The organism is Psychrobacter sp. Pi2-51, from assembly GCF_904846665.1.
Taxonomy (GTDB): Bacteria; Pseudomonadota; Gammaproteobacteria; order Pseudomonadales; family Moraxellaceae; genus Psychrobacter; species Psychrobacter glaciei.
On sequence record NZ_CAJHBP010000007.1, the window covers coordinates 1 to 57,671 of the forward strand.

The 57,671-nt window shown below is 43.5% G+C and carries 45 protein-coding genes (1 of these 45 running past the window's edge); 27 read left to right on the top strand and 18 right to left on the bottom strand.

Annotated elements, in window-relative coordinates:
• A partial coding sequence (locus tag JMY08_RS05215; protein WP_227679599.1) for a hypothetical protein occupies window positions 1-554 on the top strand: 554 nt, incomplete at its 5' end.
• Window positions 555-890: 336 nt separating this feature from the next.
• On the top strand, window positions 891-1,370 hold the full coding sequence (locus tag JMY08_RS05220; protein WP_201591859.1) for a BLUF domain-containing protein: 480 nt from the start codon (window positions 891-893) through the stop codon (window positions 1,368-1,370).
• A gap of 223 nt (window positions 1,371-1,593) precedes the next feature.
• Here JMY08_RS05220 and JMY08_RS05225 read toward each other — a convergent pair whose 3' ends face one another.
• A complete protein-coding gene (locus JMY08_RS05225) occupies window positions 1,594-2,079 on the bottom strand; it encodes a hypothetical protein (protein WP_201591862.1) in 486 nt (161 codons plus the stop codon).
• Between the two features lie 90 nt (window positions 2,080-2,169).
• Window positions 2,170-4,476 (bottom strand): DNA topoisomerase IV subunit A, encoded by a 2,307-nt coding sequence (gene parC, locus JMY08_RS05230; RefSeq protein ID WP_201591865.1) that lies wholly within the window; start codon window positions 4,474-4,476, stop codon window positions 2,170-2,172.
• A gap of 361 nt (window positions 4,477-4,837) precedes the next feature.
• Between parC and JMY08_RS05235 the strand changes: the two genes are divergently transcribed.
• The 6 genes from JMY08_RS05235 to JMY08_RS05260 all read left to right on the top strand — a co-directional run bounded on the left by JMY08_RS05235 (window position 4,838) and on the right by JMY08_RS05260 (window position 13,788).
• Window positions 4,838-6,640, top strand: coding sequence for a vWA domain-containing protein (locus tag JMY08_RS05235; protein WP_201591868.1), 1,803 nt, complete (start codon window positions 4,838-4,840; stop codon window positions 6,638-6,640).
• Between the two features lie 360 nt (window positions 6,641-7,000).
• Window positions 7,001-8,728 (top strand): AMP-binding protein, encoded by a 1,728-nt coding sequence (locus tag JMY08_RS05240; RefSeq protein WP_201591871.1) that lies wholly within the window; start codon window positions 7,001-7,003, stop codon window positions 8,726-8,728.
• A 503-nt stretch (window positions 8,729-9,231) separates the two neighbouring features.
• Window positions 9,232-11,016 (top strand): AMP-binding protein, encoded by a 1,785-nt coding sequence (locus tag JMY08_RS05245; protein ID WP_201591874.1) that lies wholly within the window; start codon window positions 9,232-9,234, stop codon window positions 11,014-11,016.
• A gap of 259 nt (window positions 11,017-11,275) precedes the next feature.
• A complete protein-coding gene (gene rph, locus JMY08_RS05250) occupies window positions 11,276-11,992 on the top strand; it encodes a ribonuclease PH (RefSeq protein ID WP_201591877.1) in 717 nt (238 codons plus the stop codon).
• Window positions 11,993-12,155: 163 nt separating this feature from the next.
• Window positions 12,156-12,647, top strand: coding sequence for a hypothetical protein (locus JMY08_RS05255; protein WP_201591880.1), 492 nt, complete (start codon window positions 12,156-12,158; stop codon window positions 12,645-12,647).
• Between the two features lie 304 nt (window positions 12,648-12,951).
• Complete coding sequence (locus JMY08_RS05260; RefSeq protein WP_201591882.1) at window positions 12,952-13,788, top strand: hypothetical protein; 837 nt, start codon at window positions 12,952-12,954, stop codon at window positions 13,786-13,788.
• Window positions 13,789-13,951: 163 nt separating this feature from the next.
• Here JMY08_RS05260 and hemJ read toward each other — a convergent pair whose 3' ends face one another.
• The 6 genes from hemJ to serB all read right to left on the bottom strand — a co-directional run bounded on the left by hemJ (window position 13,952) and on the right by serB (window position 19,942).
• Complete coding sequence (hemJ, locus tag JMY08_RS05265; RefSeq protein ID WP_201591897.1) at window positions 13,952-14,386, bottom strand: protoporphyrinogen oxidase HemJ; 435 nt, start codon at window positions 14,384-14,386, stop codon at window positions 13,952-13,954.
• A 76-nt stretch (window positions 14,387-14,462) separates the two neighbouring features.
• Entirely contained in the window at window positions 14,463-15,533 is a 1,071-nt protein-coding gene (bioB, locus tag JMY08_RS05270; RefSeq protein ID WP_189585824.1) for a biotin synthase BioB, read from the bottom strand.
• Window positions 15,534-15,868: 335 nt separating this feature from the next.
• Entirely contained in the window at window positions 15,869-16,375 is a 507-nt protein-coding gene (locus tag JMY08_RS05275; RefSeq protein WP_189585708.1) for an SCP2 sterol-binding domain-containing protein, read from the bottom strand.
• Window positions 16,376-16,630: 255 nt separating this feature from the next.
• On the bottom strand, window positions 16,631-17,029 hold the full coding sequence (gene aciT / locus JMY08_RS05280) for an AciT family ciprofloxacin tolerance protein (protein ID WP_189585820.1): 399 nt from the start codon (window positions 17,027-17,029) through the stop codon (window positions 16,631-16,633).
• 240 nt (window positions 17,030-17,269) lie between these two features.
• Complete coding sequence (locus JMY08_RS05285; RefSeq protein ID WP_201591900.1) at window positions 17,270-18,259, bottom strand: DUF368 domain-containing protein; 990 nt, start codon at window positions 18,257-18,259, stop codon at window positions 17,270-17,272.
• A 492-nt stretch (window positions 18,260-18,751) separates the two neighbouring features.
• Window positions 18,752-19,942, bottom strand: a complete 1,191-nt coding sequence (serB, locus tag JMY08_RS05290; RefSeq protein WP_201591903.1) for a phosphoserine phosphatase SerB — start codon at window positions 19,940-19,942, stop codon at window positions 18,752-18,754.
• Window positions 19,943-20,507: 565 nt separating this feature from the next.
• Here serB and JMY08_RS05295 point away from each other — a divergent pair.
• From JMY08_RS05295 to JMY08_RS05320, 6 genes are all read left to right on the top strand, one after another.
• Window positions 20,508-22,088 carry a hypothetical protein gene (locus JMY08_RS05295; RefSeq protein WP_201591906.1) on the top strand — a complete coding sequence of 527 codons (1,581 nt, stop codon included), beginning with the start codon at window positions 20,508-20,510 and terminating at the stop codon, window positions 22,086-22,088.
• A gap of 194 nt (window positions 22,089-22,282) precedes the next feature.
• Window positions 22,283-22,516 carry a PA3496 family putative envelope integrity protein gene (locus JMY08_RS05300; protein ID WP_010201674.1) on the top strand — a complete coding sequence of 78 codons (234 nt, stop codon included), beginning with the start codon at window positions 22,283-22,285 and terminating at the stop codon, window positions 22,514-22,516.
• Between the two features lie 526 nt (window positions 22,517-23,042).
• Window positions 23,043-23,600: a YecA family protein gene (locus JMY08_RS05305; RefSeq protein ID WP_010201673.1), complete on the top strand. Its 558-nt coding sequence runs from the start codon at window positions 23,043-23,045 to the stop codon at window positions 23,598-23,600.
• Between the two features lie 154 nt (window positions 23,601-23,754).
• Entirely contained in the window at window positions 23,755-24,213 is a 459-nt protein-coding gene (locus JMY08_RS05310) for a YbjQ family protein (RefSeq protein ID WP_201591909.1), read from the top strand.
• A 49-nt stretch (window positions 24,214-24,262) separates the two neighbouring features.
• Window positions 24,263-24,748 carry a YbjQ family protein gene (locus JMY08_RS05315; RefSeq protein ID WP_194619506.1) on the top strand — a complete coding sequence of 162 codons (486 nt, stop codon included), beginning with the start codon at window positions 24,263-24,265 and terminating at the stop codon, window positions 24,746-24,748.
• A 394-nt stretch (window positions 24,749-25,142) separates the two neighbouring features.
• The gene (locus tag JMY08_RS05320; RefSeq protein ID WP_189585690.1) at window positions 25,143-26,066 is read left to right on the top strand and encodes a bile acid:sodium symporter family protein; all 924 of its coding nucleotides are present in this window, start codon (window positions 25,143-25,145) and stop codon (window positions 26,064-26,066) included.
• 144 nt (window positions 26,067-26,210) lie between these two features.
• Here the strand turns inward: JMY08_RS05320 and JMY08_RS05325 are convergent, their stop codons facing one another.
• Complete coding sequence (locus JMY08_RS05325) at window positions 26,211-27,338, bottom strand: formate/nitrite transporter family protein (RefSeq protein WP_201591912.1); 1,128 nt, start codon at window positions 27,336-27,338, stop codon at window positions 26,211-26,213.
• 356 nt (window positions 27,339-27,694) lie between these two features.
• On the opposite strand from JMY08_RS05325, the gene JMY08_RS05330 reads away from it, so the two are divergent.
• From JMY08_RS05330 to JMY08_RS05360, 7 genes are all read left to right on the top strand, one after another.
• On the top strand, window positions 27,695-30,652 hold the full coding sequence (locus JMY08_RS05330; RefSeq protein WP_201591926.1) for a valine--tRNA ligase: 2,958 nt from the start codon (window positions 27,695-27,697) through the stop codon (window positions 30,650-30,652).
• A 347-nt stretch (window positions 30,653-30,999) separates the two neighbouring features.
• On the top strand, window positions 31,000-31,869 hold the full coding sequence (locus tag JMY08_RS05335; RefSeq protein WP_201591929.1) for a TIGR04255 family protein: 870 nt from the start codon (window positions 31,000-31,002) through the stop codon (window positions 31,867-31,869).
• Between the two features lie 10 nt (window positions 31,870-31,879).
• Entirely contained in the window at window positions 31,880-32,617 is a 738-nt protein-coding gene (locus JMY08_RS05340) for a hypothetical protein (RefSeq protein WP_201591932.1), read from the top strand.
• Between the two features lie 2 nt (window positions 32,618-32,619).
• Window positions 32,620-33,105 carry a hypothetical protein gene (locus tag JMY08_RS05345; protein WP_201591935.1) on the top strand — a complete coding sequence of 162 codons (486 nt, stop codon included), beginning with the start codon at window positions 32,620-32,622 and terminating at the stop codon, window positions 33,103-33,105.
• Between the two features lie 156 nt (window positions 33,106-33,261).
• Window positions 33,262-34,548, top strand: a complete 1,287-nt coding sequence (locus tag JMY08_RS05350) for a VWA domain-containing protein (RefSeq protein ID WP_201591949.1) — start codon at window positions 33,262-33,264, stop codon at window positions 34,546-34,548.
• A 265-nt stretch (window positions 34,549-34,813) separates the two neighbouring features.
• Complete coding sequence (locus JMY08_RS05355) at window positions 34,814-35,236, top strand: YbaN family protein (RefSeq protein ID WP_201591952.1); 423 nt, start codon at window positions 34,814-34,816, stop codon at window positions 35,234-35,236.
• 244 nt (window positions 35,237-35,480) lie between these two features.
• The gene (locus JMY08_RS05360; RefSeq protein ID WP_010201661.1) at window positions 35,481-35,690 is read left to right on the top strand and encodes a cold-shock protein; all 210 of its coding nucleotides are present in this window, start codon (window positions 35,481-35,483) and stop codon (window positions 35,688-35,690) included.
• A 306-nt stretch (window positions 35,691-35,996) separates the two neighbouring features.
• Here JMY08_RS05360 and JMY08_RS05365 read toward each other — a convergent pair whose 3' ends face one another.
• Window positions 35,997-37,082: a YeiH family protein gene (locus JMY08_RS05365; RefSeq protein ID WP_201591955.1), complete on the bottom strand. Its 1,086-nt coding sequence runs from the start codon at window positions 37,080-37,082 to the stop codon at window positions 35,997-35,999.
• Between the two features lie 192 nt (window positions 37,083-37,274).
• Between JMY08_RS05365 and JMY08_RS05370 the strand changes: the two genes are divergently transcribed.
• Window positions 37,275-38,210 carry a LysR substrate-binding domain-containing protein gene (locus JMY08_RS05370; RefSeq protein WP_201591958.1) on the top strand — a complete coding sequence of 312 codons (936 nt, stop codon included), beginning with the start codon at window positions 37,275-37,277 and terminating at the stop codon, window positions 38,208-38,210.
• A 154-nt stretch (window positions 38,211-38,364) separates the two neighbouring features.
• Here the strand turns inward: JMY08_RS05370 and JMY08_RS05375 are convergent, their stop codons facing one another.
• The gene (locus tag JMY08_RS05375; RefSeq protein WP_010201658.1) at window positions 38,365-38,826 is read right to left on the bottom strand and encodes a universal stress protein; all 462 of its coding nucleotides are present in this window, start codon (window positions 38,824-38,826) and stop codon (window positions 38,365-38,367) included.
• Between the two features lie 539 nt (window positions 38,827-39,365).
• Between JMY08_RS05375 and JMY08_RS05380 the strand changes: the two genes are divergently transcribed.
• Window positions 39,366-42,443, top strand: a complete 3,078-nt coding sequence (locus JMY08_RS05380; RefSeq protein WP_201591961.1) for an insulinase family protein — start codon at window positions 39,366-39,368, stop codon at window positions 42,441-42,443.
• Between the two features lie 72 nt (window positions 42,444-42,515).
• Here JMY08_RS05380 and JMY08_RS05385 read toward each other — a convergent pair whose 3' ends face one another.
• A complete protein-coding gene (locus JMY08_RS05385; protein WP_010201656.1) occupies window positions 42,516-43,079 on the bottom strand; it encodes an NUDIX hydrolase in 564 nt (187 codons plus the stop codon).
• A gap of 685 nt (window positions 43,080-43,764) precedes the next feature.
• Between JMY08_RS05385 and JMY08_RS05390 the strand changes: the two genes are divergently transcribed.
• On the top strand, window positions 43,765-44,502 hold the full coding sequence (locus JMY08_RS05390; protein WP_201591964.1) for an NUDIX hydrolase: 738 nt from the start codon (window positions 43,765-43,767) through the stop codon (window positions 44,500-44,502).
• Window positions 44,503-44,556: 54 nt separating this feature from the next.
• Here JMY08_RS05390 and JMY08_RS05395 read toward each other — a convergent pair whose 3' ends face one another.
• Complete coding sequence (locus JMY08_RS05395) at window positions 44,557-45,888, bottom strand: oxygenase MpaB family protein (protein WP_201591967.1); 1,332 nt, start codon at window positions 45,886-45,888, stop codon at window positions 44,557-44,559.
• 74 nt (window positions 45,889-45,962) lie between these two features.
• Complete coding sequence (nhaA, locus tag JMY08_RS05400) at window positions 45,963-47,162, bottom strand: Na+/H+ antiporter NhaA (RefSeq protein ID WP_201591970.1); 1,200 nt, start codon at window positions 47,160-47,162, stop codon at window positions 45,963-45,965.
• Between the two features lie 515 nt (window positions 47,163-47,677).
• Here nhaA and JMY08_RS05405 point away from each other — a divergent pair.
• Window positions 47,678-48,433 carry a TSUP family transporter gene (locus JMY08_RS05405; protein ID WP_189585651.1) on the top strand — a complete coding sequence of 252 codons (756 nt, stop codon included), beginning with the start codon at window positions 47,678-47,680 and terminating at the stop codon, window positions 48,431-48,433.
• A 196-nt stretch (window positions 48,434-48,629) separates the two neighbouring features.
• Here JMY08_RS05405 and JMY08_RS05410 read toward each other — a convergent pair whose 3' ends face one another.
• From JMY08_RS05410 to radC, 3 genes are all read right to left on the bottom strand, one after another.
• Window positions 48,630-50,006 carry a dicarboxylate/amino acid:cation symporter gene (locus tag JMY08_RS05410; protein ID WP_201591973.1) on the bottom strand — a complete coding sequence of 459 codons (1,377 nt, stop codon included), beginning with the start codon at window positions 50,004-50,006 and terminating at the stop codon, window positions 48,630-48,632.
• Window positions 50,007-50,503: 497 nt separating this feature from the next.
• Window positions 50,504-53,401 carry an acyl-CoA dehydrogenase gene (locus JMY08_RS05415; protein WP_201591976.1) on the bottom strand — a complete coding sequence of 966 codons (2,898 nt, stop codon included), beginning with the start codon at window positions 53,399-53,401 and terminating at the stop codon, window positions 50,504-50,506.
• A 539-nt stretch (window positions 53,402-53,940) separates the two neighbouring features.
• Window positions 53,941-54,624 (bottom strand): RadC family protein, encoded by a 684-nt coding sequence (radC, locus tag JMY08_RS05420; RefSeq protein WP_201591979.1) that lies wholly within the window; start codon window positions 54,622-54,624, stop codon window positions 53,941-53,943.
• 128 nt (window positions 54,625-54,752) lie between these two features.
• On the opposite strand from radC, the gene coaBC reads away from it, so the two are divergent.
• Window positions 54,753-56,171: a bifunctional phosphopantothenoylcysteine decarboxylase/phosphopantothenate--cysteine ligase CoaBC gene (gene coaBC / locus JMY08_RS05425; RefSeq protein ID WP_201591982.1), complete on the top strand. Its 1,419-nt coding sequence runs from the start codon at window positions 54,753-54,755 to the stop codon at window positions 56,169-56,171.
• Window positions 56,172-56,210: 39 nt separating this feature from the next.
• Window positions 56,211-56,993, top strand: coding sequence for a sulfite exporter TauE/SafE family protein (locus JMY08_RS05430; protein ID WP_201591996.1), 783 nt, complete (start codon window positions 56,211-56,213; stop codon window positions 56,991-56,993).
• A gap of 48 nt (window positions 56,994-57,041) precedes the next feature.
• Here JMY08_RS05430 and JMY08_RS05435 read toward each other — a convergent pair whose 3' ends face one another.
• Window positions 57,042-57,671, bottom strand: the 3' portion of a protein-coding gene (locus JMY08_RS05435; protein WP_201591999.1) for a histone deacetylase. 288 nt of this gene lie beyond the right edge of the window; the window shows 630 of its 918 coding nt (coding positions 289-918); its start codon lies off the right edge, out of view; its stop codon occupies window positions 57,042-57,044.

The window sequence follows — 57,671 nt, forward strand, 5'->3', positions numbered from 1 at the left end:
GAGATGGACTGTTTTCATTAGTGCATCAGCTACCTAAAGGAACAAGTATGAAATTCTTTACCTTAAAATCGGTTACTGCTTTGGCAACATTGGCACTATCTGCCAATGCTTTTGCGATGGATGTTAAGTTTAGTGATGCCGCTTGGGATGGTAAAAAAATACCTGAAGGGCAGCAGTGTTTAAACTATGATGGCAAAAGTCCAGCCACGCCAAACATGACCATTTCAAACATTCCGGCAGGCGCAGAGAGCTTGGTTTTCGTTTACAACGATGTGAGCAATAAACGTATGCAAAATGGTGGACATGGCATTGTGGAGTTTGCTCTACCAGAAGGTGCTACGAGCATAGAAGTACCACGAGTATTTGGTCATACTTATGAGGTGCCAGTAGGGATTGAGATGGTCGCAGAATACCGTAGCCGTAAAGGCGAGGTGGGTGGTGCATATAAACCACCTTGCTCAGGTGGCAAAAACCATCTATATACGGTAGATGTGCAGGCATGGCAAGGCGATAGTGTACTTGCTGAGACAACGGTTGAGATGGGTCGCTATTGATGCCTTGATTGTTTTTGATAGAGAGTTGGCAGTCGTCTATGATGCGTTACGTTACTAGGTAGTTTATATTTTGGGCTTAAGTTGCGGTTGATAGGCAAATACAGATTAGACTTTTGAACGATTAGAATAATGCTATTACACTGATTTTGACAACTTTTGTAGTACTATTTTACGGTGATAGATGCTGCGTGCTATCCCGTTAAAATTTTTATGCTATAACTCTAAAAAATCATGATAGCTGATAAAAAATCGGTCAAAATCCAAATATTTTATTGATTCTATTTTAGAATAAAGTGTATCTTAGTTTAGGTAAGCATTTTATAAATAAGGTTTCTTATGCATACAACGACAAGCCATACTCCAGAAAGCAAAAAAAGAAGTGGCGAGCATATTCTTATCAAAATGACATATATCGCCAAAAATGTCGACCTAAATTCAGGAATCGAGCTGACTCGGGCACTTGAGTATTGGCGCAGATATTTTGAAGAAAACGATATCGTTTCAGCTTTAGTTATTAGTGAAGGTTATTTCGTTCAAAGTTTTCAAGGGACAAGACCTGCTATCAATACTGCCTTAGAAAAAATACTTGACGAGCACTCAGCTATTTTTCCTAATATTGTCAATATAGAGGAAATAGAATCGCGTCAATGGAATGGGTTTTTAGTCAAACATCTTACGTCAAGCGCTGAAGATGAAGAGTATGCCCTAAAAAGCTTCTCAGCAGGTTCTGACTATAATCCCTATCTAATGACAAGTACTCAGATTGAAAGCTTTTTGACAGCAGTTTTTGAAGATGCTGACTCTAACAAGTCTTAGATGAGTTTTCTATTCTGACCAGCGTAAAAAGGCCGTCTATACATTGTGTATAGGCGGCTTTTTGATATGTATCATTTAATTTATATTTACTGAGTAATTGAACTCTATATTTTTTCTAATATTACCAGTCTTATAGATGCATGGAACGCATTTTGCTTGCCCTACACCACAAATTAGGTTTTTGCATTTAAATAATTCGCTCGGCTAAAAGACGAACCTACCGCTAATTGTCTTTCAGTTTATTGTAAAGCAATTCAAATTTTCTTATAGATTCTTCTTGGGTTTGTCTCAAGCTTATCTCCACTATTTCCATCTTTCTTATTACCAATTTTGCTTCATCTTCTGTTATATCATCAAAATTTTCTTCTAGTTTATTCCTCATATCACTAATATTTTCGAGACTTGGTTTTAACAGTCCTAACTCATAATCATCAAACATTTTTTTAATAGTTAAACTGAGAGCTCCTTCAAATTTCCTTATACGTTCTTTCTCATGATAAACATCACTGATAGCAGTTTGCCAAATCATTTCTACTCTTTTAGTAGCTTTCAAAGCATCGCGCCTTAATTCGTAAAGATACTTACCTTGTGACTGTTCAAGAGCTTTTTTAGTATTTTTAACAGCCTCTTTTGCATTGATGTATACAAGCAGAGTAATGCAAACACTTATTAGTGAAATGATTATGGGCATGATTGAAATTAAGCTCATATAACCAACTTTTAAATGAGTTATTAAATAAACAATTAAATGTAGGCTAATATTCTAGCCTAGCTCTCCAAAACCTAAGAACAATCCCAATCATCCAACCTCAACGCTCGTCACATTCTGAAAGCCTCTTGGTAACTGCCCACCACGATTACCACGTACACCCGTATAGTTGGCCAAGTCATTTGGCTTGAGTGTCACATGACGTTTGCCAGCAGTAATGATAAGGCTGTCTTGCTGACTGAGTGGCGTGATAGTAAGCACCTCTTCGCCATCTTTTAACTTGATAAGTTTGTTGCCTTTGCCGCGAGCTTGTTCAGGCAGATCATCGAGGCCAAATATCAGTAAATATCCCGCATTGGTTGCGACGGCGATATGGTCAGGTGCTACACGTGTATTGCTATTCTCACCGTCAGCATTAGCGGTCGCATCTACTGGAGCATCGATACGTGCGACAGGAAGCAAGCGACTATTAGTGGCTAGGTTAATGACATTTTTCCCTGCCTTTTGATTGCTATCGAGATTACCGATGGTATTGATAAAACCATAACCTGCGGAGCTGGCAAGGATGATGCGTTGATCGTCAGCACCCGTTAATAGCTGCTCAAAGCTAGCCCCTGCTGGTGGTTTTAATACGCTAGTCAACGGGTCGCCTTGACCACGCGCCGAGGCAAGACTATGTGCATCGATACTGTAGCTGCGTCCAGTGCTGTCGAGCACGTAAATCCTTTCATTAGATTTACCGCGGACGTGCGCTTGATAGCTATCACCTGAACGATAACTCATGCCAGCAGCATCGAGATCATGACCCTTAGCAGCACGAATCCAGCCTGCTTTTGATAGGATGGCGGTGACAGGTTCACTCGGTACGAGGTCAGATTCTTTTAATGCTTGTGCTTCTTCGCGTTCTGCTAATGGTGATACGCGCTCATTGCCGTGTTCTTTCATATCGGCAGTGAGTTCTTCAATCATCAGATTGGTCAGGCTGTCTGGGTTGTCCAAATACTCTTGAATAATGGCACGTTCGGCAGCCAGCTCATCTTGCTCGCGGCGCAGCTCAATCTCCTCTAATTTTGCCAACTGACGCAGACGAATATCCAAGATGGCATTAGCTTGAATGTCAGTTAGATCATAGTCCTGCATCAATGTTGCTTTTGGATCGTCCTCTTCCCGAATGATGCGAATCACTTCATCAATATTAAGATAAGCAATCAGCAAACCTGCCAAGATGTGTAAGCGCTTGTCGATTTTATCGAGGCGATATTGCAAGCGGCGCGTAACCACTGAGCGGCGACAGATTAGCCACTCATCAAGGATTTCTTTTAGGTTTTTGACCTGCGGTTTACCGTTTAGGCCAATCATATTCATGTTGACGCGATAATTGCTTTCTAGATCCGTACTGGCAAACAAATGGCTCATGACGCGATCGACATCGACCCGTGTTGATTTTAGCTCAAGCACGATACGGCAGGCATTTTCGTGATCTGACTCATCATGAATATCAGTAATCCACGGCAGCTTTTTGTCGGTCATGAGCTTAGCGATTTGCTCTTGGATTTTGTTGCCTGAAACTTGGTAGGGTAGCGCATCGATGATGACGAGGTTTTTCTCTTTAGGGTCAACATGGAAGGTCGCACGCATTTTATAGCTGCCACGACCCGTCTCGTACATCGCTTGCAAATCTTTTTTGCTAGTAATGATTTCAGCAGGGGTTGGCAAATCTGGCGCTGGTATTGACTGGGTAAGCTGCTTAACTGACAGTTCTGGGTTTTTTAATAGGCGAATCGCTGCACGAACTACTTCATTGAGGTTATGCGGTGGAATATCTGTTGCCATACCGACCGCGATGCCTGTTGTACCATTTAATAGGATATTAGGCAGGCGGGCAGGTAGGGTAGTTGGCTCTTGCATCGTGCCATCGAAGTTATCCTGCCAATCGACCGTGCCTTGCCCTAACTCTGCAAGCAACGTATTAGCATAAGCGGACATTTTGGCTTCGGTATAACGCATCGCCGCAAATGATTTTGGATCATCAGGGCTACCCCAGTTACCTTGACCGGTAATCAGCGGATAACGATAACTAAATGGCTGCGCCATCAGTACCATGGCTTCATAACAGGCACTGTCGCCATGCGGGTGATATTTACCCAAGACGTCACCGACGGTACGTGCAGACTTTTTGGCTTTAGCAGTCGATTTTAGGCCTAGCTCGCTCATGGCGTAGACGATGCGGCGCTGTACAGGTTTGAGGCCGTCAGCGATATTTGGCAGCGCCCGATCCATGATGACGTACATGGCATAGTTGAGATAGGCTTGCTCAGTAAACTCTGCGACTGAACGAGTATCCATCGGCTCATTGGGAATAATTGGGGCGATCGTATGATCAATAACATCAGACATAAAATAGGATTCACTTATCAGTTTTAATAGGTATAGATAATTGGTGCAAGCGTACAAATAGGATAGTGCTATCGTAAAGGAAATTGGCAGAATTAAAAAGGTATAAGTCAGAATAGACGACAGGTCGTGACGCGCTTATATTTTGCTTTTATAGAGCCTTTTTATCATGTTCTGATACATAGCTTTTATGGATTAAGTTGAGTATAGTAAATCTAATATTTGTTTTCTATATTATTAATAAGTGCCCTAATATTCGAGCGTGTTTATCTTATATCATTCATCTATCATTCATTTATCATTAGCGTAATGTGTCGATACGAACACGCTGCCATTGACCTATTTGCAATAAGGAATATCTGCCATGTCATCTGACCATTTGTCAAAAATGCTTACACCTGCCGTTATTGAAAACAGAACCAAACACATAGGCAAAAATTTTACTAAAAATGCACTGTTAATTAGTGTTGTAGCCAGTCTAGGATTGACAGCCTGTAGTCCCTCACAAATGAGTAAATCTGTGCCAGCCGAGACAAGCAGCACCGTTGAACAAGATGCAGCGGTGATGTCAGAATCTGTCATGGCGTCACCCATTGCCATAAACTTGGCCAGCGGACAACAGATGATGATACGTTCTGCCCCCCAGACAAGTGTCATACGTCCGTCACCGAGCATCATAGTCACACCAGAGACGAAAGACAACTATCAAAAAAACGAGGCGAATCCTGTACATCGGACTACGGACATGGCGGTATCGACCTTATCTATCGATACGGATACGGGCAGCTACGCCAATGTGCGCCGCTACTTAAATGAAGGACAGTTGCCACCCGTCGATGCTGTACGAGTAGAGGAGATGATTAATTATTTTAACTATCAATTTGATGATGGCAAACGCCTTGGCAACGCACCATTTGTTGTATCAACGGAAGTGGTTGATTCGCCGTGGGATAGAGCAGATCAAGGCAATAAAATCGTCAAGGTTGGCATCAAAGCCGTTGATAGTAGCTGGTCACAAAAAACTGATAAGCAGTCTATGCCACCTGCCAATCTCGTATTCTTAGTAGATGTCTCAGGCTCGATGTCGTCGCGCGATAAGCTGCCATTGGCGCAGTCGTCGCTTAAACTATTGACGGAACAAATGCGCGCTCAAGATAGCATCAGTATCGTCACGTATTCGGGCAGTACCAGCGTGGCATTGCCTGCGACCAGTGGTGACCAAAAAGCGAAAATACTGGCTGCGATTGAAAGCTTAAGCGCGGCAGGCTCAACCAATGGAGAAGATGCACTCAAACTGGCTTACAGACAAGCTGAGCAGGCGTTAAAAAAGAACGGCATCAATCGAATTATGATGTTAACGGATGGCGATTTTAATGTCGGTATCAGTGATGTCGATGAGATGTTGGATTTGGTCAAAGACAATCGCGATCGTGGTATCTCTTTGTCTACGGTTGGCTTTGGGCGTGGCAATCTCAATGACCACATGATGGAGCAGATGGCGGACAACGGCAATGGTAATTACAGCTATATCGACAGCTTAACTGAGGCCAAAAAAGTCTTTGGTGATGAGTTAGCCGCGACATTCAATACCGTTGCCAAGGATGTAAAAGTCCAAGTTGAGTTCAATCCTGATGTGGTAAGTGAGTGGCGTTTGATCGGTTATGAAAACCGAGTATTGGCGGAAGAAGACTTCAACAATGACAAAGTTGATGCAGGTGAGCTAGGCGCAGGTAAAGCCGTCATTGCGCTGTTTGAGGTGACGCCAAAAGGGCAAAAAGGTCTCTATAGCGACCGACGTTATGGAGAAAACAGTGCTAAAGAGATAAATGCCAATACCAAAAAAGGTCAAAAAAATAATGAGCTTGGTTATCTAAAAATCCGTTATAAAGCGCCTACAAGCGGTAGCTCTAAACTGATTAGTCAACCGATTAACAACACCAGTCATGCTTTGGATAAAGCCAATATTGACACCCAGTTTGCCGTGGCAGTAGCGGGCTTTGGTCAGCGTTTAACCCAAAGTGAATATATTAATAATTGGCAATACAGTGATAGCACAAAGCTTGCAAAAAGCAGTATCGCAGATAAACCAAGCAGTGACACAGATGGCACGCGCCGTAACTTTGTGACGTTGACCGAGCTTGGTAGTGCGCTTGACGGCAAGCGCTAATGCAACGCATATCAGACGATAGCAACTGATATAAATGGATAATTGTTTAGTAGTGAAAACTGGTGTATATGGCTATTATTTTATAGATAGGCTATTGATATAAATAGTAATATGCTACGTCAAGGTGCTTTACGAACTCAGGTAGCAATCTTTTGTATTGAGTAGTTTGTACAAAGTGTGTATGTTAAAGAACAAAGGGCTATTTGCTGCTACATTGTTTACTCATCACCATACGTCGACGTCGTCAGCCTTGCCACCCTGAAGAGGGTTTGCTTGCGCTCCGATGTTTCGTATGTTTATCACTCTGTGATTGGTATGGGTGGACGATAACGCATTATTATTACTAGGAGAGATAAGATTATGGAAAATCAAGGTAACCTCATTCGTCGTAATGACAAGGTATGGGTCAAAACTTACGAAAAACTTGGTATTCAGTACAATATTGACATGCCAGCTGCTAACACCTCTTTAATTGACGTACTTGAGCAGAACTTCATCAATCACGCAGGCAAAACTGCGTTCGTATGTATGGATGTTAAGCTCTCTTACGAAGATTTAGACTGCTATAGCAAACAAATTGCTGCCTATCTACAGTCACTTGGGCTAAAAAAAGGCGATAAAGTTGCGGTCATGATGCCAAACATTTTGCAGTTACCCGTTTCTGTATTGGGTGTACTTCGCGCTGGCATGACCTTGGTCAACGTTAATCCGCTTTATACCACCAAGGAGCTTGAGCATCAGTTAGAAGATTCTGATACCAAAGCTTTGATTCTTTTAGAGAACTTTGCCAAAACCTATGAAGATATTGGCAAGGACTTAGTTGATCATGTGGTCGTAGCGTCCATGGGTGATTTGATGAGCCCATTAAAGGGTCTGATCGTTAATACCGTTGTGCGTCATGTCAAAAAAATGGTGCCTGATTATCATATTAGAGGCAGCGTTAAGTTCAAAAAAGCCCTACATCGCTTCCCAGCCAAAAGCTATAAACGCCCTAACAATATCGGTCTCGACGACGTCGCGGTACTTCAGTACACGGGTGGTACTACGGGCGTGGCAAAGGGTGCGATGCTGACCCATGGCAACTTGGTGGCCAACCTGATTCAAAGCGATACGTATCTAGGTGATGCTTTTGATAAGTTCGATGGTAGTAATGAGCAGCCAGTCATTATGACCGCTCTGCCGCTATATCATATTTTCTCATTTACCGTATGTGGTATGTTTGGTCTATACCGTGGTTGTATCGGTTTGCTCGTGCCAAACCCACGCGATGGTGCCAGCTTGATCAAAGCTTATAAAGACTATCCACCAGCATTTTTCCCTGCAGTTAATACCCTGTTTAATGCCCTCGCCAACAGCGAAGTCTTCCAAGCGTTAGATCATAGCAAGCTTGAGATGTCTATGGGCGGCGGCATGGCAGTATTGAAAGACACGGCCGAAAAATGGCAGAAGATTACTGGTAATGTAATTGTACAAGGCTATGGTTTGTCAGAGACCTCTCCTGTTGCTTCAGCAAATCCGCATGGTACAGGGGAGTTCTCCGGTAACATTGGTTTGCCAATGCCTATGACTGATATGGCCATCTTGGATGAAGAGGGCAATGAAGTGGCCCTTGGTGAGCGTGGCGAGATTTGTGTTCGCGGCCCGCAGGTTATGAAAGGTTATTGGAAGCGTGAAGATGCGACGGCGGAAGTCATGACTTCAGACGGTTATTTTCGTACTGGTGATATCGGTGTGATGGATGAAGAAGGTTACTTTAAAATTGTCGATCGCAAAAAAGACATGATTTTGGTATCTGGCTTTAACGTCTATCCAAACGAAGTTGAAGACGCCATGTCAACGCATCCAAAGATTTTGGAATGTGGTGTTATCGGTGTTGATGATGAGAAGAGCGGTGAAGTACCGAAGATTTACGTGGTACGTAGTGACAACAGCCTGACAGCCGAAGAAGTCATCGCTTATGGTAAAGAAAACCTAACTGGTTACAAACGTCCTCGCCATGTTGCATTTATTGATGAGCTACCAAAATCTAACGTTGGTAAAATCCTACGTAAAGATTTACGAGTGCTTGAAGAAAAAAACCACGGTTAGATAATCAATAGTCAATACTAGACAGTTTGTTATCAGCTGCCTTTTATTGGAGCTGATAACAACTATCGTGGTATAAAATTTCGTAATGACCAAAAATGATAAGGCCAGTTCTATACTGCCTTATCATTTTTGTTTGTTTCTATCAGCGTCAAATAGCTGGTTAATATCCCGATATTATTTGCGCTATTTTTCTTGTTTGACGGCAATTTATCTCATTTTTATCACCATTTTTAAATTGAAGACACGCCCTAGCAGAACTGCTATAGTGCCTGCCGATATATTTTCTTATTTAGCGATAGAATCGCCTGAGTTTGGCGCTATAGAGTTGGCATGATTATCGCCGTAAAGACGTATTGGCGGCTTAACTTTTTTGCCTGATTTGTAGTAGGCTTAGTGATGAATGTCAGGATTGTTCATTTATTGGAATGCATAAATAATCCTGACGTTCAGGATATTTTCATCAAATTATTCTATCTTTTTAACGGTAATATTTAGGGGAAGTTATGACGGACAATATCAATAAAGAGACAACAAACGACAGCGCGGCTAAAGATGCTCAGTCAACGATTGAGACCAATACCTTTCCTACGATGCCGACGATAGCTAGTGACCGTCCTTGGCTGAATGCTTACGAGCGCTACAATATCGATGCGACTATCGATATGCCAGATGACAGTACCTCTTTACTTGAAGTGTTCGAACGCAACTTTAGCCGGTATGGACAAAAACCTGCCTATATCTGTATGGGCGCCTCTATTAGCTTTAAGCAATTAGACCTATATAGTCGCCAGATTGCCAGCTACTTACAGTCGCTAGGACTGGTCAAAGGCGACAAAGTAGGGGCGATGATGCCCAATATTTTGCAATATCCTATTGTGATGTTAGGCATCATTCGGGCAGGTATGGTGTTGGTCAATGTCAACCCCTTGTATACCAGCCGCGAATTGTCGCACCAGTTGCATGACAGCGGTGCCAAAGCGTTGTTTATCGTCGAAAACTTTGCCAAGACTTACGAAGAGGCAGAAGACAAAGGTCAGGTCAAGCACGTCATTGTCTGTAAGCTCGGTGATATGCTTGGCACGGTGAAAGGAACCGTGGTTAACCTCGTCGCTCGCCATGTCAAAAAAATGATTCCATCTTATAGTTTGCCAGAGAGCACCAGCTTTAAGCATGCGCTAAATGCGGTCTCAGCTAGCGAGTATAAGCGCCCTGACATGAATCTAAGCGATGTGGCGTTGTTACAATATACTGGTGGCACGACCGGTGTTGCTAAAGGCGCGATGTTGTCTCATGGCAACTTAATAGCCAATATGCTACAGATTAGTGCGCTCATGGACAGCGCTTTTGAAGATGATATCGAAGCTACTGATGTTCTTTTGACGGCGCTACCGCTATACCATGTGTTCTCATTTATGGTTTGTGGGATGTATAGCATGTACCAAGGTTGTGCTGGTTTACTTATTCCAAATCCACGTGATCTTGACGGCTTGATCAAAGAGATGGGTAAATACAAACCTGCTTTTATCCCTGCGGTAAATACCTTGTTTAATGGCTTGGTACATAAAGACAGCTTTGCCGACCTAGATTTCTCTAACTTAAAAGCCTCGATTGGCGGTGGTATGTCGGTATTGCCAAGTGTGGCAAAAGAGTGGCATAAAATCACTGGTTTACCTATCGTCGAAGGTTATGGTTTGTCTGAGACATCCCCTGTGGTTGCCTTTAACCCGATGACCATCGCTGAATTCACGGGTAAAATTGGTATTCCGGCTTCTAGCACCGATGTGATACTGATTGATGATGATGAAAATGAAGTCGCCTTAGGCGATCGTGGTGAAATCTGTGTCAAAGGCCCGCAGGTGATGATTGGTTATCAAAATCGTCCAGAAGAAACCGCCGAGAGTTTTACTGTCAACGGTTACCTAAAAACGGGTGACATCGGTATCATGGACGAAAAAGGCTTTATAAAAATTGTCGATCGCAAAAAAGACATGATTTTGGTCTCTGGCTTTAACGTCTATCCAAACGAAATCGAAGAAGCCATGAGCGAGCATCCAGGTGTGGTAGAGTGCGGTGCCATTGGTATTCCGAACGATGATCGTGGCGAAGAACCAAAAATCTTTGTGGTCAAAAAAGGCGATGTGACTGAGCAGGAGCTGCTTGATTTTGGCAAAAAGCAGTTGACTGGTTACAAACGTCCGCGTCACGTGCAGTTCGTTGACGAATTACCAAAATCAAACGTGGGTAAAATCCTCCGTAAAGAATTGCGTAAGATGGAAGGTTTAGAATAAAGTAAGCGCCACATTTAATGGCAACAGCGGCGCAATAGCTTGAGTGAATCTTGCTATTGCGCCGTCGCCACGTTAGGATGTCGTAATATTTAGGTCTGCTAAGGCATCCAGTTATCCTTTATTTCGGAGTGTCAGTATGTTGGAATGCAAGAGTTTCGGAACTTGAGTGTTTCGCTAAATAAGTACTGGCTACCACCCAAATAATGACAGACCCCTTATCTTATGACATTGCTTTTAAAACATCGTACTAGGAATTTTTATGCGTATTGACAATCGTGAGCTTGACCAACTTCGCTCGATCAGCTTTGAGCGCCATTATACTAAGCATGCTGAAGGGTCTGTATTAGTTAGCTTTGGCGATACCAAAGTGCTCTGCACAGCCAGTGTTGAATCAGGCGTACCGCGTTGGCTCAAAGGTAAGGGTAAGGGCTGGATCACGGCAGAATACGGTATGTTGCCACGAGCGACCAATACCCGTAATCAACGCGAAGCGGCACGTGGTAAACAGTCAGGTCGCACACAAGAAATTCAACGTCTCATCGGTCGTAGCTTGCGTGCCATGATTGACTTGAGCAAGCTGGGCGAAAACACCATTTATCTTGATTGTGATGTATTGCAAGCAGATGGTGGTACTCGTACCGCTAGTGTGACTGGCGCAGCTATCGCGCTCATTGATGCGTTAGAAAGCATCCAAAAAGCCAAAAAGCTAAAAGCGGACCCATTGATTGGCTTGGTCGCTGCGGTTTCTGTTGGTATGAAAGATGGCAAAGCGTATCTAGATTTGAACTACGAAGAAGACGCCAGCTGTGACACGGACTTGAATGTGGTGATGACTCAGAAAGGTGAGTTCATTGAACTACAAGGTACGGCAGAAGAAAAGCCATTCACCCGTGCGCAAGCAGACGATATGTTGATACTGGCAGAAAAAGGCATTGCAGAGCTTATTGCGATGCAAAAAACAGCGTTAGGCTGGTAATTCACTGTTAATGTCTAAGATGATTACATATTTTTTTGATGCTATCGTTAATCTTCGATAGTTAAGTGTCTTTTGACAGATAGTTGCTTCCCAAAATACACGGTTGTCTTTTAAAAGATAACTGTCTCTCAAAAAACAGTGGTTCTGCAACAGGTAGTAACGCATGCTCAAGCTGACTGATGATGGTGCCAAAATCACTCTGCAGGCTCAACCGCAAACGGCTGATAATGGTCTGTTTTGGTTTGGGTCAGCATTGCTTATTGGTGCAGTTGCAGTGGCCATGGCCATGAGTCTACTCTCTGAGCGCTTGGCTATTGGTGCGCTTGCTTTGCTTATTATCGGTAGTTTTATTTTTAATAAGCAACGCCAACAACGCAAAAAGGCCATGAGTGGCGTTATTAATAACGGTATCTTATGGGTGCGAGCTGGTGAGCTGGTGCATGACAATAATGGTAAGCGTGAGCACATCCATTTGACCGATAGTGATGACGTCAAGCTCATCGGCGAACAGCTACAAATTTGCGATAGTGACAATGTACGTAAGTACCATATTAGCGGCTTCGATACTGCCCAAGAAGCAACTGCTGCCAAAGCTATTTTGCAAGGTCAAGCATTGGGCAAGCGCCATGTGAATATCAAGATGAGCAGCGATTAGCGTCTTTACTAGGGCGTGTCCTCATTTTAAAAATGAGGACACGCCCTAGCCTTATAATTGTGAGCTTATACTTTTCTAAAAAATTTCTATCCTACCCCTGTATTATTCGTACTTACATTTTTATTGCCTATCTAAACCCCTTTGTTTCTACTACCATTAGTCTGTCTTTTTATACCTTTTATCGTCAATGAAAAAGGAATAATGCTTGCAGATGCACGCTTAAATAGTTTATAAATAGGATTGGAAATCCAACCCCTATTATTGTTAATGCTATCATTGCGATGCTATTGACAAGGAGCTAGTCATGTCGCGTTTGCCAGTGTCTATGTCGTCGGTCACAACGTCATGTAGTATGTCGTGCAGTCTATTATTACTCACTGTCGGTATGGTAGGTAAAGCCCATGCAGATAGTATGAGCGCGCTTATTGCACAAAAATCCGTCCAGCCTGAGTACAGTGCCCGTTATACACCAACGCATGCTGCGGTACCTGCTGCCAAAGTGAGTACACGCTCTACGATTCAACGTGCTGGCAGCTATCGATCAAGCCCTGTCAATGTTCGACCAACTAGTACTCCCTCTTATTCAACCACTACTTATTCTAACAATAACTCTTACGCGAATCCGCCAGCGGTGAATACTTCTTATCGTTACCCTGACGTACAACGTCAAGCACCTAGCGCGCTACCAGCATTTTTGTCCGGTAGTTATGATAACGTCGATAGTGAGTATTTACCGTTGCTAAGCAATGCTGAGATGCAAAGCAATATGGCAGCGCGTGAGGTGGTGAGTACAGCGCGCAAAATGGCACTGAACGAGCGCTCGATTATTCAAGGCGGCTGTTGGGACTATCTTGATGCGGTATTTAAACGCGCAGGGGTGACGCGCGATACGGTGCATAAAGGGACTTATGGTCAAGGTCCGTACGCCAATAGTGGCGAGATTGAAGTCGGAGATTGGCTCTACTATATTAATCATGGCTACAATGGTGTTGAGCATAGTGGACTGTTCGTCGGCTGGGTCGATGAGCGTGCAAAGCAAGCATTGATACTCAGTTATGCGGGCGAAAACCGACGCGAACCTGCACGTTATCGTGTTTATGATTTGAGCAATGTTTATCAAATCATGCGCCCTAGTGTTTAAGCTCTACTGTTTGACAGTAAGTCATAAAATACGATTGGCTATGTCAAATGCCTTTGGTATATTAGGATAATAAAAAAGCGTCCGTTACTTATTAAAGTAGCGGACGCTTTTTATTTTTAGGCCGTTAGTTCTAGAAATTAGTCATTAGCAATTTGACTAGATTTTAGAATGGTTTTACCACCACTAAAATTACGATAATGACCAAAGCAAATACTGGCACTTCATTAAACCAGCGCCAAAATTTATGCGACTTATAATGTGGATTATCCATCAGTTTTTTACGATAAAAGCCGCATGCGCCATGATAGCTAGACAGTAGTACGACCAGCAAGAGCTTAACGTGTAGCCAACCTTGAGTTTTATACACATCCCAGCCTAGACCTAACATCCATAGACCAAATACCCATGTCGCTATCATCGATGGTGTCATAATACCGCGATAGAGCTTGCGCTCCATAATGGTAAAGCGCTCTTGGCTAATGCTATCATCACTCATCGCATGATAAACAAACAGGCGCGGCAAATAGAAAATCGCCGCAAACCAGCACACCATAGAAATAATGTGTGCTGCTTTAATCCAGTTAAAATAGTCTGCCATCTAGGTTTCTCTTACTCAGCTTTGATTGTCTACTGCTAGTTGGTTATACGGTAAAGTGGAATGTGTTCATCAGGCCTTAATCAGCCATCACGACTTGTGTTTGATGACCGTTCATCGCATCCATCACAGGCAATACTCTAGGCGCTCTTGGTGCGGCAAACTGCTTTGTTAGACCAAGCTCACGCATGAGTCTGTCATCACCTGATTGACTGGCGTTACCAGTGGTCAGAAGTTTGTCACCATAAAAGAACGAGTTAGCACCTGCCATAAAGGCCAGTGCTTGCTCAGAGTCAGATAGGCTTTCGCGACCAGCCGACAGGCGCACATAGCTGGTCGGGCAGCAAATACGCGCCACGGCAATGGTACGAATCCACTCAAGTACAGGCAGCTGACCTTCTGCTAATACCTTATCGCCAATCGGAGTGCCTTTAATGGGCACTAATAGATTGACTGGAATCGACTCTGGCGCTTTGGGCATTTTTAGCAGCTCGTGTACCCAGTCGATGCGATCGTCACGGCTTTCACCCATACCAACGATATTGCCGCTACAGACATTGATACCTGAGTTGCGCACGTTATTGATAGTATCTAAGCGCTCGTCATAGCTGCGCGTGCTGACAACTTGCTCATAGTAGCGGCGCGAGGTATCCAAATTATGATTGTAATAATCCAATCCTGCATCCGCCAATTGCGTTGCTTGATTGGTATCAAGCATACCAAGCGTCATACAGGTCTCAAGACCTAACGCTTTTACTTCTTTGACTAGTTCAACCACATAGGGCATGTCTTTGGCGCTAGGATGTTTCCACGCTGCACCCATACAGAAGCGTGACGAGCCACTGGCTTTGGCACGTTTGGCTGCGGCAATGACTTTATCGACTTCTATGCGTTTCTCTGCTTGCAGATTGGTGGTATCGCGATGATGACCTGATTGCGAACAGTAGCCACAGTCTTCTGGGCAGTTACCTGTTTTAATAGACAGCAATGTGCTGATTTGCACTTCATTCGCTTTAAAATGTTGACGGTGAATGGTTTGTGCTTGTAATAATAAATCCATCAAAGGCAAATCAAAGAGCTGAGAAATTTGTTCACGGCTGTGCTTGCTGGTCACATTTTGGTCTGTTTTAATCGCGTCTGTGGCTAGCATCGCCAACAACTCATTGGTTGTATTGGCTTGATTGTTAAGTGTGTCAGTTTGGCTGTCGGCGTTAGGTTCTGAGATACTAAGCAGTCCTGCCATAATATAAGTCCTTTTATAACGGTATTAAAAATATGGATATTTGCGTCTTTTATTGTTTTAAAGTATTTAATGGTTCTAAAACAATAAAAAAGGCTGCGATATAGTATACCGCAACCTTTTTAGAAAGTCAGAACGCGACTAGATAGTATCTAGAATGGCTACAATTAAGCACATTAGAAACATCTTAGAGGCACATCAATAGTCATTGTTGGCTATTCAGTTATTTAACTGTTTATGTCTGACTATTTACCCAATTTATGCTTAGCAACACCAACCCAATGCTCTGCAAATTTCTGGGCTTTATAGGCATAAGGTTTGGCTTTATCAAGATAAGGTTTACACTCTTCTGGAATGGCTGGCACGATGTGTTTGGCAAGCTTGTTGAACCACATCATTAGACTGTAATCACCCTCGATGCTCAGGTTGCCTTCTTGTACTGCTGTCATAAAAGCAGGCAGACTGCCTTGGGTCAAAAGCTTGACGCCAGTCATAGAGTCTTTGAAATTGATGGTTAGGTCCGCTTCTTTTGCATGACCGCTATGTTGGCTAAACTGTCCATTATCAAAGCTAAAAGAACGGGCAATATCAGATTCAGTACTGGCAAATTCAATCGTGACTTTGCGATCAGCAAATAGTGCTTTGACGTCTTCATTGTCGCTATCAGCTAGCATAGACAAACGATAACCAACCACGGCCAATAACGCATCTAATGGGTCAGATTTGATATCTAATACAGGAATAGTAAACATAGTGGAACTCCTAAAGGGTGAGGCATAACAATAAAGCGTACTTTATACCAGTTTTTATGATAAATATATAATTAGATTATAAACTATTGAGTGGTATCAATTCTTTAGGAGTTAAGTAGAGCGTGTTAAGTATCTTGTAACATTGGTCGTTTAAGGTTGACCGATTGCTTGGCATCTGTGTTTTTGATTACTTGATTTTTGATTATCTACTTTCTGATTATCTACTTTCTGTTTAATGGTTTTCTGTTTAGCTGTCTAATGAAAGCGCGGCTGATAATCGTCGTCGTAGACAGGTGTGTGCTCGACATAGCGCGCCGCTTCCAACTCGCGCTGCTGACTGACCGACTGACTCACATCATCGTAGCGTAATGCTCGATACAGCACCCAGACCGCCAAAGGTAGCCAACTTATTCCCATAGCGATGACGTAACTGTGCCATTCTGAAAGCTCTGATAGTGTAGGGCGACCTGACAAGATATTTTGGATAACTTCGACGCTCAACCAGTAGACCATACCGCCAAACAGATATAGCAAGAGCCAACGATGCGATGAGAGAGCAAGTGCCACGACCACACCTGCTAGCACCCCATAACCAAGCCATGCCGCGCTGCTCCACGCATCAACACCGATAAAAGAAAAAATAGTCAGTAACATCATTCATCTCGCTATTCATAAGGTGAATTCCAATGAGGCTATTATGAAAGGTTATTGAACAAAGCTGAAGAGGGTGTAGGCGACTTTGCGACAACCGCTGACGTTTAGTTTTTTGAATGATTTTGACCATTTAGCGTGGGGAGTTGTTAGAAAAGCGCCGCAAGAATGGGCGCTTTTTATTGGGAATGAAGAGAAGGTTTTGTTAATTTTAGATGAGATTAATACAAGCTTGAGGCAGGGCTAAGCTCGATTGGTACGGTTGCCCCACCAAGACAATATCGACACCAAAATAGCACCGAGTAGCATAAGTCCGACTGTGCTTAACCAGTGCGGGCCAGTAGGATATTGCCATGGCATGACATTGGTGATCGCCTCGCTATTTAGAGAACCTAAGGCGTCGACTTTCCATGGCCAGACTTTAACCAAGGATCCGGCGATAAAGCCTGTGAGCAAGGCTAATGTAGCTTGATAATAGCGAGACAATAACCATTTAAGCGCACGAGTAAATAATAACAATCCCGTTGCCATACCCGCCATAACAGTAAAAATGATGGTGAAATCATGAGTATGGACAGCCTCTAATACCGTATCGTATGCCCCCATCAACAGTAAGATAAACGACCCTGAAATACCCGGTAAAATCATCGCACAAATAGCAATGGCTCCGGCAAAAAACAGATAGGGTAAGCTTGGAGTGGTGGTCAGTAAAGGCAAGCTACTGATAGTAACAGCTGTTACTATTCCAATGATAAACAGTACTGCTCGCCCTATATTCCAGCGCTTAATTTCGCTTAATAAAATAAATACGGTTGCGACAACCAGCCCAAAAAAGAATGACCAAATCAGTAATGGCTCATTGTCCAGTAGATGCTTGATCATACCAGCCAAGGTCAAAAAACTGGTGGCAATACCGAGTAGCAGACATAATAAAAAAGTGGCATCCACTTGTCGCCAAACTGCAACTAAACCTTTGATGCCACCTTCTTGGCGGAATATCTGCCACAGATGGGGGCCAATGCTACTAAGCGCATTAATCAAACGTTCGTAAATACCTGCAATCAATGCAATAGTACCGCCAGAGACACCAGGCACGATATCAGCCGCGCCCATGGCCATACCTTTGAAGTAGACGCCTAACAGCTGCTTTGGACTGTCAGTAGTAGTCACACTGGTATCTAATGGTTGCGGCACTGACGACTCGCTTGGTTTGGGTGATTGGGGTGCCGTCATAGACAGTCCTTGAGTGATTTGAGATGAGCGTTGAAGGTGAGTGCCAATATTTAGAGTAAAGTCATGAGTTAGACTAAAGTTATGCTCAGGCAGTAAGGTTCAAATGGTGTTATTAAAATAGCGCCAGAGTCAGTGGCAACAAAATATAAAAACTATAAATATAAAAGCTAGATTAGGGTCTGTTGAATATTCAAATGTGGAACTGGCAGTGGCTATTTTTTAGACAATATGCAGTGAAATTTTTGACGCCTAGTTATTCTAGGTTAGACAATTTCGCCATATATTGGCAAAAAATAGTACTGCCCTGAAAGGCTGATGCCAAAATCACCCCAAACGTTGTTGTAAACCTAGCTAAGGTCTCGACATTATCGTCGGTTTACGCCTAGTTTGATGCGATTTTAGCGATCAGCAGTCCTAATATTTGAATGTTCAACAGACCCTAATGACAAAGACATTAACCTAGCTTTTTATAGTGTGTCCAGCATTTAGACATTACTCAGTAGGAGCAAGTGCGGGATAGCCAAGCGCGTAGAGCACGCCTTCTAGACCAGTCACATTAATCGCTGCATCGGCGCGTGCTTGCACAATAGGCTTAGCATGATACGCGACCCCCAAGTCAGCAATCGCCATCATCGGCAAATCATTGGCACCGTCACCGATACAGACCACTTGTGACATCTCGATACCCAAACGCTCAGCAGTATGCTCGACGATAGCCGCCTTTTTGGCGCCATTAACGATGGGTAATTGTATGTGACCAGTGACCTCACCTTCGTCGATGTCTAAAGCATTGGCATGAACTTCGTCAATGCCCAATTGCTCAGCGATATAACGGGCAAAATAAGTAAAGCCGCCAGACACCAATACCGTATGATAGCCCAAGGCTTTTAGTGCGCTGATGGTAGTGCGAGCGCCTACAGATAGCGTTAAGCGGCTGCATATATCATCGAGCACATCCGTTGAGATGCCTTTTAATAACGCCACACGCTGCGCGAACGACTCATCAAAATCAATCTCACCGCGCATGGCCGCCTCAGTGATGGCTTCGACTTCTTCACCAATTCCCGCTGTTTTTGCCAGTTCTACGATGACTTCTTGTTCAATCAAGGTTGAGTCCATATCAAAGCAGGCAAGCTTGTGGGTACGCAGCATATGACCGACAGATAAAATATGGCAGTCAACGACGTTTAAGTCGTCCGCAGTATCTGTGCTGCGTGTTTTTTTATATTGCTCGGTCAAGTCATGACGCAAGCGCGTGGTCAATTGATCATCGATGATATGAGCCGCCGCTGTCTTCTTGCCAGGGTGCATGAGAGTGTCGGTTACTGGCACCAGTAGATAGCGGAATACTTGCGCCTGTGTAAAGGGAAGACGTTGCGCATCTGCTGCCATCGGCTCTGTATCAGAAACCGTGATATTGACAAAGCTTGCATCGGTGTCTTCGGCGACGGTCACTAAATGCCAGCTTGGTTGCTCGTCGACCCACGACTGAATATATCGATGAATATCCATTGCTGACACTTGAGTCGGCAGCACTACGATGAGTGCAAAAACAGGCAGCGACTGTAGCGCATCAAAATCTTGCAAATTGGTATCATCAGGTAATAATGCCGCAATAGAATCGACGGCTTGTTGCCATGCTTTGCTGTCTTTTGGTAACGAATAAGAGGTATTTTTTGGCATGGCTCAATTGTCCCTTGTATGCTCATATAAGATTGGGAATAATAACAGTTTTACTGAGCAGCGCCTATAGATGACGCGCAAAGTATCGCAGGTGTCTAAAATTGCCTGTCAGGGCGCAAAATCTGCTCAAATGCGATAAAGTTATCATGATAAATTTATAAAGCGACTAACGCTATAAGACTTATTATGGTGATATAGTAGATGAGATAAACTGACCACTTGGTATAGTCATTCCACTATAAAAGTATTACAGCGTTAACCTCGCTTGAAGTATCACATATACATCTACACTCGGTTGCCTTGTACTACTTTTAAATTGAATCGACTATAACGATGTTGTGGCAAAGACAGCAGCGGTGTTAATGATGCAGATTGCAATACTATCATGAGTTAAGTTTAGTCCGATGGGCGAGAGCTATTTGACGTTATCGTGGTTTAAATAATGGTGCTTGGTTTCAGTAATGCTCTATCAATATGCACGCATCACAATTTTCTAAAAATTAGCCAAAAAATGAGCAATAGCCTCGTTTTTTAATTTCTCTTCTCCAAAAAAGTTTACCATATCATGACGTATTTAGCGCCGCGGCAAGGGTTGTTTGCCATTATTCTTCTGGTTAGTTTTTGTTTGCAGACTCTATTATTGGTCATCAGTACCGACCAACAGCTGAGCAAAAGTCGTGCGTTAAAAGGCGAGCAGATGGTCGCCCAGCTGATTGATGAGGCAAGGTTGTCTTTAGAAAACAAAGACCGTGTCAGCTTGAGCGTTATTGCCAATCGCTATACCAGCGAGCAAGACGTCACACGGATACTGATTAAAGACAACAACGACGACATCTTGGTGCCTGTTGGCAATGCGCCAATGCAGCAAGGCGATACCATTCGTCAGATCGCCACCAATGGCGATGCGGTTATTGGCAGTGTGTCATTGACACTAAAAGATATTAGCAAGGGCGAGATTATCGCTATGCAATGGCCGTTTGTCATCGGTACTATGCTGCTGCATTTATTGCTTTGGCTGATTTATGGTTATCTGGCTCGTCCTACTAAAGAGCAAATCAATGCGCTCAGCCGTGATGTCGAAGATTTATATCGCGAGCAATATCGGCAGGTTGATCAACGCAGTGACTATCGTGAGAATGCTCGCGAGAATGATCGTGGCTATGCGGATGATGCGAATGGTTCAAATGACAAGCGCTCAGCCGATAACGAGAATGACAATACTAGAAACAGTAGCACTAGAAACAGTAGCAGTAAAAATGAAGGTCGTAATCTTGATGATAATCAAGTGACTGCTGAAACCAATGATAAAAATACAAATACCCGCAAAATTGACGTCCATAATGAAGTCAATGCCTATCTAAGGGCGCAGCAGAATCAAGACGCGACGACGGAAGACACTGGTCTTAATGTTGACAATACCTCTGAATATCATACAGATGATCAGGCTACCGACGCAACGCAAAACGATGGGCGCAGCAGTGATAATGGCACTCATAAAGTCAATGGCAGTACCTCTCAGTTATCTACCGCTAAATTATCCGCTACACGCGCAGTTGACACGGTCAGTGTCCAAATCGTATTTCATGACGAATTTAATATGCTTGAGCGCCTAGCGCCTTCCCAGCGCTTGCCTTACCTTGCGCTATGTACGCAGCTACTCAATCAGGCAATAACCGAGCTACTCAAACAACCGCTATTGATGGGTGTGAGTGCGATGAATGAACCACGCTTTGACGAAAGCGGTGCCTGTGCGGTGCTCAAAGCGGATAATAGCCATGCCAAAGTCGCGCTAGCAGGCGTGATGCTTGGCAAGCTCTACCTGATGCTCAATAAAATCATCCATGACAAGCATATTGAACTGTCGCGTTTTGCTTTGTCAGCTAAAGCTGGCGTGAGTGATGATGCCCAAGCCGATGCCATGACCCAACTGTTACAAAGCGTGGGCAAAAAAGAGCAGATGTTGATATTGCTGCCTAATGCTGGACTCAAACAAATCAGCAACCATGTTCAAGTACACAGCATCATGCGTCCGACAACTGTCTATGAGCGTGAGTGCGCGATATTTGATGGTGGCAATGACTCGATGATTCAGCGTTTGGCAGATGTCCGTAACGCAGTTCTGATGATTGAAGAAACGGATGAGTAATATGCTTCATCGCTATTAATGCTGCCACTTTCTCTACAATTGCCTGCGAGATAGCCTTTACGATTGTTCTTGTGTTTGTTGCTAAATAGGGCATAGTGATAAAAAGGATTGACAATGCCCAGTAGAGACTTTATAAGGCATATATATATTCACGTATTTTTAATACACTTGCCAAAAAATGATAGGAGTTTGTCATGAGTGACGCTGATATTGACGACGATTTTGATGATGATTTTGTCGACGATGATGATGCAAAGATGGTAGAAGAGGCTGAGACTAGTGTGCGTACGCGCCTAAGTAGTCTTGAGAAGCGTCGACTAATCGATAATTTGCTAGAAGAAAAGCGTTTGGCTAAAGAGTTAAAAGACGATCTTGACGATCTAGATAACTTCGATGAAGATGGCGATGATTGGGATGATGATTTTTAGATTTTAGATTTTAGACTTAAGTTAAGGATCATATTAGGTCAGCCAAGCAGATGATACGATTAAAGTAGGCCCAGTAAACCAAACTAAGCCAATGCCTTAGGGGTTGATCGTGACTGAATTGTGCTAAGCTGGCTGTACCATATTTTGGTTTTTAATGCTTGGTTTTGAATGCTTGGTTTTAGTTTTTAATGATTGCTGTGCCACTTAGGGCGTGTCATCAATTAGCACATTGATACATTTAGTGGTCTTAAAATGATTAAATTTTGCCAAACGTCGTCAGAAATCTTGTCAATAGGTTCATATTTACGGCAATTTCTTTCTTGTTTGGCTGCAATTTTCCTCATTTTAAGCCTCACAATCTAAATGATGACACGCCCTCGCTATAGTCAATAAATTTATTTATAAAGGTTGTTTGGTTTTAGGTGTGTCATCCAAGCAATTGCTATCCCCTTCTTATTCACCATCAGACATTTAATCGGTCGTTTGTGGTGACTGACGCAATCCATCTTTCAAGGATTATTACATCATGAGTAACCAACTAAGTTTTGATGAATTACTAGATTATTTGGACAATCAAGAGAGCCAGTTTGTGCTCGATAGTGTCGCCGCGCATGGTTTTCTGACAGCGACAGTCATCGGTCGTCCATTGCCTAATTGGATGGATGCGCTATTTGAAGGTCATGCTAGTGAGATTCCAGAAAATGTCATCGACGGCATTAAGCGCTGGCGCGACTCTATCATCGCTGAACTAAAAAATGAGACGCCTATCGAGCTACCGTTTGGTGAAGGTGCTGGCGACGAAGAAGTGGCTGTCGATTTTTCAGACGAGTCAGACATCGTTGCTTGGTCAATTGGTTTTGTCGATGCCATGTATGGCGATGAAGCCAGTGATTGGTTTGAAGATCAAGACACCGCAGAAGACGTGGCAGTACTGACTTTGCCTATGATTGTGCTTAGCGGCATCGATGATGAAGATCCAGAGCTATCTGAGATGCGTAAAGACGAAGACAAAATGGTACAGATGGCCAATAGCATCGAAGGCAATTTGACTGAGCTGTTTTTGTTGTTTCATACCAATGATTAGTCTTTTATAGACAGTTTTTATAGGCAGTGTTGATTGCCATTAATAATGTGGTTTGTTCGCAGCAATGTGGTCTGCCATTATTCTTTATCAATGTTGATTAACGCTGACCATTTCTAGCTGAATGATTTTTATAAGTCACCGATAAGGTCGTACTATGACTGTGCAGCTCTCCAACCTTGAACACTTACCCAATTATCAAATTACCGAACGCCTAGACGTTGTGTACGGTAGTACCGTGCGCTCAAAGCATGTCGGTAAGGACTTGTTCGCCAGTCTAAAAAACATCGTTGGCGGCGAGCTGACTGCCTATACTGAGCTACTAGAAGAGTCGCGCCAAGAGGCGATAGATCGCATGATTGTAAAGGCCGAAGCACTCGGTGCTGATGCTGTCGTTGGTCTGCGATTTTCGACCTCTAGCATCGCGCAAGGTGCGTCAGAGCTGTTTGTCTATGGTACTGCGGTCAAAGCAGTACCTGTACAACAGCAGCCTGCATCACCACCACAGTACCCATCTGGTCACAATCCACCTATTCAAAATGCACCTACTCAAAATCCGCAAACGCAACCGCCAACTCCAGCGGACGATTTACCACGTTTCAATCCTTTTGGTTAGTTAATTAAGTTTTAAAACACTAAAGCTTTTTTATGATAAGAGACGTGCCATGAATAATTCTATGACTCAATTCCTCATTAACTACGCGCCGCTTATTATATTATTCGTGGTGGGGTGGTTCTTTGGATCGCGTCATGAGCGCCAACACTTAGCACAGCTTAGTATCGCAGAGCAAACCTTGGGTCACATCGTGGTCTCAAGCGAGCGCTTTTATCATCCCAAGTTGGCAGCTGATAGTAAAGGTGAACTGGTGCTGGGCAGCGTGGTGATTGCCCAAGATTACTTTAAGATGATTATCGCTCGAGTACTGAGTTTATTTGGCAAAAACTTAACCACTTATGAGACTTTGCTAGATCGCGCACGGCGTGAGGCTATCGTCCGTATGCGCACGCAGGCACAGGCCAAAGGCTACAATCATATCTATGGTTTACGTCTGGAAGTCACTAGTATCAATCAATTGGGCAGCATGGTCGAAGCCATTGCCTATGGCACAGCAGTGGTCGATATCGACACAGCAACTGACCACCACAAATAGCTCAGCCAACCCCTAATTATCTGTAAGTTTCTATGGCTTTTCCGACAGTCATCAATGCTTGTTTCTTCAATGCCATCGTAAGCATGCCATCCTAAAATTTATATTTACATCTATCAGCGTAAATACCTCAACCCTATATTCCATTACAAAAGCCCATTATTGACCGGGGAGTAACTGAATGATGTAAGTTATGAGCACGCGACAACGCTATACTTAATTTTATCGTTCGATATGCTGGTGTACGTGTATTAGCAGGATTGGCTTATACCGCTAGCGTGAAAAATATCGTTATAAATTCTACAGCAACCTAGCCATTAAGTGCTTTGATCAAGTGCATTAAGGACAAGCGCTGTGTGTCGACCTATAGACAGGTCTTATCTACATGGATGTAGTTATGGAAAATCTTGAAATAGTCACCTTAGTAAACTCAGTCGTTATTCCCCTTTGCCTATTTTTGATTATGATGGGCATGGGTATGACCCTCATTACCAACGACTTTAAACGTGTTTTGAAATACCCAAAAGCGGTCAGTATTGGCTTGCTCAATCAGCTTATCTTATTGCCGATTATTGGTTTTGCACTGGCAAATATCATGCCGTTGCGACCTGAGTATGCGGTAGGGGTCATGTTACTCGTGCTCTGCCCAGGTGGCACCACTTCCAACCTATTTACCTTCCTTGCCAAAGGCGATGTAGCGTTATCAGTCACTATGACGGCCATTGCTAGTGTCGTCACGGTATTTAGTATTCCTGTTGTCCTGAGCTTTTCACTGATTCACTTTATGGGTGCTGGGAGCGAGTTTCAACTGCCGATTATAAAGACCATGATTTCTTTATTCGTCATCACCATTCTGCCTATTAGTATTGGTATGCTGATCAAACGCTTTGCGCCAAGGGTTGCTGATAGCTCACAAGTCATAGTCTCTCGTTTTGGCGTGACGTTTTTGACATTTTTAGTGGTGTTTTTGAGTTATGTACAAAGAGATATCATCGTTGAGGCGCTTATCGCTACCGGACCAGTATCGTTGCTACTAAACCTGTCAACCATGGCGCTTGGTTACTATAGCAGTAAATGGTTGGGCTTGAACCTAGCACAGCGAACGTCCATCACTATGGAAGTTGGCTTGCAAAACAGCACCTTGTCTATATTTATGGCGCTCACGCTATTGTCTAATTACGACATGTCGATGACACCAGCTATCTATACGTTAGTCATGTTCTTGACAGCAGGTATTTTGGTGCGAATATTTAGCGCAAAATATAATAAGATGAAGAAGACGGAAATTGAGAAAGGTGTTTTGGCTGCACGTATGCTCTAAATGTGTCGTCACTATTGATTACTCATAAAATATTGCCAGCGCACACTCTTAAATAATGAGTCTGCGCTGGCATATGTTTGTGCGAATCAGAGGCTTTATGAGTTGATAATAATTTGATAGTGAGTTGATAGTCATTTGATTACTCTAGTGATGTCGTCTATCCATCCTCGCTATTTGATTGTCTTTATTTTGCTGCTTAACTTTGGCGACATCAAATAAGAAAGTACGGTTTTTGAGAACCGCGACAAATACCACGCCGCCGACGGTATTGCCCAATATCACCACCACCAAAAATATCAAGTAACGCCAAAATCCGACGGTGTTGCCATAGAGTAGGGCAGAAAATACCTCAATATTACCCACGATACTATGATGCAAACCCAAAAATCCAATACTGCCTGTGATCAACGAGACCAGCACGATACGGCTAAGGGTATCGCGTGCCGAGGTGACAAGCCACGCAGCCACGCCCATCATCCAACCTGCCAGTACCGCGCTACCAAATATGACCCACCATTCAAATCCTAAAACATGCTCGGAATAGGCGTCGATATCGCTGGCGTCAAACAGATGCATATGCAAACCCAAACCGATCATCAATGCTGCAAATAGACAACCGCCAACGATATTGCCAGCGATGACAATCCCCCAAAGCCGCATGAGTTTGTTTAATGGTTCGATACCATTGAGTACCGGTAGGCTCAGCAGAGACGTTTGCTCAGTGAACAATAGCGACTGACCAATGACGACGATAATAAAGCCAATCGGATAAAGTAATGATGCCAGCACCATGGCATATTGATTGGGCATTACATCGGTCAATAGGGCGAAGGCGGACAAAATCATAAACAGACTAATACCAATCTCCAATCCTGCAGTAAAGGCACTGGTAAATAACGAGCCAAGCGAGCGATTAAAGGTTTCTTTGGCATCGATGACTTGCTCGACTAAGATGCTGGCATAACTTTTTGGTTCGCTTAAGTTGTCATCGCTGGCCACTTCTTTGATGGTTTCTTTGTCTTCGTCACTGATTTCTTTTGGCAAGTCTTCATCTTTTATGGCGTCACTTTTGGACACACCTTCATTTTGGTTTGCGTCTTCAGAGCCATTTTGACTTTCATTTTGAGCGCTATCCTGATTGGTTCCAGTAGCCACTTCTAACGCCTCGTTATTGTCCTTCTCATCGGCATTGTCACTACTCTGCGCCGCGTGAATACTAGCTGTCGAGCTCGGATCATTATTTTTATTAGAATTATCTTTAGTATTAGGCATGACAGTAAACTTATATAAGAGGAGCGGTGAGTGAAGGATATAAAAATAACGGTCAAACCAGTGTCAACGTCATAGCCGTTGCCATGTTGCTGCAATGCAAAAAAGCTTATTTTAATAAGTTACAGTAAGGCCATAACGACTGCAAGTATTGAAAAAGCATTCGATACTAACAAAATCTGCCCATATAAGATAAAATCATCCTACTAACTTTTTTGTTTGCTCGAATCACCTATTATTATCCAGCGTTAGCGCTATGCCTGAACCCAGCTTGCGTTGGTTAATTGTATGAATTCAGCGATAACCATACTTTTGCTTACTATTTATTTAATCCATTTACGTTTTAGTCTGAGAGCCTTATGAGTAACCCTAATAGCAAAACTAACCTGACCCAATCTATCCAAGCGGCACTTAGCCAACTTGAAAACGCCTATAATCCTGCGGAAGTCGAAGCGGGCATGTATCAAGGTTGGGAAGAAAGCGGCTATTTTCAGCCGACTTTTGACAAAGAAGAGTCATTTTCTATTGCCTTGCCACCACCGAACGTCACTGGCTCGCTGCACATGGGACATGGTTTTAACAACGCAATCATGGATGCGCTCACACGTTACCACCGCATGGATGGTGACAACACGCTGTGGCAGCCAGGTACGGATCATGCGGGTATCGCAACTCAAATGGTCGTTGAGCGTCGCCTAGAGGCGCAAGGTATCAAGCGCCGTGATATGACGCGTGAAGACTTTATCGATAAAGTATGGGAATGGAAAGAAGAGTCGGGCGGCAATATCACTAGCCAAATTCGCCGTTTGGGCAGCTCGGTGGATTGGTCACGTGAGCGCTTTACCATGGATGATGGTCTGTCTAACGCGGTAAAAGAAGTGTTCGTACGCCTGTTCGACGATGGACTTATCTATCGTGGTAAGCGTTTGGTCAACTGGGATCCTAAGTTCCAAACCGCATTATCTGATTTAGAAGTGGAAAACCATGACGAAAAAGGCAGCTTGTGGCATTTCCGCTATCATTTCACGGATGCAGACTTAACGACTCAAGATGGTAAAAACTATCTAGTGGTTGCTACTACGCGCCCTGAGACTTTGCTTGGTGATACCGCTGTTGCGGTCAATCCGAGCGATGAGCGTTATGCACACTTGGTCGGCAAAACCATTACCTTGCCAATCACTGGTCGTGTCGTGCCTATCGTCGCTGATGATTATGTCGATATCGATTTTGGTACTGGCTGTGTGAAAATTACTCCAGCGCATGATTTTAACGATTATGAATTGGGTCGTCGTCATAGCTTGCCATTAATTAATATTCTTGATGAGCGCGCCAATATCTTAGCATCGATGGAAGTCTATCCTGACTTGCAGACACGTGAGCCAGAATTAGAGACCACGCCAAGCGAGTACGCAGGACTTGAGCGTTTTGCTGCGCGTAAGTTCCTTGTCGAGCAAGCAGGCGAGCAAGGCTGGCTAGAAGATATCGAAGACTATGCACTAAAAGCCCCACGTGCTGAGCGTGGCGGTACGATCGTTGAGCCGTGGTTGACCGATCAGTGGTATGTCGCGGTTAAAGAGCTGGCCAAGCCTGCGATTGACGCAGTAGAAGACGGCAGCATCGAGTTCGTCCCTGCACAGTACAAAAACATGTATATGTCGTGGATGACCGATTTGCAAGACTGGTGCATCAGTCGTCAGCTGTGGTGGGGACATCGTATCCCTGCATGGTATGACGATGCGACTGGTGAAATCTATGTCGCCCGTGACGAAGCCGAAGTACGTAGCAAGTACAATCTAAGCGATGATATCGTATTGCGCCAAGACAATGACGTGCTCGATACATGGTTCAGCTCTGGTCTATGGACGTTCAGTACGCTTGACTGGGCAGACGTCAACGCCGATCCACGCGTGATGGACACCTTTCACCCGACCAGCGTGTTGGTGACGGGTTTTGACATTATCTTCTTTTGGGTTGCTCGCATGATCATGATGACCATGCACTTCGTGAAAAACGAAGATGGCACGCCGCAAGTACCGTTTAAGACCGTTTATGTGCATGGTCTGGTACGTGATGGCAATGGTCAAAAAATGTCAAAATCAAAAGGTAACGTCTTAGACCCGATTGACCTTATCGACGGTATCGATCTAGAAGCACTGGTAGAAAAACGCACCAGCAATATGATGAATCCAAAAGACGCAGCCAAAATCGAAAAGCAAACGCGTAAAGAGTTCCCAGAAGGTATCCCAGCCTTTGGTACGGATGCACTGCGCTTTACCTTTACATCCCTTGCCAGTACCGGTCGCGATATTAACTTTGATCTAAAGCGTGTCGAAGGCTATCGTAACTTCTGTAATAAAATCTGGAACGCCAGCCGTTTTGTACTCATGAACTGTGTCGATAGCGAAGGCAGTGCCAAGCCTATCGATCAAGCGGCCAACCCTGACGTTTGGGAATTGCCAGAAAAATGGATCATGAGTCGTCTGAACTCTACCGTTGCCGATATCCATCAGCATTTCGCTCAGTATCGTCTCGATATGGTCAGCCAAGATATCTATGAGTTTATCTGGAATGAGTACTGTGATTGGTACGTTGAGCTTGCCAAAGCCAGTCTGAATGATGACTCAGTGTCTGACGAACGCAAAGCGCAAATCCGCTATGTATTACTGCATGTGCTAGAGACAGCACTACGCTTTAGCCATCCAATCATGCCGTATCTGACCGAGCAAATCTGGCAGACGGTCGCACCACTATTAGGTCGTAAAAACACCGATAGCATCGTAGTCGCTGACTATCCAAAAACGGATGAGGCACAAATCAGTGAGCAGGTTGAAGCGGATATGGCGTGGCTACAAGAGCTAATCGCTAGCGTCCGTAACATCCGTGGTGAGATGAAACTGGGCAACGCGGTACGTCTGCCAGTGCTACTACAAAATATCTCTGCTGATGAAGATGCGCGTCTATCACGTATCAAAAACCAGTTCAAAGCGCTTGCCAAAGTCGAGAGCTTAGAGATTATAAATAGTGGCGACGGTTCTGATCAAAAGATTCCACTATCGTCATCAAGTATGGTCGGTCAGTTACGTGTACTCGTACCGATGAAAGGTTTGATTGATCCAACGGCTGAGCTGGCACGTTTGGGTAAGTCGTATGATAAGTTGAAAGGTCAAGCGGAAGGCATCGCTCGTAAGCTAGGTAATGAGGGCTTTGTCAGTAAAGCACCTGCGGAAGTGGTCGATGCTGAGAAGGCGAAACTGGCTGAGCTAGAAGGGCAGTTGACGGCGATGACGGCGCAGATGGAAGAGTTAAGGGCTTTGTAGGTTGTATTTGGTCATAAATAGCAATAAGCTGACTTAATAGAATTGTGTCTAATAGTTTAGATTACTAGAGTTTCGGATGCGTTTTGTAGTACTATATTGTTAGTATAATAAACATTTGTCTTCTGAAGTTAAATTTTTTATTTAGTCGATCTTAGTCGTATTATGATTAATGTATAATTACCTTATAAAAAGACTACCTTGCTTTTGAATACTTAAAAAAATAGTGATGACTCAAGCAAAGGGTATACCATATATCTTTTGCGAGTCAAAAACCGTCCATAGTACAAGAGTATTACTATAAACCTTCAAAAACTAATACTTAGAAACAAAAAATCTGGAAAGATATTATGAAACTTCTTTTTCAACCTATAAATGACGCACACTCGATCGTAGAGTTGGTTTTTTTTCTTAATTTCTCATCAAATTTGAGAAAAGAAGATATTCTAGGGATAAAAGAAATATTTAATGAAAAGTACAAAAAATTTAATAAAGATACGCCAGTATATAAATTAGAGCACAAAGTGAAGTTTAATGAGGAGGATACTGCATCCATTGATAGTAAAAAAACAACGTTTTCTGGTTTTGAGCTAGAAAGTTTAGATGAACGTGGGGAACTAAATTGGGGTTTAAGTTTATCAGAAAACAAGTTCCTAGTACATTGTTTGAACTATTCTAGTTGGGAAGTAACTTTAGACGAAACTATAGGTTATATTTCTGATGTGCTTGAATTTTTAAAAGATAATGATACTTTACTAATATCTAATTTTGGTCTCAAATACTTAGATAGGTTTGTTTATAGCGAAAATATAGAAGAGTCTAAATTAGTAAGTTTATTCAATAGAGAAAATATATTTTTAGCAAAAAATATATTAGAGTCAGGGGATGTATGGCACTCTAATACGGGTTGGTTCGAAGATATGCCAGAAGATTTTATTATTGAAAATTCCTATGCTTTTAAATGTCTAAATCAATTAGGTGTAGAGTCAAAATCCAATGGAAAAAATAATGATATAGAAGAAATCATTGTCAGTATTGATCATGGTTGTTTTTTGATACCTAAAAAAGTTATAGAAAATGACTCTAAATATGGTATTGAAGTAAAACATATTAGTATGGGTTATATTAACAAATGCTTCAATTTTCTTCATGATAAAAATAAGATAGTTCTAAAAGGTTTGCTGTCTGATAGCATGTCTAAAAGAATTAATTTATATTAGGAGTTTTTATATGAATACTTATCTTGATTTATCAACTTTTGAGGAAAAGCCTTCTATTCCTTTCAAAAGTGCTATGTCTAAAATGAAAGATAGTATCGTTTCATTTTTAAATCCTGATGTTAGTGACTGCAAAAATACCTCATGCAATATTATTAGAAATAATGAAGATGTATATCTTAATAATGCTTCTTTATATTTTCATGATCAAGCATCTATTTTTCTTTCTGAAGATACAGGAACCTACGAAAAATCTGTAAGTGATATTAATTATTATGAATCAGTATATTCTTCTAGTAAAGAATTAGAATATTTGTTGTTAGAGCAAGAAATAAATAAAACGTTAAAAAATATTAAGACTGATTTAGAAATAAATACTACTTCCTCTAATATTAGAAAAATCAGTCCAACTAATACAGCTATTGGTAGAATTAGAACACTGAGTATGTATGAAGACGGTTGGAATGGTATAGATAGTGTAGGGGCACAGAAAAAAACTGTACTAGAAGCAGAAGATTTAGCAAGGCTAATGTTCAAAAATACTATAAGAAAGCCTTCTATTTCTTTAGCAAGTGATGGAGAAATTAATTTTTATTGGAACTTCAACAGAAATATCTTGGACTTAGGGGTCTTTGGTGATGGTTATTACTCGTATTACTTTCGTAGTAACGAAGGTAAAGAAATCTTTGCTGATGATAGACCTATTAAATCGATTGTCGATGATGAAATATTAAAGATAGTTACAGTTTAATTATGCATAAATATACTATTGAAGATGAAAAACAAATGTGTAGTAAATACTCTCCTGGAATTATATTATGTTCTGAAGAGCTTTATAGAATAACTTTACATCCTGAACATATTAGTAGTGAGGGAGATGTTCTGCCATCAGCTATATCAACTGCAGATTTGGAGTGTAGAGGATTTAGCGTAGAGAGGAAAGAATATTCAAGTACTAATATTATTTGTGATATAGCAGATAAGCAAATCCAAAGTAAGGAAGCAAGGGAGTATGCAGAAGTAGCAAAATTAGAATGCGGTAAAATTCGCACTCTGAACTATGAGCAAACAAATGATAGATCTTTTTTAGTAATTGATGATGCTTTAGAAAACAATATAGCTCATGCTTCAATCTACTCAGCAATGAAAACATCTAAAAAAAGTATACTAAGAAAACTACGAACACAGCTTTCCCCATTTTTGAAAAATAGAGTTTCTTTAGATAGCTTAACTACTTGATATTAGCTTGCTAATAATTCTATGAAATTATTAAACATTACGCACTTAATCTTCTTAGGTTAGGAAAACCGCTCTAGCTCATGCTGTAGCGGTTTTTTAATGTCAGTAATTAGTCTATTATCTTCAAAGGAATAACACTTTAACGTAAGGAACACTATGAACCGTCTCACCGTCGGACAACGCTCGCCTTTAAGCAATCTTGCTATTGACGACACCGCACCAATTACGCTTAAGTTCACTCGTCAAAGTCCGATAGAGATGGACATCAGCTGCTTTGCCTTAGACGCAGCGGGCAAACTGATAAACGATGATTATATGGTGTTTTATAATCAGCCAACCTCACCATGCGGGCAAATCAAGCTCACCCATTACGAGTCGCAGCCAACGGAAGGCATCCAAGCCGAGTTTGAAGTCAATTTGTCCAAACTGGCTGCGGATATAGACAGCTTGTTTTTTGTATTATCAGCCGACACGCCGCTGAGTCAAATTCAATCATTAGAGATTGGCATTTGGCAGCAGTCACAAAAAGCGCAGGCAGAATATCAAGCAGCAGACTTTGCCCAGCAGCAAGCCAGTATGCTGATGCAGCTTTATCGTAAGAATGGGGTTTGGCGGGTATCTAACGTCGCGCAAGGCTTTAATGGTGGGCTTGCCGCCATCGTGCAGCATTTCGGTGGTGACGTAGAAGAGAGTAGCTCGACAGCAGAGCCGACCGCAACGCCAGTTAAAACAAAACCATCGCTAGAAAAGGTCATGCTAGACAAGGCACCAAAACTGGTCAATCTGGCCAAAAAAGCCACGATATCGCTTGAGAAGCGCCAATTGCAGCAATTGACCGCAAAGGTGGCTTTGGTGTTAGATGCCTCAGGCTCAATGAATAGACAGTACAAGAAAGGCCGCGTGCAAGAAGTGGTCAACCGCATATTGCCATTGGCAGTGAGCTTCGATGACGACCAAGCACTAGACTGCTGGGCGTTTGCCCGAGATCCGCAGTATTTGGGCGAGATTGGGCTGAGTAACTATGACGGTTTCATTGACAACGCTCATGGCGGCTGGCGCAAATGGGCACTTGGCCCGCGTGTGAATAACGAAGCAGAGGTCATGAAAGCCGTGACAGAGTTTTATCAAAAAGACGGCTTGGATGTGCCTGTCTATGTGCTATTTATCAGTGATGGCGGGGTGAATGACAATCGCGGTATCACGAGAGTCATGACGGAAGCGGCGAAACTGCCAATATTTTGGCAGTTCGTGGGCTTGGGTGGTCGTGGTTATGGCATTCTAAAAAAACTAGACGACATGACAGGGCGCGTGATTGATAATTGCGACTTTTTTGAACTCGATGATTTGGATGATATCAGCGAAGAAGCTTTGTATGAAAACATGTTAGAAGAGTTTCCACTGTGGCTAAAAGAAGCCAAGCAGCTTGGTATCGTCACGAAATAAATCAATCAGACACTTGTCACTAAAACTAAAAAACCGCTCATAGTTTAGACTGTGAGCGGGTTTTTTTGCTAAAAATTCAGTCAAAGGTTGTGAGCTCACTTACTCAACCACTAACCAAACATACTTATTAATAGCAAAAACCTCGTAAAAATAGCCTTGTACCGTTTTGAGCAATATCGCATGCTTAGCTACCTATATAGGTAGCTATTTTATAAACCAGTAGCTACTTACCCCAACTGATACATCGTTGAATGACACTACTTATATGACCAATCATAAAAAAACCTTTTACTATAGACCTAATACCAATCAATCGAGAAGCCCCGCAGTGCGTTGGACGTTTGTCATACTGGGTTGGGTGTTTTTTATATTGGGTATTATAGGAGTGCTGTTACCCGTGATGCCAACTGCGCCTTTTATACTACTGGCAGCAGGGTGCTGGGCACGCAGCTCACGGCGCTTCCATTTTTGGCTGATCAATCACAAATACTTTGGGAAGTTTGTCCGTGATTGGGAAAATAATCATGCTGTACCTCTCTATGCCAAGTGGTTGGCAACGATAATGATGACTATATCGACGGCAATGTTATTTTATCGCTTGCCAGCCGATACGATGTGGGTGGCATGGGCGGTAGCCACTGTTTGTAGTGGGGTTGCGGTGTATTTGTTCCGCTTGCCAAATGCCTAAAATCGTTGCAATTTGAACCAAAAATGACTAATAAAAGGGCTTTGTTACACGAAATGTCAGATAAGGCTTGCGATACTAGGATGTACCCCTTATAATACGCCCAAGCTTAAGAGCAGTTCTGCACCAAATCATTACCTCGTAGTATTAGTTATAATCCTTCGTTTTAATATTTATCGTTCAGTAGCTATTTGCAAGCGTTACCGGTCACTAGGCCATTAATAAATTAAAAAGTAGGATTATCAATATGTCAGATACTCAAAAAGGTACAGTTAAGTGGTTCAACGAAGCTAAAGGCTTTGGTTTTATCGCTCCAGAAACTGGCGCAGACGTTTTTGCTCATTACAGCGAAATCACTGGTTCAGGCTTCAAAACTTTAGCTGAAGGCCAAGAAGTTGAGTTCACTGTAACTCAAGGTCAAAAAGGCCCACAAGCCCATAACATCGTTGCTATCTAATCTGTCTTTATAGACACTTAGAGCAAGATGAAAAAAAAGCGAACCTTCGGGTTCGTTTTTTTTCGTCTGTCATTTAGTATTAGATAAAATAATATAGTCAGTGAAAAGTAATATCGATACATCACGAACTGCTGATATCAATTTTGCTTGCTTGCTTGCTTGCTTGCTGTGCCTGTGCAGACATAGGCTACAAAAAATGGATATCGGCAGTATCGTAGCGTTTTTGGGATATTTTGACTATATATTAAAAAGGCCTCCGACTATAAATAGTTGGAGGCCTTTTTTTTAATGAGTGTGGTGAATCTATCAGATAGAGCTAATACCAATATTAATCAAGCCACCGCCAATGATTAACCAAGCAAACATAATAGCACCCAAGATCAGTGGCTTCACGCCAGCTTGCTTAATCGCGCTCAGATGAGTCGTCAAACCCAGTGCAAACATCGCCATCGTGAGCAAAACATCATCAAATTTGACCATACTTTGCTCAAAGCTGTCAGACATAGGCACCCATGTGTGCAGTATGACGATAAGAATAAAAATAAAGGCAAACCATGGCACGTTGACCTGTTTAACACGGTCTACAAACGACAATGTCTCGCCCTGACTGTCATTGTCACCCTTGGTTAAAGCAAAGGACAAAATCAGTAGGAAAGGGGCTAGCATCATCACGCGTATCATTTTGGTCACGACGGCTGTATTACCGACATCAGGATTGATCGCGTTACCTGCTACCACGACTTGCGCGACTTCGTGTATGGTCGAGCCAGTATAGATGCCATATTGTTGAGCATTTAGCCAAGGCTGCAACCAACCAAGATGATATAAAAATGGATAGAGTAGCATCGCAATAGTGCCAAAGACGACGACGGTTGCCACAGCGATAGTGACTTTATGCGCTTCTGCTTTGACCACTGGCTCTGCGGCAATCACTGCGGCTGCTCCGCAAATACTAGCGCCTGAGCCAATCAATATAGTCGTTTTTTTATCGACTTTTAGCCATCTCGTACCCAGCCAATAGGTCAATAAAAAAGTCGATGTCAGTACCAGTGCATCCGTCATAATCGCTGGCATACCCACGCTAGCCACTTGGGTCATCGTTAGCTTAAACCCATAAAACATAATGGCTAGACGCAAGATTTGACCTTTGGCAAAGCATACACCAGCATTTAGCTGCTCAGCGAAATTAGGGTATACCGTATTGCCTAAGACCATACCGAGCAAAATTGCCAATGTTAAAGAGGACAGTCCGACGATGCGCCCGTTCGACCAAGTGTCTAGACCAGTATTGAGCCATAAACAAAATAAACTACCGACCAGCACCACGACCAATCCTGCTAAGTGCCGATTGTTTGGAAAGTAACGATTCACTGAGTGGGCAAAAGCAAGCATGACAGACCTATCCTATTATTGCTAATCGACATAAGCATAAACTTATGAATAGACAGTATAAGATAAGCTGATTTATAATAAAAACAGATTAATAAGATACAAACTATCGAAAATTTGGGTTAATAGGGTTGTATTGACCGTTTGATATTAAAAGATTAGTCCTAAAAGACGGGCATAAGGTGTCATTAATTAATGAAAAAAGCGATGCAGACGCTACCGAAGATTACGCTAAAACAATTGGCGGTATTTGTGAGTATTTATCAGACGGGCAGCACCAGCCGTGCCAGTGAAGCGCTGCATTTATCACAGTCAGCCGTCAGTAGCGCGCTGACTGAGCTCGAATCCAGACTGCAAATGCCGTTGTTTGAGCGCGTTGGGCGTAGGCTCAACCAGCATCCAAATGCCCATCCTATTTATGTGCAAGCGCAAGCAATCTTGGGGCAGTCACTGACGCTTGAGTATTATCACAAGCACCAAGCAGGACAGATTCATATTGGCGCGAGTACGACTATAGGCAACTATGTATTGCCACCGCTGCTGGCTGAGTTGTATAGAGCCTTGCCAAATGCAAATGTGAACACTTATATCGCCAATACCCAAGAGGTAGTCGCGGAGGTTGAGCAGTTAAATATAGATATTGCGCTAGTAGAAGGGATGCCGCGACCTGCGGATACTAAGGTCATTGAGCAGCGTGCATGGCGAACGGACACCTTGATGGTCTTTGCCAAACGCGACAGCAAATGGCTGACAGATATGGCAGCATATAACGATGTGGATAATTGCTACGAGCTTAGTATTGAGCAACTGGCAAAGCTACCCTTGTTAGTACGTGAAGCAGGATCAGGTACTCGGCAAATTATCGATGAGCAATTATTACAGCATATGCCCGATGCCGAAATTATCATGGCCATTCAGCAATCGGAGGCGATCAAGCATATGGTCAGTGCCGATATTGGGCTGGGTTGTCTATCACAGCACGTGATTGAGGCAGAATTGGCCAGCGGTAAGCTAGTACAAGTAAAAGTGGCAGGCATTGATTTGTCGCGAACTTGGTGGCTAGTATGGCATAAAGCCCGCCATCAAAGCCCAATTTGGCAAAGCTTTATTGATATTTTGACATCAGAATGAGGGTTAGAGACAGATAATAAAAAACGTCCCATAGCCATGACTATAGGACGTTTTATAAAATATTATGTTCAGCTTGTAATATAAGCGGCTTAAGTTAACTCATTAAAGCTAAGCAGCCTTTACACTTAAGCATTGTTTATTGAAAGGTGATCGCTTATTTATTAACTGGCTTATCCAGTCTCACGACTAAGCTATCGCAGGGGACATTTGGCAAAATATTATCTGCTGTTGCCCCACTGAGCCATGCGACGATACCATGGCGCTCATGACGACCGATAACCAGTAAATCAACATCATGCTTATGACAATAATTGACGATACCTTCGCTACTAGAGATGGCGGTGGTCACCTCGGCATTGACGGCGGTTAAGCCATTACGCTCTAAAAATTGTGCTAGCTTGGCTCGTGCTTCTTGGCAACGCTCATCGTCAATCTGATCATATAAGCTAGAGGCGGGTACTAGCTCATAGCCAAAACCAACCATCGTATCTTTGACAATATGCAGTACAGACAGCTTAGAACCCGGGCGGTTATCGACGATTTGTTTGGCTTTTTGCGCCACTGTGTCGGCATCAGATAACAAGTCGGTAACCAGTAAAATATGTTGGTAACTCATGAGGTGCTCCTCGTAGCAAGTAGTCTTAACTATAGCACTACTGATGACTGCTGTTAAGTAATGTCGGCATACTTTTAAAGCGCTAAGGTATTGCCCTTCCTAGTTGTACTATATAGTCATTCCACTATAAAAGTGTTACTGCGTTAACCTCACTTGAAGTATTTGATATACATCTACACTTGGTTGCCTTGTACTACTTTTAAATTGAATCGACTATAGTTGAATTCAAATAATTTCGATACAAGGAAACCGAGCGCAAGTTATACATTAGTATGCTTAGCGCGGATGACGATGTAGCGGATTTATATGGATTTGACTATATCAGCGCTGCTCTTTCTTAGGATAAGGCCTTGACTTCTCTGTCTGCTAGCCCCATCTATTAGCGCTAGACCCATTTTTTCATTGCTATAGCTTACCCACCATAAAACCGATAAAATTTTGAGCATTAAATTTTAATGATCACTTTATCACGCACATTATTACCATTCTATTTACCCTGAATTGCAGGGCATTATCTACATAATGAGCTAAGGACAACTATGACTGACACCGCATTTACCGCTGACCTAACATTGCACTCCGCATTTGAGTTGATTGAGCATCGCCATATTGAGGCGCTATCGATGGATGTGCTGATCAGTCAGCACGTCAAGACTGGTGCGATGCATTATCACTTAGCACATCCGAGTGATGAAAATGCATTTTTGGTAGGCTTTCGCACTCAGCCAATGGACTCAAAAGGCGAGGCGCACATCTTAGAGCATGTGGCTTTATGTGGTTCTGAGAAATTCCCTGTGCGTGATCCGTTTTTCTCAATGATTAAGCGCTCGCTCAATACCTTTATGAATGCGATGACCGCTGCTGATTGGACGGCTTATCCGTACGCCACACAAAACAAAAACGATTACTTCAACCTGCTTGCCGTTTATCTTGATGCATCATTTTTCCCGAATATTCATCCGCTTGATTTTGCTCAAGAAGGTATTCGTGTTGAGTTAGATGAAAATGACAAGCCGCAATTTAAGGGTATTGTTTTTAATGAGATGAAAGGGGCTATGAGCGGCGAGATTGATCAGCTGTACCATGCTGTTGCCCATCATCTCTTCCCAACGACGACGTACCATTATAATTCGGGCGGTGAACCTGCTGATATTCCTGACTTGACCCATCATGAGCTGGTCGAATTTCATCAAAGCCATTATCACCCATCAAACAGTGTGATTATGAGTTTTGGTAATATTCCTGTCGCTGAGACGCAGGCAAAAATCCATGAAGATGCCTTGATTCAGTTTGAGGCGGGCAAGAAGCATGTATCGCGTCCAGAAAAACGTCTATCTGCATCGATTAGCGCTACCGACACTTATACCGCTGACGAAGCTGGCCCTGACCAAACCCATCATGTTGTGGCGTGGTTATTACCATCGATTACCGACCCCAAGCAGCGCCTTGCTTTGCGTCTACTAGAAGGCGTGTTGATTGAGCATGCTGGCTCGCCGTTGCGTGCTTATCTGGACAGCCATCCACTCGGCAAAGCACCAAGTCCGCTATTGGGGCTTGATGACAGCCATTACGAAATGGTCTTTTATACGGGTCTGCGCGGTTCAAACCCAGAGCATGCCGAAGCAGTCGAGCAGGGCATTATTGATTTGCTGACCGAAGTTGCAAGCTCACCAGTCGATGACGAAACGATTGAAACCATCCTGCATCAGATTGAGATAGATCAGCGTCATATCGGCGGTGACAGCATTCCTTATGGTTTGAATCTCATGCTAGAAGGCTTTAGTACCGCCATTCATGACGGCAATCCAATCGATGTGTGGGAAGTGGACGAGCATCTACAATGGCTGCGTGAGCAAGTAAGAGACGAGCAATGGTTGCCCAACTTAATCAAAATACATCTACTGGATAACAATCACCGCGTGCGCGTGACCCTAACACCAGACAGCGAAAAAACGGCTCGTTTAGCGGCAGCTGAGCAAACGCGTCTCGACACTATCGCCATGGATTTGACCGCTGATGATAAAGCCATCTTGCACAAGCAAGCATTGGATTTGGCAGCGCGCCAAGCAGCACCAGATGATTTGAGCTTATTGCCAAAAGTTGGCTTGGATGACGTACCGACGGATATCAGCTTTAAGCAAGGCAAGCAAAAACAAGTGAATCTGAGCGGGCAAGACAGCACCCTATTTGAATATGAAGCAGGCACCAATGGCTTGTATTATTATCAAGTAATTGTGCCGTTGACCGATGCGATTGGTAATGCAGGTACAAGCGAGTTACCCGTCAATGAAGTCATTAATCATCCGCTACTGCCTATTTATTTAAGCTTACTGTCTGAGCTGGGTACCGACTCGCTAAGCGCCCATGAAATGCAAGCCAAGCAAGCGGCGCATTCGTCAGGTGTGACAGCGCGTATTAGCCAACGTACCAATATTGATGACAGTCAGTCTATCAGCAGTTATTTTGTGGTGGCAACGCGCGCACTAAACCGCAAGCCTGAGGCGATTGATTTACTCAAAGAAGTGATGGAGCACAGCGTCTTTACGGAGCATGACCGTATAAAAGAGATTCTGCAGCAGCGTCAAGCAGGCTGGCAATCAAATCTTGCTGGTTCAGGGCATGCTTATGCGATGCAAACGGCCAGTCGTGGTATGAGTCGTCAAGCGCAGTTAGAGTATGTACGCAGTGGTCTGCCAGCATTGAACGCGTTAAAGGACTTTTTAACCCATGCCAGTAATGATGATGCGCAGTGGGATAAATTAGCCACTAGCTTGATGGATTTACATCAACGTTTCATCAGCCTCCCTAAGCATGCCGTCATCATCTGTGAAGCCGAGCAAACTGAACGCTTAAGCAGTTTGATTGTCGATAGCTGGAAAGACAGCCAAGCGCCACGTATTGCCGCGCAGCTAAGCAACTCTGATGCTAGTATTGAAGACAATATCCCGAGCGAATTTGCTGAGTTGCAACTTGATGCGGCACTAAATGGTGAGAAAGATGTTGTCAAATCGTTAGAAAGTGGTGTCGCACTCGATGTTGAGGACTTGGCATGGTTAGTGCCGACCAACGTCTATCACAATGCCAGTGCCTATACGGTTCCAGCGGCTGATCATCCGGACACAGTAGCCTTGATGGTATTAGCGCCTTACTTGCGCAATGGCTATTTGCATAGCGCCATCCGTGAGCGCGGCGGTGCTTATGGTGGCGGTGCGGGCTACGATGCCAATGCTTGCGCCTTTAAGTTCTTTAGCTACCGTGATCCGCAGTGTGCTGAGACTTTTGCTCACTTTGATGCCAGTATCGAATGGTTATTAAATGAGCCACAAACCGATGAGCAATTGGAAGAAGCCATCTTGGGTATTATCTCCGGTATGGACAAACCGGGATCTCCAGCAGGCGAAGCGATCAAAGCATGTTTTTCTGACCTGCATCATCGCGGTGCTGACTGGCAGCGTAAAATGCGTGCGTCAATTTTAGCCGTGACTATTGATGATTTGCAGCGCGTTGCCAAGCAATATTTGCAAGGGCAAAAACATGTGCGTGCAGTCTTAGCGCCTTATGACAAAGAAGAAAAGGTAAAAGATCTTGGTTTTGAAGTTTGTAAAATAAAAAGCTAAGGTGGTCAGACTTACCATGAAGCACAAAAAAGCCAAGCATCACGCTTGGCTTTTTTGTGCCTAGGCACTCAATTAATACCGTTTAATGCTTTGGTCTTTGCCAATGTAATCTTGATGCACGGGGAATTTATCATGGCTATCGAATTGTTTACGATCTTCAAAGTAACTGGTTAGCGTGCGACGTACCGCTTCAAAGGCGATGCTATCCCATGGAATGTCTTCTTCACTAAATAACGCACAATCAAGACTCTCAGAGCCAATACCATAAGCGCCATCTTTGAGATCGTTCAAGTAAATCGCATAAATTTGCCCAATATCAGGGATATCATAGAGGCAGTATAGATGGGGGTTGGTCACCACCGCTTCAGCTTCTTCAAAGCTCTCACGCGCCGCGCCATCAGCGATAGTTTCGCCATTCTCCATAAAGCCTGCTGGTATCGTCCATAAGCCATATTGTGGCTCAATCGCTCGGCGGCATAGCAGTACTCGGCCCTTGTGAACGACCAATGAGCCACAGATGACCTTTGGGTTTTCGTAGTGAATATAGCCACAATTTGGGCAGACCAAACGCGGGATATTATCGGTGGCCGGTATTTTACGTTCAGCCTCGTGGCCACATTGTAGACAATAGCGCATATAAACTGCCTTGTTATTATGATAAGAAAGGATATAGGGTGTCACTGTAATAGCTTGGGTGTGCAGCGTTATACTTAGGGTGCAACAGTCATGCTGCCGTACGATCGTAAATAATAGCCATTACCTTAAGATAGCACATATTTTCTTTGCACAGAATGATGATAACAGTAATGTATAGTCAGAGCACTTTTAAACCGCTACGGTGTTACCCGTCCTAGATGTACTCAGTGTACTATCTGCGGTCGATCGCCTTTTAGCGATTCTAAAATTCCTTGACTATATCATTTCACCGCAGAGACGTTATTTTTTGCTATAAAACAAAGGCTCTCAATTAATTCTTGTGATACAAATAGGCAGTCACATAAATAGCATGCAGTAAACAGGCGATTGCGCTAATCTAGATTGAGACATTATTTTGGGTCTTTAATTAGCACACGCTCTAGGGCATGTCCTCAATACTATGTTCCTTGTTTGACGGCAATTTACCTAATTTTTATCACCATTTTTAAAATGAGGACACACCCTAGAAATTATTAAATAATTTAATGATAAATCTATAGATTTGATGACGATAACTATCGTTTTATGACTATTATTTTTATGAATATTGTTTTTATGACTATTGTTTTTATGAATATCTTATTGTGACAAAGCTTTATACTGATAAAAATACAAGGCAATTATAATGTTACTTCCCCCGCAGTCTGTAAGTTTTGATGAATTGTCAGTCGCTGTGCCAGACTTTATTCGTTATCCCACTATTAGAAAATTGGCAGAGCGAGTGCAGCATGAGACATTAAATGCTGTCACCAGTCCAGCAATGTACAATGCTTGTGGCACCTCTCGTCGCACTCGCATTTTAGACAGCTTATATCAGACACCCATTGCCGATGCCTCAGTATTGGTTGCCATCACCCATGAACGCCATCCTAAGCTGCTATTGACACGCCGTGCTGCCCACATGAATAGTCATGCTGGCGAGGTATCTTGTGCAGGCGGTAAGCATGAAGCTGGCGATGGTAACAATGTCGTTACCGCATTACGTGAGGCTTGCGAAGAGACTGCGCTACCACCCAATAAAGTCCAGCTACTCGGTCAATTGCCGATCCAAACGTCCAAAAGCGGTATGAGTGTGCGTCCGATTGTCGCGCTTATTGCACCAGATTTAGTATTAGTACCTGAGCTTGGCGAAATCTCACGCATTTTTTGGGCAGATTTTGAAACCTTATTAACTCAGCCCACCGTAGAGTATGCGATAGAATATGCGATGCAAGATCAAATGGCGACCATCCTTACGCCCAGCTGGCAAGTGGATGGTGAAACAGTATGGGGTTTAACAGGACGAGTCATCGCTAGCTTATTAGAAACGGGGTTTGATCGGCAGCTTGAGTGGTATTACCGTATACAAGATACGCGCAATTAACACGCAGGGCAGTTGAGTTTTTCGCTTAAAATGTTCAACAGACCCTAGTCATCATTACTTATAGTAGTCGTCATTTTTTTTGAGCCACCAATTCATATTGTCTTGCCGCTTGGCACGGAACGCTTCTAATTTATGCGCCACAGCTTGATTGTGCTGGCGCGCCGTGTCGAGAGCAAAAAGAATCGGTACTGACGATAAGACGCCAAAGCGGATTTTCGATTTTGGCAAATCCAAGCCGTCGCCGATATCGTCACCGACTAGTGTCCGTGTCACACTGGCATTGACCATTTCAACGAAACGCCCACGGCGATTGTCTTCTCCCATCAGCTGACGCGGCAAATCATGCAGGGCTTTTGCTAGCGGCTGTCCCATCTTAAAATCAAGCTGTTGAATCGATAAATAAGTATATAACCACTCCCAGCAAGCCGCTTCATCTTTTGGCAAGCGCTTTAAATCAACGCCCATCCAGTAGCTGGCCAGATTCCATAAATGCAAAATCCCTTCTGCTTCCTCGGAACTGATGCGTGCACCCAGTAGGCGTAGGCCGCGCATAATCAACAATGAAAACTGCAAATGCGTAGCAATCATATCGGTTTGATTAATAGGAAGACCCCAATAATCTGTGTTCCAGCTGCCATCTGGATTATGATGCTGGTCGGCATTTGCTATGACACCTTTAGCAGCATTGCCTTTACCTTTAAGCAGGTTTTGCCGCACCAGTGTATGGATTTGCCGTACCTGAATGGACTGCCGCCACCCCTCAGAGCCAATCGCTAGCACTTGCTCGATGGGCTGGCGGTCGTTAGCCATATTTGCAGTTGATTGTGGATGCTCAGAGACCGCTAGAATATAAGCATAAGTACGCATCAAGCGCGGTAGCGCATCGTGCATCAAAGCACCGGTTTGAATCAAAGGCAAGGAAAGGGCAGGGATGCTATAGCCAGCCATCAGCGCGACGTTACGAAGTAGCCAAATAAGCATCAGCGGATAACGTCGATAGGCGACTGCGCCAATTTGCGCAAGCTTAGGATCAAACCAATCAGGATGGCTGCTAAATTGTTCAGTTAAGGCGTTAAACGAAGGGTGGGTTATGGGGTCATAGGTCGGAGTATCGTCAAGAATGATGTGCTGTAAGGGTTTAGAAAAACGAATACCGTCAGCCGCTAAATCATCTGCGAGTGGATCACCGATATCATAGCCCGCGACTATCTCGTTTAATAAGTCTTGCGAGATGGCAAAGTCTTTTGGTAATAAATAACGCTTAATGCGCTTTAGGACCTGTAAGTCACTATGATCGTCGACAGCAGTGGTACGGCCATGACGCTGATAAGAAGTTGCTGACTGACGATAGGTGTCTAAATCTAAACCATTGTGCTTTTTGTTCATATTTATCTCTACACCTATCGCGTGCGTCTGTTGCTTACCGATTACCTCATTACCTCATTAGTCCATCAATCGAATTAATGACGGGTCAGATCTACCGAGGTACTGTTAATGTCTTCTTTTAGCGTTGCTTTGAGCATCATGTAACCGGCGATACCAGAGACAATTGAACCCATGATAATACCCAAACGCTCATCGAATAAGGTCGTGTCGCCTGCGAATGCTAAGCCACCGATGAACAAACTCATGGTAAAACCAACCCCGCATAGTAAGGATGCACCGTAGATTTGCTTAAAGTTCATCCCTCGTGGCATGGTCGAGATGCCAAGTTTAAAGATTAACCAGCACATTATCATCACGCCCAGTTGCTTACCGATGAAAAGACCAGCGGCGATACCTAGCGGCACTGAGTGAAATAATTCAGCGAAGCCTGCACCTTTGAGCGAGATACCCGAGTTGGCAAACGCAAACAGCGGCAAAATACCAAAGGCAACGGTGTTGTGTAGATCATGTTCTAGCTCTTCTACTGGCGAGTGCTCAGGATCAGTACGATCGAACATAGGAATAAATAACGCTAACACCACCCCTGCCAATGTCGCATGAATACCAGATTTGAGTACCGCAATCCACATAATCACGCCGATGAGTAGATAAGGGGTGATGCTCGTCACATTGCGACGATTGAGTAAATATAAAAACGGTAGACACAAACCAGCGACAGCTAATGAGCCCAGTGACAAGTCGTTGGTATAAAATAAGGCGATGATTAAAATGGCACCAATGTCATCAAAAATAGCAATAGACACCAAAAACACCTTTAATGAGTTTGGCACACGATTGCCAAGCAGGCTTAAGATACCCAAAGCAAAAGCGATGTCTGTCGCCGCAGGGATCGCCCAACCTTTCCAAAAATCAGGTTCATTATAGTTAAAGAGCAAATAGACAATGGCGGGCATAATCATGCCACCCAGTGCCGCTCCAGCAGGCAGGATAATCTGCTTAATGTTAGAGAGCTCACCAATCAAGACTTCACGCTTTAGCTCAAGTCCGACTAAGAAAAAGAAAATAGCCATCAGACCATCATTGATCCAATGATGCGCATCTTTGGCAATACCAAATTCGCCAATACGAATGGATACAGGGGCATGAATAAAAGCCTCATACCAAACGCTGAGGGGACTATTGGCAATGATCATTGCAGCAATGGCAGCCAATGCTAAAATGATACCGCCTGCTGCCTCAAATTCGAAAAATGCCTTAATTCTTTTTATTGCCATATCATCCTCATTTACTAAATACAATTTGCTAAATAATGCAATAACCTCAAGTATCTATACTGTTAAATTGGACAGTGTCGCAGATAGACGTTAACAGTTTCTCATAATCTCATTCATATACACAACAAAATCCGTCAAACTGAAACCATAAACCTATCTTACCCTATTAATAAGAGCGAAATGCCAGCGCGATGACGAGAGGCAAAGCAGGAATAAATCATAAAATCTGTCATTAATAAAAATATTATTCTTAAATATTTCAATAACCTGTTAGACAAATCTAGCAGACTTCAGCTCGTTTTTGGCTTTTTTTAGTCTTTTATCTCTATAATGAGCGGCATTGCGCAGTGTTCTGTCACAGCTTTGATACATATCAGCAGTACTATTGGCTAGCTACTAGCAAAGTTGGTAGCAACACTTATAGTGATCATTTATTCTTATTTCTCAAAGCCAGTTCTTAAAGCCAGTTTTTAGGGCTTCTTCATTTTTCATCATAAAGTTTACAGGTCGGTATTATGGACTTATCATTCTCTCTAGAGATTATTTTAATGCTGACAGCCGTGGCAGCGCTGGCAGGTTTTATTGACGCTATCGCAGGTGGTGGTGGCTTATTGACCATACCAGCCATGCTACTAGCCAATATTCCCCCAGTGCTAACGCTGGGCACCAACAAGCTGCAAGCCGCTTCAGGTGCGCTAGCAGCGTCCATTACGATGATTAGAAAAGGGGTCGTCAAGCCACAACGTATCAAGGTGGCCATTATTGCTGCTTTTATCGGTTCGGTTATCGGTACGATCGCCGTACAGATGTCACCACCTGATTTGCTCGAAAAGCTGATTCCGTTTTTAATCGCAGCGATTGGTCTCTATACTTTATTTGCGCCCAGACTTGGTGAAGTAGAAGCCGCACCGCGTATCTCAGAAGGCAAATGGCAAAAAGTCGTGGCACCTTTAATTGGTTTTTATGATGGTTATATCGGCCCAGGAACTGGCATGTTCTTTGCGCTTGGTAATGTGGCTTTGCGCGGTCGTCAGATCATTGAAGCGACAGGCGCGGCAAAGGTCTTGAACTTATCGACCAATATTGGCTCGCTGATTTTCTTTATTTTGGGCGGTAATGTATTGTGGAAAGTGGGGCTAGCAATGATGGTTGGGCAAACGATAGGTGCGTATTTTGGCTCGCACATGGTGGTTAAAGGCGGTAGTAAGCTGATTCGTCCGATGATTGTATTGGTGTGTTTTGCCATGTTGACCAAATACGTTTTTGGTTAAATAACAATAAATAATCTTATATGTCTCAAAAAAACCTCAGCCGATTTGGCTGAGGTTTTTTATTTTATGAACGTCTATTTATAGTCGATTCAATTTAAAAGTAGTACAAGGCAACCGAGTGTAGATGTATATGTGATACTTCAAGCGAGGTTAACGCTGTAATACTTTTATAGTGGAATGACTATAGCAGTGTTGATTAGCGACGACGATCTACATCATCATACTCACTACCCATGATGCCATCACTAAAGACTTCAGAGAATTCACGCTCGTTGTCTTCATCAATATGACCGTCAAATACGTCTTTCGCGCCAGCGTCAGGATCGTTATAAATAGCCAGATCCATTTTGCCTTCTGATTTTGCCACGATAGCAGTTACTGCCGCATCACCACCAACGTTGACAGCAGTACGTAACATATCGAGGATACGATCCACACCTAAGATTAAGCCAATACCTTCGATTGGTAAGCCAACTTGAGCAAATACCATAGAGAGCATGATCAGACCAACACCAGGAACACCAGCAGTACCAACAGACGCCAGTACCGACATCAAGATAACCGTCAGATACTCGGTCACGCCCAAATCAATACCATAAATATTGGCAATGAAGATGGTCGCTGTACCTTGCATGATAGCCGTACCATCCATGTTGATGGTGGCACCAAAAGGAACGGTAAACGAAGCGACAGAGTTATTCACACCCATACGCTTGGTAACGGTACGCAAGGTAATAGGAATCGTCGCGTTTGAGCTTGATGTACTAAAAGCAAAGATCTGAACTTCGCGCATTTTTGCCAAAAAGGTCTTGATAGACAAGCCTGAAGCAAGCTTAAGTACAATCATCATGGTGATAAAGAAATGGAAGGCCAATGAACCGACCAATACCGCAACATAACCAAGTAATGACCAAATTAAGTCTAAACCAAGTTCAGCCATCGCCTTGGTCAATAGGGCAAATACACCATATGGTGCAAGGTTCATAATGATCGTCACCATCTTTAAGATGACTTCATTAATTAATTCTAAGCTTTGTACTAAGCCTTTGGCAGGCTTACCAACCATCAGAATACTGACACCGATGAGAATCGCAAAGAAAATAATCGACAACATATCACCATTTGCCATCGCGCTGATGGGGTTGGATGGGATGATGTTTGAGAAAACATCAAGCAATGGCGGCGCTGAAGCGGCTTCAAAAGTGGCGTCAGTGCCAATGTTCATGCCCTTGCCGATACCAAATAGCGAGCCAAGTCCAATCGCCGTCGCAATAGCAAGCGCGGTGGTGAACATATAAATCATAAAGGTTTTGGTACCGATACGACCAAGCAAGCGAATATCACCAATACCGCACACACCACAAATCAATGAGATAAGTACTAGCGGTACGACCAACATTTTGAGTGAGTTAACAAATAGCTTGCCAATAATAGCGAGGAAGCCATTTGTAATATACGTATTAACAAAGCCGCCTTCAGCGTTTAGTCCTGAATAGTTTATAAACAAACCCAGTATGATACCGAGCGCCATGGCAACCATGATCTTGCCGGTCAGTCCCATATTTTTCCACATAACCTCTATCCTTTTATATGCAACGCTCAGTAGTCAGTACGGCAATAAATCAATATATCTATGATTGTTGTCTCAACGCCTGATGGTGTTACGTCTATATGTTTTTGTGTATTACTTAGTGTCAGTTTTTTTGACAATATAAAATAATTGTTAAGGGTACTGCAAGATTTTTTTATCATTTAAATATCGTGACATTAGCAATTTTTTCCGTTTCACTTATTTTATTGTCATAATAAAGACCTTAAATGCGAGTAAAGTGCATGTTAAATAGTAAATATAGACGGCAATTTTTTTGGCAAAAAAAGCGAGACCGCCTATTTTAGACGGTCTCGCTTGTGCTTATTTATCTGATTGATTTAAATAACTTTTTGACAGTAAGGGTTTCGTATGATTAAAAGGTTAAAGCGATATCTATCATAAATAGACGCCTGTCAGTGATTGCCTGTACCTTTAAACCTTTAAACCTTTAAACCTTTAAACCTTTAAACCTTACACCTTTAGACCTTGTCGCTTTCATCACGACGGAGGCCATCTTGCCATTTGCTATCCTTGACTACCTCAGGTTGAGTATTGGTTGAAGTAGACTCTGAAGCGTTAGATACTTCAGAGTCTGCTTTATTCAGACCATGATTATAGCTCATACGCTGGTTAAGGGTTGATTCGGCATCACGATAACGAGGGTCAAGTGCTTCTGCTTCTGGATCAGATGCCTCAAAATGCGTTTGCCCGCGTACCTCTTCGACGGTACTTTGCTCATCCACCATTTTTACATCGCCATCGCTCTCATAGCCATGATCAGGGTTGGCATCACCCGTTTGATCTTGAGGATCTGTGGCTACCATCGTGTTACTAGGCTCTGTGCCATTTTTTGCTTGAGCCTCATTTTTTAACTGCGCATAATCAGTCAGCTTGTGCACGGCGTTCTCTAGGGTATGTGGGTTTTCACGCTTTTGCGCTTTCAATAGATGTCCATCGAACACATCTGTTAATAATGAATCAAACCGTAGCCCATTATATTGAATCAGTTTTTCAGCTTCTTCTTCAGTGATATCACCATTTTGGCTGGCATAGACCACATGATCTTCGAAGGTTAAGCCTTCAAAGCTGTCTTTATGCTCTGCTTTTTTGAATTTCTGCCACAAGGGTTCAATGTCAAGTAAGGTTTGATACGCATGCTCCATGCGACCGCTGACATCATCAGGCAAGGTATTATAATAGACCATGGTCTTGAGATAATCACGGAATGGGTTGGCTTCATGGTCATCCATAAACACATCACCCAGTTTGGTTTTTAGCTCATCGCTCGCTGGAGTAAAGATGCGACCACTCGGGAAAGTCACAAAGCTGACGACACCCGCCGCCATACGATTTGGGAAGTTGGCAAAGAAAGAAACAAAGGCTTCTTGAATGGTATAGAGGCTGTTTTGTAGCGCGACCTCGGCATGTAAGCGCTCGGCTTCTGATTTGCTGCCGTGCTCATAAAACTGCAAAATCGCGGTCGCAATGAACAAGTGACCATGAATATCTGCCAAACGACCAGAGAGCATCTCTTTGCGCTTCAAGTCACCAGCTAACAATCCTAAGGCCATGTCAGCTGTCAAGGCAAAGCTAGCACTTAGACGGTTGATATGCTTGTAATAAGGGCGGGTAAAGTCATCGGCAAAGCTTGGCGCATCGCTACTGCCACCAATATAACCAGCGATAAAGGCTTTTGCCCCGCGGTTAAAGGTATAACCCAAATGTTTAAAGAATAACGTATCGAACTCTTTGGTCACAGATTCTTTGTCTTCACTTTGCAAGAGTTGTAATTCGTCAAATAAATACGGATGACAACGCATCGCCCCTTGACCAAAGATCATCAAAGAACGCGTTAAGATGTTGGCACCTTCAACAGTGATAGAAACGGGAATCGCTTGGTATGGCGTCGCCAAAAAGTTACGTGGCCCCATTTGTACAGCGCGTCCACCGACGACATCCATACCATCGTTGACTACACTGCGCATAGTTTCTGTCGCATAGTATTTTGCCATTGCCGTCATAACCGATGGCGTACCACCTTGGTTGAGTCCGCAAGTGACCAAATGACGGAACGCTTCTAACATATAAGTATTACTTGCCATACGGCTAGTGGCGTCTTGTACACCTTCAAATTTACCTACTGATATCTTGAACTGCTCACGAACTTTGGCAAACGCACCAACCGACAGATAAGTCATCTCACTTGCTGAAGTAGATAAGGCTGGTAGAGAGATACCGCGACCCACACCCAGACATTCCATCAGCATGCGCCAACCGCGCCCAGCATTTTCAACACCACCGATGATATAATCTAGCGGGATAAAGACGTCTGTGCCATCGACTGTACCATTCATAAATGGTGAGCCGATTGGGTTATGACGCGGCCCTGTGATGACCCCTTCGTGGCTAGCAGGAACCAACGCACACGTAATGCCGTAATCGGTTTTGTTAGGATCACCAAGTAGACCTTCGGGATCGTGCATTTTAAATGCTAACCCAACCACAGTAGCGATAGGGGCAAGGGTAATCCAGCGCTTAGAAAAGTTCATACGCAGACCAAGCATTTGCTCGCCTTCGTGAGTCCCGTAACACACCACACCTGTATCAGGAATAGCGCCAGCATCCGAACCGGCCTCAGGACCAGTTAGACCAAAGCATGGCACTTCTTCGCCTTTTGCTAAACCGGGTAGCCAGCGTTGCTTTTGCGCGTCCGTCCCATAATGCATGAGCAGCTCACCAGGGCCGAGTGAGTTTGGCACCATACAGGTCACGGCTGCGGTCGGTGAGCGCGAGGCAATTTTACTCATTACCCTACTTTGGGCATACGAGCTAAACTCAAGACCACCAAACTCTTTAGGAATAATCAGACCTAAGAAGCCATTGGCTTTAATAAATTGCCATGCCTCAGGCGACAGGTCTTTATCTTCGTGCTGAATTTTCCATTCATCAAGCATGGCGCACAGCACTTCTACTTCATTGTCTATAAAGCTTTGTTCTTCTTCTGACAGTTTTGGATACGGGTAATTGGCAAAAGTGTCCCAGTTCGGCGAACCCATGAATAGCTCTTTTTCCCACCAGCTCGTACCCGCATCGAGAGCTTCACGCTCAGTATCACTCATGCTTGGCATTGCGCCAGCGAGTATTTTATAGACAGGCTTGGTAATCAATGACTGACGGATAGGCGCGACAAGCAGCACCAAACACAATAGCAATATCGGTATGCCTAAAATAAGTGACCATGGACTGATGATGGCGGTCACGACCACGGTAATAATGGCGACGATACTACCAGTGACGCGCGATAGAGACAGCAAAAAGATGGCCAAAACTGTGGCTAACTGTATGATTACTGCCAAAATAAATAAGCCAACTGCCATGACTGTCTCCTTGGTAAAACCTAACTGGAAAATGAGGTAAAGCTCAGAAAAAGATTATATTAAGAAAGCATCTTATTTAAAATAATGGGTTTTAAATCAATTAACTTTGAATCTAAAACCTTTTAAAATAAACAATGTCATTATTTTTATAGCAATCATATTAAAAATCTATTGGTGAACAAACTTATAAACGTCTATCACAACGTCATTCTGACTCAAAGAATCGTTCTTGAGTCAAAAAAATGCGATAAAACTAGGATTGCTGACCATTAGAAATATACATTTGATGCTCTACAAAAACTAATAAATCAAAATATAAATAACTGAGCGAAAGTTAGCTACTAATATGAAATAGTTATCGATAACTATCAATAGCGAAAGTGCTATTCTGTGTCGAGGATATGTATCATATTCTAGATATATCGCCAATAAACCAGCGTTATAATTGATTCAAGATAACGGCGTTTTCATTGTCAAAGTATTATGGCGTTAACTCGCTTCAAGTATGGTGTATAAATCTTTACTCGAATATTTTTCGACTAACCGAAAGGCGCTAAGCAGCTTTCGGCATAAGATAATGTCTGATTGCGTCCAACGATGATGTGGTCAATTAAGGACAAGTCTATTAAATCGCAGGCTTTCTTTAGCTCGTAGGTCAATAGATTGTCTGCCGTTGAAGGGGTCGCATCGGTATGCGGATGGTTGTGCGCGACGATGAGTTGACTGGCAGCATGGCTCAACGCATGACGGAGTACGTGTTTGATACAGACCGAGCACGACGAAATACCGCCAGTAAACAGTATTTCAAAGTTTAGCAGGTTTAGCGCATTGTCTAAGCAAAGGACGGCAAAGACTTCACGGTGCTCACCGCGCAATTGAGTGCTGATATAGTCCTTGACGACTTGTGAGCGTCCCAGTGCTTGACCTGTCTTTAGCTTACTGTCTAAATAACGCGTACCCATCTCAAGCGACGCCAATATTTGTGCGTACTTGGCAGGGCCGATACCATGACAAGCAAGCACAGTCTGTGGCGGCGCTGCTAAGAGTTCGGCAAGACTGCCAAACTGATCGATCAGATGACGTGCCAGCTCAATTGCCGACTGTGACTGCGTGCCAGTGCGTAAAAATATCGCCAATATCTCAGCATCTGTTAAGTGAGCGGCGCCAAATTTTAGCAGTTTTTCTCGTGGTCTATCATCTTCATGCCAGTCTTTAATCGCCATTGTCACTCCTTAATGAGGGTTGGATGCTAGATATATGATATAAATGCGGAAAACGTTACCCAACTTATCTCATAATTGTTACTATAAGCGCAATTTTATCTTTCAATTTTTTTACTGATGCCACGCTTATGTCGAATGTTATCCTTGCTATCACCGGCGGTATCGCCGCTTATAAATCTGCTATATTTGCCCGTCTGCTAATCAAGGCAGGCTTTGATGTGCGTGTCATTATGACCACAGGTGCGCAGGCTTTTATTACGCCATTGACCCTACAGGCATTGACTGGTAATGAGGTGCATACGTCCTTACTTGATGAGCAGGCAGAGGCGGGGATGGGTCATATCGAGCTTGCTAAGTGGGCGGACTTGATCGTCATTGCGCCAACCTCTGCCAATACACTGGCGCGCCTCGCGATGGGCATGGCTGATGATTTGTTGGCGACTGTGTGCTTAGCGACGACGGCGCCCGTTATTATTGCTCCAGCGATGAACCAGCAAATGTGGGCGCATCCAGCGGTGAATCTGAACGTTCAGACCCTACGCGATATGAATTATCAAATCATTCAACCTGCTAGCGGTGAGCAAGCCTGCGGTGATGTGGGAGCAGGGCGATTGCCTGAACCTGAGCAGCTATTGGCAGAAGTATTATTATTTAACGCGATGCAAACCACACCGCAATTATTGACAGGTAAAAGAGTAGTGATTACTGCTGGACCAACTGTCGAAGCGATTGATCCGGTACGCTATTTGTCTAATCACTCTACTGGCAAGATGGGCTTTGCATTAGCACGTGCGTGCGTGGCTGCTGGTGCAGACGTTATTTTGATTGCGGGTGGCAAAGTGGCACTGCCGACACCGCTGAATGTCACGCGCATTGATGTGTTGTCGGCTAAAGAGATGCTGATAGCAGCTCAGCAGTGCGTGGATGGTACGCACAGTGCGCTACAGTATGTGCCTGAAGATGAGCACGACCATTCTCACGATCACAGCCATGAACATGCGCATCAACATGAACATCATGGCGAGTGTGATTGCGGCGATGATCATAGCCACAGTCATAATCACAGCCATGAGATTGATGATGAGCATTATTCTCATAGCGAGAATCAAAATGTAATGGCGGATATCTTTATTGCCACTGCGGCTGTCGCCGACTATCGTACTGAAGAAGCTGCCCCGCAAAAAATCAAAAAGACCCAAGATGCGATGACGCTGAGCTTGGTCAAAAACCCTGATATCTTAGCGACGATTTCGCTTGCGCATCCAGCATTGTTTATCGTTGGTTTTGCGGCAGAAACGCAAGATATCGAGCGCTATGCTCGCGGTAAGCTGGTGGCTAAAGATTTAGATTTGATCGCTTGCAATGATGTTTCACGAGCAGACATTGGTTTCGCCAGTGACAACAATGCCATGCAGGTATTTTTCTCAGAGCGTTATAAGCAAGCGGCAGTGACGTTGGAGAAGGCGAGCAAGGATAAGATTGCCGAGCAGTTGGCTGGCATCATTGGTGAGACAATATGGCAACGCCACAATGGTCACAGTGCCTAGTTATGTCACTCTTAATCCAAATATTAGGTCTTAATATTTATGGCTAATATAATGGATAGTGATAGCACCCAGACGTTGTTACTGATAGTAATCTTTGCGCTGGCATCGTTGCTACATGGTATTAGTGGGCTGGGTGTGACGTTGGTGACGACCACTGCGCTTGCTAGCATCTACCCGTTACCACATGCCATTGTGCTAGTTATCTTCCCCTCGTTATTGCTTAATGCCATGACTTGGCTCGCGGGTGGCGGGCGCACAATCTGGCAAAATTTCATCTATTACGGCAGGCGCTATTGGTTACTGGCGTTGACCAGCTTACTTGGTAGTATTCTAGGCGCGAAGCTCTTGCTATGGGTCGATAGCGCCTATATTTTATTGCTATTGGCAGCGGTTATTGGTTTTTACGTCATAAGCAGCTTGCTTGGTAAGCAACTCCGGCTACCTGCCACCAAGCCTGTGTTAATCATCGTGGGCTTTAGTGCAGGTGTGATTGGCGGCTCGACCAATGCTATGTCGACCATATTGATGATGTATCTACTGTCTGCCAGCGATGATAAGAACACCATCGCCAAAGTCGGCAACATGTGCTATTTCTTAGGTAAAATTGCCCAAATCATTGTATTACGTGAGCCTATTATGGCGCTCAGCAGTGGTGAATGGCAGCTGATTACTTTGCTCAGTGTTTTATCTATTGCCGCCCTTTTAGTTGGTATCCGCTTACGTCGTTATTTACCACAAGCACGCTTTCGTCAGCTTATTTTATTGATTCTCACGGTGCTTGGGCTGCGTGTCGGCTGGCAGGGGATTGTAGCGTTTTTATAAAATGGCTCGTGAAGTAGCTGGCTGTTTAGATGCTATTTTATGCGCGTGTTATTCTGTTATTTCATCAAAAAATATTTGCTGCGCCAAACGAAACGTATTGCAGTGCGCTTCAACCACATCTTCAATATCTTCTGAATAGCCGCCACCCATCACGATAGCGATAGGAATTTTAGCGGCTTTTGCTTGGCGTAACACATATTCATCACGCGCCTTACAACCTTCTATCGTCAGCCCAAGTTTTCCCAACTTATCGGTCGCCAGTACATCGACAGCAGACTGATAAAAGATCATATCTGGTGCAACGTCGCTCATTAAGCGCGGTAGTGTGTCTTCTAATATCTGTAAATACTCAGCATCACCAGTATCGTTGGCAAGTTCAATATCTAGGTCAGATATTTCTTTGCGAAATGGATAGTTCTTTGCGCCATGCATGCTAAACACAAAAACCCGTGGCTCATTCGTCATGATACGGGCATTGCCGTTGCCTTGATGCACATCCAAATCGACCACCAAAATCTTTTGCGCCTGTCCACGATTTAATAATAAATTACTCGCGATACAAACATCATTAAACACGCAAAAGCCCTCGCCATGATCGGCAAATGCATGGTGCGTACCGCCGGCAACATTCATCGCCACGCCATATTGCTGAGCATAAAGCGCACATTCGTAAGTCGC

Bases quoted from the DNA above. Each gene is read 5' to 3' on its own strand.
- JMY08_RS05310 (WP_201591909.1), top strand. From the start codon at position 23,755: ATGACTGTGCAGCTCTCCAACCTTGAACACTTACCCAATTATCAAATT.
- JMY08_RS05390 (WP_201591964.1), top strand. From the start codon at position 43,765: ATGTTACTTCCCCCGCAGTCTGTAAGTTTTGATGAATTGTCAGTCGCT.
- nhaA (WP_201591970.1), bottom strand. From the start codon at position 47,162: ATGGCAATAAAAAGAATTAAGGCATTTTTCGAATTTGAGGCAGCAGGC.
- JMY08_RS05410 (WP_201591973.1), bottom strand. From the start codon at position 50,006: ATGTGGAAAAATATGGGACTGACCGGCAAGATCATGGTTGCCATGGCG.
- JMY08_RS05225 (WP_201591862.1), bottom strand. From the start codon at position 2,079: ATGAGCTTAATTTCAATCATGCCCATAATCATTTCACTAATAAGTGTT.
- JMY08_RS05405 (WP_189585651.1), top strand. From the start codon at position 47,678: ATGGACTTATCATTCTCTCTAGAGATTATTTTAATGCTGACAGCCGTG.
- JMY08_RS05240 (WP_201591871.1), top strand. From the start codon at position 7,001: ATGGAAAATCAAGGTAACCTCATTCGTCGTAATGACAAGGTATGGGTC.
- JMY08_RS05305 (WP_010201673.1), top strand. From the start codon at position 23,043: ATGAGTAACCAACTAAGTTTTGATGAATTACTAGATTATTTGGACAAT.
- bioB (WP_189585824.1), bottom strand. From the start codon at position 15,533: ATGCTAGCCACAGACGCGATTAAAACAGACCAAAATGTGACCAGCAAG.
- JMY08_RS05235 (WP_201591868.1), top strand. From the start codon at position 4,838: ATGTCATCTGACCATTTGTCAAAAATGCTTACACCTGCCGTTATTGAA.
- aciT (WP_189585820.1), bottom strand. From the start codon at position 17,029: ATGTTACTGACTATTTTTTCTTTTATCGGTGTTGATGCGTGGAGCAGC.
- serB (WP_201591903.1), bottom strand. From the start codon at position 19,942: ATGCCAAAAAATACCTCTTATTCGTTACCAAAAGACAGCAAAGCATGG.
- radC (WP_201591979.1), bottom strand. From the start codon at position 54,624: ATGGCGATTAAAGACTGGCATGAAGATGATAGACCACGAGAAAAACTG.
- JMY08_RS05295 (WP_201591906.1), top strand. From the start codon at position 20,508: ATGACGTATTTAGCGCCGCGGCAAGGGTTGTTTGCCATTATTCTTCTG.
- JMY08_RS05380 (WP_201591961.1), top strand. From the start codon at position 39,366: ATGACTGACACCGCATTTACCGCTGACCTAACATTGCACTCCGCATTT.
- JMY08_RS05275 (WP_189585708.1), bottom strand. From the start codon at position 16,375: ATGTTTACTATTCCTGTATTAGATATCAAATCTGACCCATTAGATGCG.
- JMY08_RS05335 (WP_201591929.1), top strand. From the start codon at position 31,000: ATGAAACTTCTTTTTCAACCTATAAATGACGCACACTCGATCGTAGAG.
- JMY08_RS05255 (WP_201591880.1), top strand. From the start codon at position 12,156: ATGCTCAAGCTGACTGATGATGGTGCCAAAATCACTCTGCAGGCTCAA.
- JMY08_RS05375 (WP_010201658.1), bottom strand. From the start codon at position 38,826: ATGAGTTACCAACATATTTTACTGGTTACCGACTTGTTATCTGATGCC.
- JMY08_RS05395 (WP_201591967.1), bottom strand. From the start codon at position 45,888: ATGAACAAAAAGCACAATGGTTTAGATTTAGACACCTATCGTCAGTCA.
- JMY08_RS05220 (WP_201591859.1), top strand. From the start codon at position 891: ATGCATACAACGACAAGCCATACTCCAGAAAGCAAAAAAAGAAGTGGC.
- JMY08_RS05365 (WP_201591955.1), bottom strand. From the start codon at position 37,082: ATGCTTGCTTTTGCCCACTCAGTGAATCGTTACTTTCCAAACAATCGG.
- hemJ (WP_201591897.1), bottom strand. From the start codon at position 14,386: ATGGCAGACTATTTTAACTGGATTAAAGCAGCACACATTATTTCTATG.
- JMY08_RS05300 (WP_010201674.1), top strand. From the start codon at position 22,283: ATGAGTGACGCTGATATTGACGACGATTTTGATGATGATTTTGTCGAC.
- JMY08_RS05345 (WP_201591935.1), top strand. From the start codon at position 32,620: ATGCATAAATATACTATTGAAGATGAAAAACAAATGTGTAGTAAATAC.
- JMY08_RS05385 (WP_010201656.1), bottom strand. From the start codon at position 43,079: ATGCGCTATTGTCTACAATGTGGCCACGAGGCTGAACGTAAAATACCG.
- JMY08_RS05350 (WP_201591949.1), top strand. From the start codon at position 33,262: ATGAACCGTCTCACCGTCGGACAACGCTCGCCTTTAAGCAATCTTGCT.
- JMY08_RS05340 (WP_201591932.1), top strand. From the start codon at position 31,880: ATGAATACTTATCTTGATTTATCAACTTTTGAGGAAAAGCCTTCTATT.
- coaBC (WP_201591982.1), top strand. From the start codon at position 54,753: ATGTCGAATGTTATCCTTGCTATCACCGGCGGTATCGCCGCTTATAAA.
- JMY08_RS05370 (WP_201591958.1), top strand. From the start codon at position 37,275: ATGAAAAAAGCGATGCAGACGCTACCGAAGATTACGCTAAAACAATTG.
- JMY08_RS05320 (WP_189585690.1), top strand. From the start codon at position 25,143: ATGGAAAATCTTGAAATAGTCACCTTAGTAAACTCAGTCGTTATTCCC.
- JMY08_RS05415 (WP_201591976.1), bottom strand. From the start codon at position 53,401: ATGGCAGTTGGCTTATTTATTTTGGCAGTAATCATACAGTTAGCCACA.
- JMY08_RS05315 (WP_194619506.1), top strand. From the start codon at position 24,263: ATGAATAATTCTATGACTCAATTCCTCATTAACTACGCGCCGCTTATT.
- rph (WP_201591877.1), top strand. From the start codon at position 11,276: ATGCGTATTGACAATCGTGAGCTTGACCAACTTCGCTCGATCAGCTTT.
- JMY08_RS05325 (WP_201591912.1), bottom strand. From the start codon at position 27,338: ATGCCTAATACTAAAGATAATTCTAATAAAAATAATGATCCGAGCTCG.
- JMY08_RS05355 (WP_201591952.1), top strand. From the start codon at position 34,814: ATGACCAATCATAAAAAAACCTTTTACTATAGACCTAATACCAATCAA.
- JMY08_RS05430 (WP_201591996.1), top strand. From the start codon at position 56,211: ATGGCTAATATAATGGATAGTGATAGCACCCAGACGTTGTTACTGATA.
- JMY08_RS05260 (WP_201591882.1), top strand. From the start codon at position 12,952: ATGTCGCGTTTGCCAGTGTCTATGTCGTCGGTCACAACGTCATGTAGT.
- parC (WP_201591865.1), bottom strand. From the start codon at position 4,476: ATGTCTGATGTTATTGATCATACGATCGCCCCAATTATTCCCAATGAG.
- JMY08_RS05360 (WP_010201661.1), top strand. From the start codon at position 35,481: ATGTCAGATACTCAAAAAGGTACAGTTAAGTGGTTCAACGAAGCTAAA.
- JMY08_RS05245 (WP_201591874.1), top strand. From the start codon at position 9,232: ATGACGGACAATATCAATAAAGAGACAACAAACGACAGCGCGGCTAAA.
- JMY08_RS05330 (WP_201591926.1), top strand. From the start codon at position 27,695: ATGAGTAACCCTAATAGCAAAACTAACCTGACCCAATCTATCCAAGCG.
- JMY08_RS05285 (WP_201591900.1), bottom strand. From the start codon at position 18,259: ATGACGGCACCCCAATCACCCAAACCAAGCGAGTCGTCAGTGCCGCAA.